This is a genomic window from Rathayibacter sp. AY1F4 (genome assembly GCF_002931775.1).
GTDB lineage: Bacteria > Actinomycetota > Actinomycetes > Actinomycetales > Microbacteriaceae > Rathayibacter.
Genome location: NZ_PSVE01000006.1, coordinates 55537 through 110079 on the forward strand (window position 1 = coordinate 55537; position 54543 = coordinate 110079).

A 54543-nucleotide genomic window follows, 5' to 3' on the forward strand; every position below is an offset into this window, starting at 1 on the left:
CAGGACGGTGGCCTCGCCGAGTCGGAGGCCGCCGTGCTCGAGGAGCGCCCGGGCGGGGGTGATGCCGATGCCGGCGGCGATGATCGCGAGGCGCGGGGCGGTGCGGGCGACGTCGGTGAAGATCCCGTAAGGGCCCTCGATCGAGACCGCAGTCCCGAGGCGCAGTCGTGCGAGGCGGTCGGTCCCGGCTCCGAGTGCGCGGACGGTGATCCGCGCGCGGGTGTCGGTCGGGACGGCGGAGAAGGAGATCGGGTGCGCGTGCCACCAGGTGCCGCGGCTCCAGAACCGCCAGATCGCGTACTGCCCGCCGATCACGCCGAGGCGTGCGAGGTCGCGGCCGGAGAGGTGGATCGAGAAGACGCCGGGGGCGATCGTCTCGACGGCCTCGACCCGGATCCGGTGCCGCAGCGTCGCGAGCACGGGCACCGCGAACCGGAACCAGGCGATCGCCCCGAACGCCAGGACGTAGAGGGCGATCCAGTAGACGCGCTGCGGGGTGCTCTCGGCGAGGACCTGGCCGGCGGAGAGCTGGTGGGGGACGGCGACGAGGACGGCCGCGTAGCTGAGCAGGTGGATCGCGTGCCACGCCTCGTACGCGAAGCGGCGGCGCACGGCGACGAGGGAGGTGACGACGACGAGCACCAGCAGGGTGCTGCCGAGCAGCGCCAGGAGCATGTCGGCGCCGGAGTACAGGGCGAGTGTCTCGTTCCACAGCGTCAGCCCGTCGGTGAGGGCGTAGCCGACGGTGAGCAGGGCACCGTGCCCGAGGATCAGATACAGCGCGGGCTTGCCGAGGCGACGGTGCAGCGCCATCGCGGTGTCCTGGCCGAAGGTGCGGTCGATCCAGGGGATCCGGGCGGCGAGGACGAGCATGACCAGGATCAGGTCGGTGCCGACGAGGCCGGCGACGATCCCCGCGGCCGTGAGGGCTCCGGCGAGATCGGTGACCTGCGCGGGTCCGCCGGCTGCGAGGTAGAGCGCGATGGCGAGGGCGACCGAGACCCAGCTGGCGGTGACGAGAGCGTCCGCGGATCGCAGGCGCCGGCGCAGAGATCGCTCGCGGTCGGCCTGCGACCGCCGCACTGTGGTCGGTGCGTGGGCTGCGGGTGCGCTGGTCGGTCGGATCGTGGTGCTCACGGCGGCGCCCTCCGGTCGGTGTCGAGTGCGCCGACCCGGGTTCCCGGGGGCGCGCTCTTACCGTCGCGGGGGAGTCTTGGCGTCGGCTATGAGGGATGCGTGCCGATTCCCCGCCGGGGTCCGATTCATGTTCGAGGTCTCACATGTCACCGCTCGGGCAGCACGACCGTCACCCTCACTCCGCCGGAGCGGCGGTTCTCGATGCTGACCGAGCCGTCGGCGGTGTCGACGAGGGCTGCGACGAGGGCGAGCCCGAGCCCGCTGCCGCCGTCGCGGCTGGCGCGCGCCTCGTCGGGCCGGGAGAAGCGCTCGAACGCGTGCGGCACGAACTCGTCCGGCATGCCGTGCCCGGTGTCCTCCACGTGCAGCTCGAGGGTGGAGTCGTGCTGCTCGAGGAGGAGGGTGATGCGTCCTGCAGAAGGCGTCGCGGCGATCGCGTTCGCGCCGAGATTGTCGAGGATCCGCGAGAACGCGCTCACCGACAGCGGGTAGGGCGCATCGGCCCGCGCGATCGCGGTGTCGAGCTCGATGTCGGGGCCGGCGCCGCCCGTGATCGTTCTCAGCCGGTCGACGGAGTCCATCAGCTCGGTCTCCAGCTCGCTCGCTGTCGCGAGCGCAGCGACGGATGGTGCGGCGTCCAGGCGGGAGAGCTCGAGGAGGTTCGTCGCCAGGCGGGACAGGCGGGCGAGGGACCCTTCGGCGGCGCGGATCTCTTTTTCGAGGGCGTCCGCGTCGCCGAAGTGCCGGTGCGCGAGTTCGAGCTGGGTGATGACGACGGCCAGCGGGGTGCGGATCTCGTGGCTGGCCGCGGACACCATCTGCCGCTCCCGATCCGCGGTGTCCCGCGTCCGGGCGATGAACGCGTTCAACGTCTCCGCCAAATCTGACAGCTCATCAGCGGCCGGGCCCACGGGGAGCTCGCCGCCGTCCCGGTCGCCGAGCGACGCGGCGGTACGGCGCATCCGCTCGACCGGACGAAGAGCAGCACCGGTGAGCAGCCACGCGGCGAGAGCGGACAAGATCACAAGGGCCGCTGCGCTGATGAGCAGCGTCCGGTCCAGGGCCGCGACGGTGAGGTCGCTGCCGGCGCCGCTGCGCGCCGCCCACAGCTCCCACGTGCCCGCACTGGTGTCCAGCGTTCGCGAGACGACCGTGAACCGCACGTCCTCGTCGGTGACCACCGTCGAGGTGCCGTCGCTGCCGCTGCTGCGCTCCAGGACCTCGTGGACGTCGTGCGGCATCGTGTCGACGGGCACCGCCCCGCCAGGAGCGCGCGTGAAGATCAGGATCCCCTCGGCCGGCGGGTCGGGGGTCTCGGTCGGGTCCGATCCCAGATCGGCGAGATACGGAGCGAGGTCGCCCTCGGCGAGGGTCACCTCCGACGCGACGACGATGCTGCGGAACTGCCCGTGCAGCACGAGGGTGATCACGCCGACCCCGATCAGCGCGACGAGGAGGCTGCCGAGGGTGATCCGGGAGCGGATCGACAGGGAGCGCAGCAGCGTCACTCGACGCGCTCCAGCCGGTACCCCGCGCCGCGGACGGTCGTGATCCGCAGGCCTGTGTCGGCGAGGGCGAGCTTCTTGCGGAGGTAGCTGACGTACTGGTCCACGAGGGTCGGCTCGAACGTCTCCGAGGATCCCCACACCTCGGCGAGGATCTCTGTCCGCGTCAGGACCTCATCGAGATGCACCGCGAAGAAGCGCAGCAGGGTGAACTCCTTCACGCTCAGCGCGAAGGGGCGATCGCGGACCGTCGCGCGCACGGAGAGGGCGTCCAGGCGAAGCGCCCCGATCTGCACCACCGGCTGCGGGCCGCTGGCCCGGCGACGGATCTGCGCGCGGATCCGGGCGCTCAGCTCGCCGAAGTGGAACGGCTTGGTGACGTAGTCGTCGGCGCCCGAGTCCAGCCCGAAGATCCGGTCCTCGACGGCGTCCCGCGCCGTGATCAGCACGACCGGGACGGTGCTGCCCGACTCCCGCATCCGTCGGCAGACCTCGAACCCGGTCATCCCTGGCAGCATCACGTCGACGACGGCGACATCGACGTCTCCCGCGGTGAAGGCGATCAGCGCGTCGACGCCGTTGTCGACGAGCTGCACGTCGTAGCCGTCCTCCCGCAGTCCCCGCTCGACGAGGGCACCCATCTGCGGGTCGTCCTCGACGACGAGGATCCGGGACATCAGACTGCGCCGGACGTGCCGAGCAGCAGGCCGATCAGGAACGTCGCCGCGAGGGCCAGAGCGCCGCCGACGACGATGCGGATCATCGGGCGTACCGCCGGACTGCCGCCGACCCGGGCACTGATGAACCCCGTCGCCGCGAGGGCGATCAGCACCACGACGAAGGTCACCGGAACCCTCAGCTCCGGCGGCGGGAGCAGGATCGCCAGCAGCGGCAGCACCGCGCCGAGGAAGAACGCCAGCGCTGAGGCGCCGGCGGCGGCGAGCGGGCTGGCGACCGCTTCCTCGTTCAACCCGAGCTCCGCTTCCAGATGCGCGGTCAGAGCATCGTTCTCGGTCAGCTCGCGGGCGACCTGGCGCGCTGTCTCCGGGGTCAGGCCACGCGCCTGATACAGAGAGGCGAGCTCCTCGAGCTCTCCGGCGGGATCCTCCGCGAGCTCGACGCGCTCTTTCGCGATCAGCGCGCGCTGACTGTCGCTCTGACTGCTCACCGAGACGTACTCGCCCAGCGCCATCGATACCGCGCCGCCGACCAGACCCGCGACACCGGCCGTCAGGATCGGAGCCGTCGCCGTCGTCGCACCGGCTACACCCACGACGAGAGCGGCGACCGAGACGATGCCGTCGTTCGCGCCCAGCACTCCGGCCCGTAACCAGTTCAGTCGCCCGGAGATAGCGCTGTCGTGCGGCTCCGCGCGGGGCGAGGAGGGCGAAGGTGTGGACGGGGTCGACATGAGCGCCATGCAAGCACCCACCCCGCGGGAGCGCTAGCCAGGAGAGCCTGCCCAATCCCGTCGGTGCTGCACCGGCTGAGAAGAGACGCAGGGGAGAGGCAGAGCCCAGCGCCGGCCGGGAGCTACGGTGCGAGCACACCCCGGACCGAAGGAATCACCATGCCGCTCATCCGCATCGACCTGATCGAGGGCCGCTCCGACCAGCAGATCACCGCACTCGGTGACGCGCTGATGCGCACCCTCGTCGAGGTCTACGGCCTCCCGGAGCGTGACCGCTTCCAGATCGTCACCGAGCACAGGCCCGGCCGGCTCACCGCCCTGGACGTCGGACTCGGCATCGAGAGGTCTGAGCAGATCGTCATCATCCAGATCTTCACCCAGACCGGACGCAACACTGAGGAGAAGCAGGCGTTCTTCGCCGCCCTCGCCGCCGCGCTGGACGCGATCGGCATCGACGGCGCCGACCTCGTCATCGGCTTCATCGAGAACACCGCGGCCGACTGGTCCTTCGGTTTCGGCCGAGCGCAATACATCACCGGCGAGCTCGCGGCGCCCGGGAGCGCTTGACGGTGAGGCTCGGCGGAGGAGCGCTGCCGGCGTACCTGCGGTGAGGGCGTGAGCCTCAGAGTGCGGTGAGCCGATCGAAACGCGGGAGTATTTCGGCGCTGTCGCGCGGAACGACAGTGAATCCCAGCCGCTCCAGCTCTGCCACGGCGGTCATCGGATCGTCGGACACCGCGGCTGCGAGTTGACGCTTGCGCCACCGAAGGCGACCCTCGTGAAGGGCGGCGCCCGCGCCACTGATGGTGTCGATACCGAATTCGATGATCACGGCTCCTAGGCTGACCCGATGAGTTCCCCGGCGCCGACCCGCCCATTCGTGGGTGTAGCGCGCATCGCCGTCGGTGCAGCCGCCGTCGCGGTGATCCTCCACACCTACGCGCTGAGCATTGCGGTCGGCGACCCGAATCCGTTCGACTACTTCGGCTACTTCACGAACCAGACCAGCCTGCTCGCGAGCGCGGTGCTGATCGTCGCCGGATCGGTCGCGCTCGCTCGCCGTCCGACGCCCGTGTGGCTGAGCTACGTCCGCGGCGCGGCGACGGCCTACTCGATCGTCGTCGCCGTGATCTACAACACCCTCGTTCCCGGTACCGGGACGGCCCCGCCCTGGGTCAGCGCCGTCCTGCACGTGGTGCTCCCCGCGCTCGTCCTCCTTGACTGGATCGTCGTCAACGACCGCGGGCCGCTCTCCTGGCGCCGGCTGTGGGTCGTCCTGCCCTACCCGATCGTCTGGGTCGTCGTCGTGCTCGTCCGCGGGGCGACCGACGGGTGGGTGCCGTACGGCTTCCTTCTCCCCGAGAACGGCGTGCCGTCGCTCGTCCTGCACGTCGCCGGGCTGACCGGCGCGGTGATCCTCGCGGGCGCGCTCGTCTGGGCGCTGAGCCGACGCCGCAGATCGGGTGGTTGACGTCCTGTTCTCCGTCGCCGTGGATCATGAGGCGTGCTGATTCCCGACGTCGGGCGCGTCACCTCTCGTGCGTCGCGGCTCGGCCGCGGCGGGCTCTGATCACGCGCGACACGAGATCGATGACCAGCAACCCCGACATCAGTTCAGTCTCGCGAACCCGAGCGCCTTGTGCGCGTCCCGTATGGGGATCGTCGAGCGATCACCTGAACGCCGATTCGTGGACCGACGCACGCCGCATCGCGACGGCGGGACGATAGAACCCCTGGGAGCCGCCGTCTCTCACCATTCGTCGCCCAGCTTGCGGAGCCGGTTGTCCTCCGGCAGGGTCTGGCGCGAGAAGTCGTGCAGAACGTCGGACGACGCCGTTTCCTGTCCGTCGCGTTCAGCTCGTCGGATGGCCGCGAGGACGACGCATGTCACAGCCACGATCAACGCCGCAGCAGTCGTCAACGTCATCCATGTCGGCTGAACGGACGAACCATCCGAGCACAGCGGGTTCCAGAGGTACCCCTCTCCGGTCAGGCTGCCTCCGCCGCGGGTCCGGCACGTCTCGCTCGGGTCCCACATGTAGATGGAGGCAACCGCTCCCATGACGGCTGCGAGACCGCCGAAGACCAAGGCGAGAACGACGGGCGTCGCTGCACTCGGTCGCGGGGGCTCTCCAACGGTCATCGGGACATCATGCACTGCACTCCACGGGATCGATCAAGAGCCGGAACAACAGAGGCGGCTGCGAGCGCCCCGCAGGGAGGTCATCGCGCAGCGACAGAGGACTTCAGCACTTCACCGACACGCAGAATCTCGTCCGAAGGGAAGCGGAACGGGTTGAGGGAGAGCAGGTCATCCGCCGTCATCCCCGCTCTTCCCTTCCTCGTGAGGTTGGGGCGACCGGATGGAGTGGCCGCAGTTCCCTCAGGGGCCACAGCGCATTGCTCGTGGCCGGGCTCGTGGATGAGCCCAGAGAGCGCGGACGCCCTTTCGTCGTCGCGGGAGCGACGATCGCGGCTGCAGCCGTTCTCTGCGCTCCCGTGTACGACGCCGGTCTAGCCGTCCTCCGGACCGAGGTGGACGTGCCGACAGCTGCTCTCGGTGCGCCCGCCCGACGCGATGATCCCGAACAGCTGTCGAGCCAGCTCGGAACGACGCCGCAAGCGCGCATCAGCTACGGGCAGCGGTAGGTCTTCGCGAAGTCGGTTGCCGTGAACTGCCTTCCCTCGGTCATGGAGTTCAGTGACGGGCAGATGTCGTTGTTGTGCGCCGCCGCTACGAAGGGGGTCGCTGCTTGTGGGACGCAGCCGTAGTCCTGGTCGGGCTGGTCGAGGATGCGCAGCTGACCCGTCTCCCCGGCGGCGAGGTGAAGATCGGACCAGGAGCAGGACCAGGTGAGTGAGGCTCCGGTGTCGTTGGTGATGCTGACGTAGTGGGAAGGGCCATGCACTCCGAACAGCAGATCACCTACCCACAGAACCGCGGCCGCCACGACGGCTAGAGCGCCCAGCGCGATCGACAGTCTCACCGACCGTCGTTGGCGGGGTGGCGTCTGCCGGTCCGGCGAGAGCCCGCTCGGATCCCAACTGTCCAGACGTTCAACCACGGCGTCTCCCCTCAATGGGCGAGAAACGGCCTCGACCGCTGCCCAGCTCGAGTCCGCCCACGGGAGAAGAGTAGGCGTGATGCGGCTCTCACCACGAGGAGCAACCGGCTCGCGACCGAGAGCGTCCGCAAGGCGATCGTTCACAGACGCATTGCGGGACTGGCGATGTTCGTTCGTGAAGTTCGAGACGAAACGGTGCTCTGAGGGCATTCACTACTGAGGGGGGGTGATGTCGGATGGTCGGTGCTGCTGAGGTGACGCTGGTGGATCGTCTTCGCGGCGGTGACCCGTCGGCGCTGGACGTTCTCTTCCGGATGCACGGCCGCGCGGTCTACCGGGCCGCGGGAAGCTTCCTCGCGGACGCCGGTCATGCCGAGGACGTCGCGCAGGAGAACTTCTTCCTGCTCTGGCAGCGCCGCTCGGGCGTGCGCATCGTGGGGGAGTCGGTGCTGCCCTGGCTGCTGGTCACGGTGCGCAACCTCAGCTTCTCGACCAATCGCCGCGAGCAGCGCCGACGCCACCTGCCCCTCTCCGACGACACCGCCTCTCGCGGCGTCGACGCGGAGGCGAGCGAGCGGCTGCTGGACGTGCGACGTCTGGTCGATCAGATGAGCGCGACGGACCGCGCGATCTGGACGGCGTGCATCGAGGACGACCTCAGCTACAGCGATGCCGCGCGTTCCCTCGGCCTGTCCCACGGGACGGTCCGCAATCGCCTCTCGCGGGCACGGGCATCGGTGACGAGAGCCCTGACGGAACGGACAGAGGACCATGGATAGTCGTGACCTGAGCGATGAGCAGCTCGAGCGCATCAGCGCACGCCTCGCGCACCGCATCCGCCGCCGCCGACGTCTTCGCCAGGCCGCGGCGGTGACGCTCGCCGGCATCGCGGGCGCGGTCCTCAGCGCGGCAGTCCTCACGGCGGTGACGACGGAGCGCGGCACTCCGGTCGCAGCGCCCGTCACCTGCTGGGAACAGGACGGGCAGGGCGTTGCCCTGTCGGGCGAGATCCAGACGCCCGCGAAGCAATCCACTGCGTCGCTCGCCGCGGCGTGCGCTGCGCTCGCGGGCACCAACGGAGACGGAACGGACGCCGCCTTGTTCTCCCTCGCAGGAACCCAGGTGTGCCAGGAGGGCGGCCGGATCGAGATCTTCACGGGACTGACCACCGCGGTCGACTGCACCAACCCGCCCGCGACGCGGACCGGAGTCGACCAGTGACCTTCCGACGCACGAAAACACTCGCCCTCACCATCCTCTGCCTCTCCGCGGCGCTCCTCGTCAGTGGATGCGCGACGAGCGCCGGCAGCCCCGGTTCCCCACCGACGACGCAGATACCCGGTGAGCTGCTCAGCGCCGAGGACGCGACCAGGTCCGTCTACGAGACCACCTCGGTCGTCGGTGACCAGGGATCAGGCGGATGGCTGCTCGATCACCCCGTCAGCCTTCGCATCACCGGCACCGACGGCCGGTCGCAGCTCAGCGTCGACGGTCCCTGCAACACGCTCACCTACGACCTCCAGTCCGCCGGCCTGCAGACCTCCGTATGGGTCGTCACCGGAGGCCCCGCGACGATGTACGTCGGCTGCCTCGACGCCGCCGGTGAACGAGAGCAGTGGCTCATGGACGTGCTGGGCGCCGAGGACGTCAGCCTCACCCAGACCTCCACGACGATGCGCATCCGCTCCGGCCCCGTCACCATCGACGCCACCGCCAGCCCGACCCCCATCTCCACCGAGACGCCTGCCGAACCAACGGAGACCCCTGCATCCACCGTCCCGACGGAGGGCCCACCGGGCACCCCCATCGCCACCGCCGCCTCTGAGGGCCCGATGGTCGACGTACAGAAGCTGACGAACCCGGCGCTCGACCTCGCCAACGGTCTCGGAATCCGTCTCTCGATGCTCAGCGCGGAGGAGAAGAAGCAGTATCCGATCTACGCGGTCAGAGCCACGTACAAGGAGCTCGCCGCGTACGACCCCGCTCTCGCGGACCACTACTGGGTCGCACCGGACGAGCCAGTGTGGGCGCTGACCGTGCACGCGCCGGCGGAGAAAACGGACGTGCCCTACGGCTTCGACCTCCATCGGGTGGACGTCTTCACCGCCGTCTACGACGGGATCAGCGGCGAGCTCCTGACGTCACAGGGCGATGTCGACCTCGCGTCTCTCGGTGCGCCCGGCGAGCTGATCACTGCCGGATAGATCCGTAGTCACCGTGCCTGGAGGGGATCGTCCTACGGGCGTTCGAGTTCGGACAGTCGACGGTCGTAGTCGGCCAGCTCGTTCCGCATCTGCTCGATCGACCTCGGCGTGAAGCGCCTCACCTGCAAGTCGAGGATCGCGTCGGCCACCACGTCACTGACCTCGAACTCTGCGGCGACGGCTGCCCTCTCGTCGTCGCGACCTCCCGACACGTTCGCGCAGACCCGAAACAGCTTCTCGGGGTTCTCGACAGCTCTGATGAAGGCGTTGACGATCTCGGTCCGTGTCTCAAGGTTCTGACGTTCGTGGTCGTCGTCCATGCGGTCACCGTACCGGCCCGAAGCGACCTGCCTCCGGGCACTCATCGCATCACCTACTGACGTGAGCGAGCCATCCCGTATGGGGATCGTGCGCCGGACGGATTCGCTAGTGGTCCTCGCTCGCCTGTCCTTCTGTATCAGCGAGGAAGGTAGCGGCGAGTCGAACGACCTTCTGGCGGTATCGCTCGCCGGCTCCGATGCCTCGTGCGTCGAGCTCGTCATCGATGTCGACAAGCGGCTGCGCAGCTGACGGTCCGTCGTGGCCGATGCGGTCGTGCACCCAGGAGGAGAAGTAGCGAGGATCCCAGTCCCCGTCGAGGAGCCGACGGCAGGCGACGCGCAGCGCGAGAAGCGGGATCTCGTCACCGTCTCGATCCAGCGGCCGCGCTCCCGCTTCGATGAGTGCCACCGAGCTGAGGTCGAAGACGTCGGCGGGAGTGGCGCTGGAGTAAAGAGAGGCGAGTGCGATGAGGGACACGCCGTCACTCCCCGCTGCGAGAAGGTTCGCCGCCAGAGCGATCACATCTCTGGGCTGGACCAGCCCGAAGAAGAGAGCGGCTGTCGCTTCGCGCAGGGTCGCGATCGAAGAGGCGTCACAGTCTTCTCCATCGACCCGAATCTGGCCCGCTCCGACCAGTCGATCGCTGCAGCCCTGCCCTGCCATTGCGGCAGCGGCATCAGCGCGACTCAACACATCGATCGGAACCGGTCGGTGACAAATCGGTCCGCTACTGAACCCATGCTCAAGCTCGTAGACGCACTCCGAGCACACGGGGCTGCCGACCAGGCCGGCGTCCGCGAGGTGCTCCGCCCAGGGGTGCGAGCACTCACCACAGACCTCAGCGAGCAGAAGTCGGAACCGGGCGGGGCGCGAACGGCGAGCGTCAGCTCGCCGGCGCCACTGCGAGAGGCCGACCATCACGTGAGCGTAGCGAGCGCGCCACCAAGCAATCGCGCGCATCGCCTCATCCGCATCGCCTCTGGCGTCCCGTTTGGGGATCGTTCACCGGTACACGCAGACGCGACACCGAGCGGCTGTCAATTCTCTCGGCCTCCTGCACAACTCATGGCGACGTCGCGGCACTCGTGCAGACGACCGTGGAGATTCAGATGCTCGGGGACATCTGCACAACAGGTACAGGCTCGGCACTCGTCGCCTTTCGAGCGACCGCTGGGGACGATCAGGAATCGAGTGGTGGAGACCCCGCTCGGGCATGACGCTCGAGCGGGGTCGTGATCAGCTGTGCCGCCTTCAGTTCTGTCCGCCGCTGACGAGGAGTTCGCCGCCGCTGACCCAGCGTGCGAGCGGGCCGACGAAGAACTCGACCGCGTCGGCCACGTCATCGACCGAGCCCATCCTTGATCCGAGGGGGCTGGCGGTCTGCACCAGCGTGCGGAGCGGGTCATCATCGGACGTGGCGGCGAAGTACCCGGCGCCGTCCGTCGCGCTGGCGATGATGGTGTTGACGGTCACGCCACGCCCCCCGACCTCCTGAGCGAGCACCCCGGTGAGGTACCCGCCGACCAGCTTGCTCGACGCGTAGAGCCCGAACCCTGCGGCGGGTCGCAGTACGGAACCTGATCCGATGTAGAGGATCGTTCCGCCCCGGTTCACCGTGCGTGCTGCCTGCTGGAGCGTGAAGAACGCACCCTTGGCGTTGACGCCGAACATCCGGTCGTACTCCGCTTCGGTGACGTCGACGATCGGTCCGCCGGTTTCATCGATACCGGCGTTCGCCACGACGACGTCGACACCTCCGAACTGCGCTAACGCTGAGGTGAACAGCGAGTCGACCTGCTTCGGATCCGACACGTCGGCCTGGACAGCCACGGCGCTGGAGCCGGCTGCCGTGATGGCGGCGACGGTGTCTGCTGCTCCTGCTGCGTCGCGTGAGTAGTTCACGACGACGCTGGCGCCGAGGAGGCCGAGTCGGAGTGCGATCGCTTGCCCGATCCCTCGGCTGGCCCCGGTGACGACCGCCACCTGGCTGCTGAGGTCCGTCCAGGAGGGTCCGCTACCGCGGGTCGAGCCGTTGTCGGTGGTTGTGTCGGTCATGTGCGTTCCCCCTGCCTCAGGCGCCGGCGCCGCCGTCGACGGGCACGATGGCGCCCGTCACGGCTGAGGCGCGGTCGCTCAGGAGGAAACCGGCGACTTCGGCGACTTCGAGGGCGGTCGCCATGCGGCCGATGGGGCTGGCTGCGTTGTTCGCGTCGATGATGCCCGGCGTCTTCTCCTCCCACTCGTCCATCATCTCCGTCGCGGTTCCGCCCGGCGTGATCCCGTTGACGCGGATGCCCTCCCCGGCCCAGGTCACCGCCGCGGTCTCGGTGATGCTGTTCAGTGCTCGCTTCATCGCCCCGTACGCGGGTAGGGGCGGAACTGCGCGGCGACTGCCGATGCTGGAGGTGTTGACGATCGCACCTCCTCCGGACTTCCTCATGAGGGCTGCTTCGGCAAGCATCGCGACCCAGTGAGCACGGAAGTTCACCGCGAACTGCTCGTCGATGTCATCGTCGGAAGTGGTGTCGAGGGGACCGACGTTCTGCTGGTTCACGCCGCCGTTGTTGAAGGCGCCGTCGAGGCGTCCGTGGAGCTCCTCGACGTGGTCCACGGCGGCGCGGATGCTCGCCCGGTCAGCGAGGTCCATGGCGACGGCATCAGCCGTGCCGCCCTGACCGCGGATCTCGTCGACGATCGAGCCGAGCGCTCTCGTGTTGCGGGCCGCCAGCACGACAGAAGCACCCTCGCCGGCGAAGAGGCGAGCCGCTGCGGCGCCGATGCCACGGCTGGCTCCGGTGATGAAGATGACTTTGCCGGTCAGCAGGCCGATCGGTGTGGATTCGTTGGTGTGTGTCATACGAACACCGTCGCCGCCCGAAGAATCCGCATCCAGGTACAAACGGTACGAGGATCCATCGCCGGCTCAGGCGCACACTGGGGAGCATGGACAAGGGTGAGCTTGCAGCGTTCCTCCGAAGTCGCCGCGAGCGTCTTCGGCCGGAGGACGTCGGATTACCGTCGGGACCACGCCGCAGAACACCGGGACTGCGCCGGGAGGAGATCGCCGTTCTCGCGCACATCTCCACCGAGTACTACGCCCGTCTCGAACAGGGCCGCGCTCCTCGACCCTCGGACGTCGTCCTCGGTGGTATCGCAGGTGCTCTCCGTCTCACGTCCGAGGAGTCCGACCACCTGCACCGGCTCGCCGGCACCGCTCCGACCCCGTCGGGCTTGCACCGTCGCGACGTTCGACCGAGCGTCCTCGCGCTCCTCGAACGACTCCCGCACACCGCCGGCATCGTCCTGTCCGCCACCTTCGAGGTGCTCGCGTGGAACGATCTCGCAGCAGCCCTCATGGAGGACTTCTCGTTGCTGCCGCCGCGCGACCGCAACCTCGCGAGGAAGACCTTCCTCGCCGCAGAGCAGCCACCGGAAGCGATCTACGGCATCTCGGACGAGATCGCGTTCCAGGAGGGCGTCGTCACGCAGCTCCGCAGCGCTCACGCCACGTACCCCTCGGACCCCGTCGTCGCGGAACTGATCGAGGACCTCCTTGCCGGCAGCGCCGAGTTCGCACGGCTCTGGAGACGGCACGACGTTCAGACGCCGCCACCGCTGCGGAAGACGTTCCGCCGCACACCGGTGGGGGCGATCACCGTCGACTGCGACTCCCTCGCCATCACCGAACGCGACCAGCACCTCGTGCTCTACACCGCACCGGCAGGCTCACGCGACGCCGAGAACCTCGCTCTGCTGGAGGTTCTCGGCGCCGAGCCGCTCACCGCCCGGCGTGACCTCTGAAGAACGAACCCATCGCAAGTGCTGCTGACGTCGACGGCACGACCCGACGCAGAAGTGTGCGCGCGCGATGATCTCGATACGCGGTGGCGGCGCAACAGGCGAGCGGGAGGCGAGATGCTTGTCGACCTCGAAAATTGACATCCACTCGAGAGATCTCGTACCCGTCTCGTCCAGCGATCGGGCGTGCGTCGACGTTATCCCAGTCGTCCCGTAAGAGGATGGCTGAACGGGTCGCTCTTCAGCGCTGCCGCCGCGTGTCTCAATGGTTGCGTTCCTGGCGTGGTGCGGTTGGTTCACTTCTCCCAGGTGAACAGAAGCTCTCCGGCGTTCTGGGCCGCGGCCGGGAGTAGGACGGCGAGTTCGATCGCGATGATCGCGGCTGCTACGAGCCAGGTCCAGCCGAGCACGCGGGACCCTGAGCGCAGACACCGCCATCCCTGTGCAACGAAGCCAAGGGCCGCGATGCCGACGCAGACGACACCTGACCATCGAGCGAAGGCGGTCATCTGCGTGTCGAGCACTGCGCCACCCCACACGATCATCGAGGCAACGACGGCCAGGCCGACTGCGGCGAGCCAGAGGACGAACGCAGCGAATTCGAGCCGGTCTCGCGGCGGCGGCGCTTGGTAGGGGTGTTCTTCATTGAACCGCGCGCGATAGTGCTCGACCAGAGCGAGCAGCTCGAGGGCTTCTTGGGGAAGATCGCGAGACGGCAGGGAGAGCAAGTCGGGCAGATCGCGATCGCGAAGGCCTGCCCCTGCCAGCAGGCGAGCAGCCCTGTCTCGCTCGAAGTCCGTAGTCTCGCCATCCAAAGCGAGTCCCCAGCGTCCTGCTTGATCGGGAGCGCCGAGTTCGCGGTATCTCGCGATCAGCGCGAGCCGCACCGCCGGATCGGAGGGGGAGCGGCGTACCTGAGCCTTCAAAAGTTCAAGAGCAGCCGCTCGGCGGCCCGCTTGCCATAGCTGGTCAGCGCGCTCTACCGTCGCCGCTTCGTCCATGAGCACATCGTTGCACCTTGCTCTCGCTCGGCCCGGACGTAACCCCCAAGCCCATCGTCTCGTTTGGGGATCGCTCACCGATACACGCGATTCGTCGCCGTCGGAACGATCGGCAGTTTCTTCGCGCGAAGGATGGTCGCGAGGAGCCAGCCGAGGAGGGAGGCGATGCCTGCCGTGACGGCGTGTTGAGTGATGAGGCTCGCGGAGGAGGGCCAGGTCGCGTTTCCGGACGCGAGTACCAACGCGGTGGAGACGGCGCCGCCGATCACGAGTCCCAGGCCCAGGAACGCGGCCGCCTGCCCGACGCGCGGGAAGCGGCGTGTCCGCCGGTCGAGCCAGAGACTCGAGGGAAGCCACAGAAGTGCGCCCGCGACAGCGAATGCAGCTGCGGTGCCCGCGAGGATTCCTACTGCGGACCCGCCCGATACATCCCAGCTACCCGCACTCGGCAGCAGCGCGACGACCGCAACGGTCGGCCACGCCAGAACACCCCATGCCAGTTCTCGTGCTCCCATGAGCATCAGGATCCGGCACGTCGGTGAACGCACCATGAATCAGAACCGTTCAGCACGCCAGCGAGCCGCGAGTCAATCAGACGTGTCTAGGACGGGTCCACCGCGGGGAGCGGCACGTGAAGGTCGGACGCCGTGAGCGGAGCTTGGGCCAGCCGTCGGCTGAGCGCGTCGCCCTCCGCCGTGAGTGAGGCGATCGTGGGACGGTCCAGGCGTGGGTCCGCTATGTCGCTGAACGGACTCTCCGTGCCGGTGCGCGCGGACACGAGAGCCGCGTACCTCGATGCAGCGCTCTTCACTTCGGCCGCGGCGCTTTCGATCCGGCCGCGTCGGCTCTTCTTTCCGGAGGTGAGCTCGGCGTGCTTCTCGAGCGCCTCACCGAGCTTGCGGTGGGCTGCTTCGATCTTCTTCGACATGCGCTCATCCTTTCGCGCCGTCCCCTCCACGTTACTCCGGGTGTCCGCCAGGGGTCGGTGCCTGCGACGCGGAGGTGACCCGGCTGCCCCAGTGCGCTCCTGCCGTTCACTCGCCGGTCCGAGAGTGATGCTGTGCAGACGCTGTCGCTCAAGAGATCCGTCGTGATCGCGAGCGCCATCACTCCTCGCCCTCGTCGCGGGCGTTGTCCTCGACGGATTCACGTTGGCGTGCAACGAGTCCCTTCCGCCTCAGTGCACGGCGTTCCATGTCGCGTGGCCGGCGCTGTTCTCTGTCGCCCTCGCAACCCTCGTTCTCCTGGTCGTGGCGATGCGCCTCAGCACGCCCTCGCGCGCTCGATGGCAGTGGCTGATGCTCGGCTCGGGTGCCGTCGGCGCCGTGACCAGCTGGGTTCTGGCTCTGCGTACCGCCGTGATCGTCGGTTGAGCAGCACACGGCACGACTACACGAGCAGGTGTTCCGCAAAGGGATGGTTTACCGGTCGCAGGGGCGACGCCTCACATTGGCGGCTACTGTCCGGCGATCATCGCGAGGGAGGGCGCCCGGCCCTTCTCGATGTGGGTGAAGGCGATCGACTCGGCGAGGCGGTCGTTGCCGGCGCGGATCGCGTCGAGGAGGCCGTGGTGCTCGTCGGACTGCTGGCGCTGGTCGCGTGCGCTGGTGAGGTAGAACAGCCACGTCATCCGCCCAGTGACGGCGCGCATCAGCGAGGAGAGCAGGGCGCTGCCGGCGACTTCGACGATTGCCTCGTGCACGACGGTCGAGGTCTCGGCGACCTCGAGCCAGTCCTCGCTGTCGAGGGCGCGGTGCTCCGCGTCGATCGCGTCGAGCAGCGGTTGCAGTGACGCACCGGCGGCGACGGCCTGTGCGGCCAGCCGCGCGGCGAGGGTCTCGAGGCTGAGTCGGACGTCGAAGAGTTCGACGACGTCCTCGATGCTCCACTGGGCGACGCGGGTGGAGCGGCGTGGGAGCATCCGCACGAAGCCCTCGTTGGCCAGCTGCGGCACGGCCTCGCGCACCGGCAGTCGTGAGACGTGCAGCTCGGCGGCCAGTGAGGCCTCGACGAGCCGCGATCCCTGCGAGTGCTGGCCGAGGATGATCTGCCGGCGCAGCGTCCGGTAGGTCTGGCTGGCGAGCGACTCCTCGGTGCTGGCGAGTGTCATGACGGTCCTCCTCGCGACGCCGGTGCGACCATTCAACACGCTCGACCCTGCCTGTGCGGTCCGCCGGCCACCGCGCTCGGCCCCGCGCTCAGCCGCCGGGCCAGCTGCGCTCCTTCGGCAGCGGGCGGGCGTAGCTGTCGATCCGGCTGGTGCCGAGCCGCTGCCGGACGAGCGTCTCGACGAGCGCGGCCGCCGCCGCGACCCCGTCGACCACCGGCACGGGCAGCCGCGCGCCGACGTGCTCCTCGAGCCCCGCCATCCCCGCGCAGCCGAGGCAGATCACCTCGGCGCCGCGGGCGATCGCGCGCTCGCCCGCCGCGACGAAGGCGTCGAGGGTCGCCTGCGGATCCTCCTCCAGCTCGAGCACGCCGAGGCCGGTGTCCTCGATCGCGGCGCAGTGCGCGATCAGGCCGGCGGTGGTGAGGCTGTCCTCGATCTGGCCGACCGCGCGGCGGACCGTGGTGACCACTCCGTAGCGGCGGCCGAGCAGCATCGCGAGGTGCGCGGACGCCTCCGTGATGTCGACGACGGGCACGTCGAGCAGCTCGCGCGCGCCCTCGCGGCCGTGCTCGCCGAAGCCGGCCATCACGACGCCGTCGATGCCGGCCGGCAGCCGCTCCAGGGTGTGCAGGACGGCCGCGGCGCTGAGGAAGCTGTCGTACCAGCCCTCGGCCGAGGCGACGCCCCAGCTCGGCGTGATCGCGACGATCTCGGTGCCCGGCCCGACGGCGAGCCGGGCGCGGGCGGCGGCCGTCTCGGTCATCGACTCGGTCGTGTTGCAGTTGACGACGGCGATGCGCATCAGCGGCCCGCCGCCGCGGGGACCCCGGACAGGCGGATCTCGCTGCCCGCGTCCCGCAGCCGCGCCAGGTCGATCAGCGCGGCGGCGACCGCGAGGTCCTGCGCGGCGAGGCCGACGGAGTCGAACACGGTGATCTCGTCGTCCCGGGTGCGGCCGGGAGCGGTGCCGGCCACGACGTCGCCGAGCTCGAGAAGCCCGGCCGCCGCGTCGAGCGCGCCCTCCGCGATCGCGAGGACGAGGTCGCCCGACTTCGCCCGGGCGGTGGCGGCGCTGTCGACGACGAGGATGCCCATCGCCATCGCCGCGGAGTCGAGCTCGCGGTGCTCCGGCCGCGGACGGGCGCCCACGGCGTTCACGTGCTGGCCGGCATGCAGCCAGGCGCCGCGCACGATCGGCTCGACCGACGGCGTCAGCGTGCAGAGCACGTCGGAGCGCTCGGCGACGGCCCGCGGATCCGCGGCGCGGGTCACGGGGCGCCCCACCGCCTCCTCGAACCGGTCGAGCGTCGCGTCCGACCGCGACCAGACCACGATCTCGTCCAGGTCGCGCACCGCCTGCAGCGCGCGGACGTGCGCGACGGCGAGGTTGCCGGCGCCGATCAGCCCGAGCACCCGGCTGTCCGCCCGGGCGAGATGCCGGGTGGCGACCGCGGAGGCGGCGGCGGTGCGCGCCCGGGTGATCAGCGCTCCGTCCAGGACGCCCACGCACTCCCCGGTGAGCAGCGAGGTGACCAGGATGGTCGAGCGCTGCGTCGGCAGCCCGCGCGCCGCGTTGCCGGGCAGGTCGGCCATCAGCTTCACGGCGGCCAGGCCCAGGGCGTCGGAGCGGACCGCCATCGGCAGGATCAGCCCGTCGTCCTCGCCCGCGAGGGCCGTCGGCGCGCCCTGGTGCAGCGCCCCGGAGCCGAGGTCCGCGAACACCTGCTCGACCGCGCCGAGCACGTCGACGTCGGGGAGCAGCCCGGCGATCTGCTCGAAGGCGAGGACGAGCGTCATCAGCGCGCGCCGACCGTCGTGCGGCCGGTCAGCTCGGCGAGGGAGGGGGCGCGGGTGACGAGCCCGGCCTCCGCGAGGATCCGCATCCAGCGGTCGGAGGCGGCCTCGTCGATCACGGTCGTGTCCCAGACCCCGCCGGCGGCCATCTCGTCGGCGGCCTCGTGCAGGAGCACCGGGTCGCGGTCGGGCCAGCGCGCGGCGAGCACCGCGTCGATCTCGGCGCCGGCCTCGCCCGCCGTGATCCGCTGCATCGCCGTCTCGATCGCGTCGACGAAGCGCTCGGTGCGGTCGGCGAGCTCCTCGACCCGCTCGGTGCGGGTGTAGTAGACGCTGTTGGGCATCACGCCCGCGTCGAGGTGGCGGAAGACGATCTGCCCGCCGCCGGCCGCGACGAGCTCCTTCGCCGAGAGCAGGTCGAGCACGATCGCGTCGCCGAGGCCGTCGCGGTAGAGCTCCAGCATCATCGCCGTGGACAGGTCGCGCGCCCAGCGGGTGGCGGAGACGTCGAGCCCGGCCTCGCGGATCAGGCCCGCGGTGAACTCGAACGGTGCGCTGCCGCCGGCGCCCGGGGCGAGCACGACCTTGCCGGCCAGCCAGTCCAGCCCGACCGGTCCGGAGCCGTCGCGGGCCACGATCGTCATCGGGAAGCGGTGGTTGAGCTGGCCGACGACGGTCAGCTCGCGGCTCGTTCCGGCGTACATCCCGGGGACCCAGAGCCCGCCGAGGGCGAGGTCGGCGGCGCCGGAGTCGAGGTCGTCGAGGACGCCGGTCCAGGGGTCGCAGGCGGTGGCAGTGACGGCGAGGCCGCGCTCGGCGAACAGGCCGCCGACGTCGGCGACGTACTCGGGGAGGTAGTTGAGTCCGTTGGCGGTGGCCGAGACGGTGAGGGTGTCCATGGTGCTCCTTGTGGTGCTGTCCGGTGGTGGGTCGCGCCCCCGGCGCCGGAGCGCCGGGGGCGGGGGTGGGTCAGTGGGCGGCGGCGGCGATCGCGTTCTCGTTGACGTCCTCGAGCGAGCGACCCCGGGTCTCCGGGGCGAAGCGGGAGGCGACGACGAGCACCGCGTACATCACGGCGGCGAGGCCGAAGACGCCGGCGAAGGCGAACGAGCCGTAGAGCGCGACCGCGAGGAACGGCATGACCGCTCCGGCGATGTTGCCGATGCCGTTGACGATCGAGGCTCCGGAGGCGCGGATCGCGGTCGGGAAGATCTCGGCGGTCCAGGTGGCGAGGGTCGTGTTGGTGACCATCGTGAAGAACTGGAAGAGAGCGCCGAGCACGAGGATCGCCCCGGTGCCGTTGCCGAAGCCGGCGAAGGCGAGCGCGGTGAGGCAGCCGAGGACTCCCGCGGCGCCGACGGCGGTGCGGCGGCCGACGCGACCGGCGATCAGGGCCGCGGTCGTCGCTCCGAGGAGCGAGCCGATGTTCATGATCATCGTGTAGAGCAGGCTCTCCGACACGGAGTAGCCGCGCTCGACCAGCAGGGTCGGCATCAGGAAGTTCAGCGTGACCTGCGACCCGAAGGCCATCCAGGACGCGACGCCGAGGGCGGCGGTGCGGCGGATCACCGGGCGGCTGAACACCGCGGCGGGCGAGGCCGACATCTTCACGGGCGGCAGGTCGTCCGGCGAGAGCTCGACGGGCGGACGGGCGGCGGTGGGGGTGAGCGAGTTCGAGGCGAGGATCGCGAGCGAGCGGTTCGCCTCCTCCGTGCGGCCCTGCGAGAGCAGCCAGCGCGGCGTCTCCGGCAGCTTGCGGCGGTAGAAGACGACCAGCAGCGCGGGGACGGCGAGGATCACGAACGACCAGCGCCACACGGAGTCGGGGCCGCCGAGCGGGGTCTCCAGCGGGCCGAGCAGCAGCAGGAACAGGCCGTAGGAGAGGAAGTTGCCCAGGCCCCCGGCGCCGACGTTGACGGCGCCGATCGCGGTGCCGCGGAAGCGGGTGGAGACCATCTCGGAGAGCATGACCAGGCCGATCATGAACTCGCCGCCGATGCCGATGCCGACGATCAGGCGGCTGACGAGCAGCATCTCGTAGTTCATCGCGACGGCGCTGAGCAGGCCGCCGAGCGTGTAGATCAGCAGGTTGAGGCTGAGCGAGAAGCGGCGGCCGTAGCGGTCGGCGAGGTAGCCGGCCAGCACGCGGCCGATCAGTCCGCCGATGACCGTGGCGGTGTTGATCGTCGTGAGCTGGACGTCGCCGATCTGCAGCGTCTCCTTGATGTGGCTGCCCATGGCACCCACCGAGTTCTGCTCGAGGGTGTTGAAGAACTCCCCGGCGAGGATCAGTAGGAAGATCCAGAACTGCGCGCGGGTGAAGCCGATGGAGTCGAGGACGGAGGCGACCGTGTGGCCTGAAGCGGGCGGAGCGGTGGTGCGGGATACAGCAGACATGTGTAGCTCCCAGCAGGGCGAGGGGGAAAGCGGCTCCAGAGTGATGGTCACCGCGAGGACTCCTCTTTTGTATCCCAAACACCGTTTCGGGCAGGTTTCCACGATGCTACAACCTTCCTCTGAGCTGCAGTGACCGCGCAGAACCGCATCCACCTCGAAACGTTCGCTGGCGGTGGTATACAAAAGGGCCTCGATGCGCGCAGGGGCTACATGGACCCGTAATGCGGGAGATGTGGGGCACGAGCCGCCGTCGTCATGCGTCTCACGACCCCGGCTGGCCGCGTCTTCAGGCCCCCCGAGGAGTAGGGGCGGCGACCTGAGAAGCGAACCCGGATCGTCGCGCTCCTCGTTGAGCTGCGCGGGCGCCTTCTCGGCGAAGCTATCCGCCACCCCGCCGCTTCACCGTCGGGCCCGTCGTCACCGCAGCTGTCGTCAAGACCGTCGACCACAGCGTTCTTCCGACGCTCGTCCGCAGATCTTGAGCAGCGCCGAGTTCGGCTAATCCTGCGTCCCGTATGGGGATCGTTCACCGGTACACGCGCACGCAGTAGAACCGGCCGCGCGATCCTGTGGATCTCGGCTCTTCGTGGCGGTGTTTTCACGGGGCTTCGTGTCGTGATGCCCCTCCAGTCACTGGTGACGGTCAGCGGGTGGGGCGGACGCGGTCGAGGTCCGCGCGGACGGGCGCGGGTTCCTGCTCGAGCGGCAGGTTCTCCTGGTCGAGCACTCCGTCGACGGATCCGGCGGGGTCGGGGTCGAGGGCGGCGAACAGGGGGCACGCCGCGGACCTGCACGGCTGGACCCGGTTCGTGTCCATGCAGGACCAGTACTCGCTCCTCTACCGCGAGGAGGAGCGCGAGATGTTCGGCCTGCTCGCCGACCAGGGCGTCGGCAGCATCCCCTACAGCCCCCTCGCCAAGGGCCGCGTCGCCCGCCCCGCCGGCGAGCAGACCCAGCGCTCCTCCGACGACCCCGTGGGCAACGCCTTCTTCGCCGACACCGAACGCGACCGTCCGGTCATCGACGCCGTGCAGAAGATCGCCGAGGCGCGGGGCGTGTCGATGGCGCAGATCGCGATGGCGTGGGTGCTCAACAACCCCGTCGTCAGCGCACCGATCATCGGCGCGACGAAGCCCCACCACCTCGATGACGCAGCCGCCGCTGTCGACATCGACCTCACCCCGGACGAGGTCACCGCGCTCGAAGAGCACTACCAGGTGCGCCCCGCCGGCGGCTTCTGAGCACCGGCTCCCACCAATCACCACGAAGCGGCGGCGTCTCGGCTCAGGGCAGGAGGACGATCTTGCCGGTCGCACGACCGGAGCGGCCGAGTTCGTGTGCCTGCGCGACCTCGTCGAGAGAGAAGGTGTCCGCGATGATCACGCGGACCGCGCCGGAGCCGGCCAGCTCGGCGAGGTGCGCGCGCTGTGAGGAGCGGTATTCGGTGCCGGAGTCCTGTCCGGGTCCGTAGCCGATGAGTGTCACGCCGGTTCCGATGCGGCGGTCGGATCCCGTGATGGAGGCGATGCGTGCGGGGTCGGCGATCAGCTCCAGCGACACGTCGAGTGCCTCGTCGGTGCCCGCGGTGTCGATCGCGGCGTCGACTCCCTGCGGTGCCGCGGCCCGGACCCGGTCGGCCAGTCCGGGCCCGTAGGAGATGGGCGTCGCGCCGAGCTCACGGAGCAGCTCGTGGTTGCGCTCCGCAGCGGTCGCGACGACAGTCGCGCCGAGGTGGCGGGCGAGCTGGACGGCGATGAGTCCGACGCCGCCGGAGCCGCCGTGGACGAGGACGGTGTCGCCGGCCCGGACACCGGCCGCGTGGACGGTGTGCGCCGCGGTGAGTCCGGCGAGCATGAGCCCGCCCGCCTCCGGCCAGGAGAGGCTCTCGGGTTTCGGGATCAGTGAGCTCGCGTGGACGACGACGCGATCGGCGTACGCGGCGGTCACGGGGTAGACGATGACCTCGTCCCCGACGGTGACGCCGTGGACGCCGGGTCCGACCGCTGCGACGACTCCGGCGGCGTCCATGCCGAGGCTCGGCATCACCTCTGACAGGCCGGCGGCGTCCTTCTCGTCGTCGTCGACCTCGTGGAAGGCTCCGCTGTAGAGCTTCCAGTCGAGTGGGTTCACTCCGGCGGCCCGCACCTCGACCACCACCTCGCCGGGGCCGGGGACGGGGGTGTCGATCTCGACGACGTCGAGGACGTCGGGACCGCCGAATGCTCGCGGGCGCACGATGCGTGCCATGGGGACCTCCTGGTCGGGGTGCTCGGCCGGATGCCGAGGAGAGGGGGAGCGGATCGCTCGTTCTCCATGGTGAAGCGCCTCGCGGTTCTCGTCGAGAGCAACATCGGCAAGAAACGGTTGCGTGCGGCACAATGACTACATGTCGACCGAGCAGCTCGATCTGAACCTCCTGCGGGTCTTCGACGCGCTCCTCACCGCAGGCAGTGTCACCGGCGCGTCCGAGCTCCTCCATCTGTCGGTCCCGGCGACGAGCCGAGCACTCGGGCGACTGCGGCTGTCGATGCGCGATCCGATCCTCGTGCGCGCGGGTCGGAGCATGGTGCCGACGCCTTTCGCCCAGCGCGCGGCCGGCCGGGTGCGGGGCCTTCTCGAGGACGCCGACCGGCTCCACCTCGAGAGCTCCGGAGACCCGGCCACCTGGAGCCGGACGTTCACGATCCGCATCAACGACGCTCTCACCCCCGTCCTCGCTCCTCGACTCACGCGGCTCGTGGCGACGGAGGCGCCGAACATCCGGCTCCGCTTCCTGCCCCAGGACGCGAAGGACCCGGACCTGCTCCGGGCCGGCTCCCTCGACCTCGACGTGGGTGTCGCGGATCCCGGCCCGGCGGACGTCCGGACGTCGCCGTTGTTCACCGATACGTTCGTCGCGGTGGTCGCCGCCGAGTCCCGCCTGGGCGAGCAGGCACTGCTGACGGCCGAGGACCTCTGCTCCGTGCCGCACGTCTCCGCCTCCCGTCGCGGGCTCGACCGCGGGCCCCTCGACGACGCCCTCGAAGGGGCGGGTCTCACCCGGCGCGTCGTGGCGGTCGTCCCCAGCTACGCCGTCGGCGCACTGATGGCACTCGAGGACGACCTGCTCTGCCTCATCCCTTCGTGCCTGGCAGCGCACCTCGTCGAACGGAGAGTGCCCCTGCGCATCCACCGCGTCCCGTTCGATCTCCCGACCGTGACCGTCGAGCAGCGGTGGCACCAGCGCGCGGACGCCGACCCTGCCTCGCGCTGGCTCCGGCGCACCCTCACCACGGCAGCGGAAGCCGCACTCCCTGGCCTACGCGCCAGCAGCTCGGGTGGCAGATCGTAGCGTCCCCGTTTCCCGGCTCCGGGGCGTTGCCGCCGCCGAAGTGTTTTCCTCTCCAGCCGCTCCTCCTACCGGAATGAAAACGGGTAGGCCGTCCTGTATGGGGATCGTTGAGGCGTTCGATCGGGTCGAACACCGCACTGTCGGCATCAGGACTGCGGGACGCCTTCGGAGCAACTTGTGGAACGGATGGGTCGTCGCATACAGGCACGACTCGGCGAACCCCCATCATGTGTCGGTGGACCAGCCGTCCGATAGACCGTCGTCGTACGGCCGCCGAAGACGGCGTCTCGGCGTGCCGAGTGTGGAGTTGCTCGCTTGATGGCGGCGTTCTCTGATCGCTCGATGGCGCCATTCAGCTCCCGATGACGAGGACGCTGGCGGCGGCTTCGATGACGTCGTCGGTGATCGTCTCGAGTTCGTTGATCTTGAGCACGCGGCCGATCTGGGGGAAGAGCCGCTCGAGGAGGCGGAAGTTCCCGCGGGTGATCCGTTCGATGGCTGCGACGGCTTGGGCGTCGGTGAAGTCGTCTGGGTTGAGGGTGCGTCCGAGGCGCTTCCAGTGTCGGTCGAGGACGTAGAGGAGTTCGTCTCGGCCGAGGGCGCGGTAGCGGTGGGAGAAGCCGAGGCGGCTGTAGAGCTGGGGGTAGTGGCGGAAGCGCTGGTCGATGCCGGGCATGCCGATCAGGATTATCGCGAGGTGGATGCGGTCGTGTTCGTCGCGGAGCAGCTCGAGAGCGGTGGGCGTGAGCCGCTCGACTTCGTCGACGATGAGCATCTCGACCCACCGAGTGGTGTCGCCGTTGTGCACGCCGGCGACCTTCCCGATGGTGCGGAGGTGCTCATCGATGCAAATGCCGAGGTGAGCCTGCCACTTGCCGATCTCTCGCATGAGGTCCTTGGGTCGCGGCAGTACCTCGGGTGTGTAGAAGACGGTGCGGGAGCGATGCGCGAGCGCGTTGTGTTTCGCGTCGTCTTCGCCGCGCGGGCCCCACGCGGTGAGGTAGGGCTCGAGAACGTCCCAGTTGGCGTAGCGGCGGGCGGAGTTGGTCTTGCCGACTCCGGCGTCGCCTTGGCAGATGCCGATGGTGCGCTCCTTCCTCACCGCGTTCGCGAACTCGGTGAAGCGGCGGTGTTCCTTGGTGGCGATGAAGGTCTGGGTCATCACTCCTCCTCGTAGGTGCGGAGTCGTTTCTTGCGCGGAGTGGGGTCCGCGAGGTGGGGTTCCTCGCGGTGGGCGACGGTGGGAATGCGGTCGTTGATGGTGCGGCGGAGTTCGTGGCGGCGCGCGCGGCGGGCGGCTTCGATGTCGCGGAGGCTGAGGCGGATGTTGGGGTGGGCTTCGTCGACGGCGACGCAGAGGAAGGTGTCGTGGTCGTAGACGCGGATCTCGGAGACGTCGCGGGGGTCGTAGCGGATGGTGACGGTGTGTCCGACGAACGGGGCGAGGGTGGGCGCGAGGTAGCGCTGACCCTGGAAGTGGATGCCGTCTCGCTGCACGGTCCGATGCGTGGGCACGGTGAGCAGCAGGCCGTCGAGCTCGTCGAGGGTGTCGGGCATGCGGGGCATCCAGCCGTCCGCGACCCACGCGTCGCGCGGGGAGACACCGAGCTCTTGGTGGGTGCGCTGGTTGTAGGTGGCGATGAAGGCGCCGATCGCCCGGTCCACGCCCGGGAGATCGAGCACGGGCTGCGGGCTGCGGTTCCCGGGGCCGAGGTGGCCGGGGAGGGTCGGGAGGACTTCGGTGTTGATGGTGCCGAAGAAGCGCTCGATCTTGCCGCGCCCCTGATGCCGGCCGACAGTGGAGAAGATGAGCCGGAGGTGCAGCTCGACGGCGGTGCGCTCGAGGTGGTGGCTGGTGAAGTCGGAGCCGTGATCGACGTGCAGCGCGTCGGGGATCCCGCACATCGCCCATGCCGGGTCGGTCTTCCGCCAGATCGCCTGCCGCAAGGCGAGAGCGGTGTTCAGCGACGAGGGTGCCCCGGTGAAGAGCATGTAGCCGCAGATCGCGCGGGAGTGATCATCCATGACGGTCGTCAGCCAGGGGCGGTCGGGCTTGCCGTTCGCTCCGACGATGAGGATGTCGAGTTCGGTGTGGTCGGCCTGCCAGATCTGGTTCGGCCGTTCCGCCCGACGGCGGAACACCAGCTCGTGGCGGTCGCGATAGGAAGCCGGGCCCTCCAACGCGAGAGTGACGAGCGCGGGGTCGAGGGCCTGCACGATCTGACGGACGGTCGCGTAGCTGGGCGCCGGCCGGCCGTCGCGCAGGCACTCCTCGACGGTGAGGCGATGCAACGTCGCGATCGACGGTCGAGGCCGGGTCAGGGCGACCCCTCGATGGCGGCGACGGTCGCCGGATCCGTGCGCCGACCGCCCTTGTCCGTCCTCGCAGTGTCGTCGAGCCCGGCGAGCCCGTCCCTCTTATAGAGCTGATGCCAGCGCTGCAGCGTCCGCGTGCCGATGCCGCTCTCGCGGGCGAGGGCCGCGAGGGGGACCCGATCTTCGACGTGAAGTCGAAGGATCCGCCACCGCTCGAGGCCGTCCACCAGTCGCTACATCGCTGCACTCTCGCGGGCCGCGTGAGCCTGCTGGTGGCGATAGAGCGTCGCGCGACTCCACCCGACGAGACGAGCAGCGTCCTCAGCGGTGCGACCACGTGCGCGAGCGTCGGCGGCGATCGCGAGCTTGTCCGCGATCACGACCGGATCCGAGAGAGGCCGGCCGAACCGGGTGCCGTTCGCGCGGGCGGCGGCAATGCCAGCGTTGACCCGCTCCACGATAAGTTCGCGCTCGTACTCCGCGAGCGTGGCAAGCATGTTCAACATCAGCCGGCCCGTCGATGTCGACGGATCGATATCGTCCGAGATCGACCGGACCTGCACACCACGCTCGCGCAGCAGGTTCACCGTGTTCAGCACGTCGATCAGGGAACGGCCAAGGCGGTCGACTCGCCACACGACCACGGTGTCGCCGTCCTCGGCGTACTCGAGGAGCTTCTTCATTCCGGTCCGCTCGATCGCGGTCCTGCTCCCCGAGGTGACGTCCGCGAAGACGTCGCGCTTCTGCACGCCGACCGCGACGAGCGCGTCGAGCTGCAGCTGCGCGTCCTGACTCGACGTACTCACACGCGTATAACCCAGGAGTCTCACGAGCCCATTCTGACTCGGAAACACCCTCTGCGACCCCTCCTGAGACGAAACACGGCAAGACGGCTTTCCGAGACAGACTCGCGCCCGAGATCTCGGCTCCAGCGGACCTCGAGTCGCATCTTGATCAGGAGTCTCGAAAAGCTACTGTTCACCAAGACGATCAGAGAAAAGCTCAGTAAGCGAATAGCCCTGGTGCTGCGTACCTCTCGATGACGAGCTCATGTCAGGTCGGTGTGACGCCGATTCGGACAGGACCGTCGAGTGCTCGTCTGATTCCCTCGTCGAGGTCGGAGAGGGAGACCGTGTCTCCGACGAGGTCGGCGAAGGGCCATGCCTGCCAACGGTCCACGATGTAGGCGGTGGCTGCGGCGAGATCTCCTGGTGTGTAGTTGTGCACGCCGCGGACGGTGAGGAGTCCGCGGACGACGCGCTCGGGGTCCAGCGGGACCGGCTCGGTGGGGAAGACGCTGCCGATCAGCACGACGACTCCACCGGTCGTGGCGCTGGTGAGCGCGGAGTTGACCGCGGCGCGCGAACCGGAGGCCTCGAGGACGACGTCGAAGTCGCCGGCGAGCTCATCGGGATGCAAGGCATGGGCGCCGAAGCGTCCGGCGAGCGCGCGTCGGCCGAGGTTCGGTTCGACGAGGGTGACGGCGGCGCCGCGGTCCGTCGCCATCGCGGCCGCCGTGAGCCCGATGAGCCCTGCGCCGCTGATCAGCAGCCGAGCGCCCGGGAGTGGATGCACGGCCTCCGCTGCGGTGAGGGCGGCCCAGGCCGTTGCCGTGCCGCAGGACACCGGTGCGAGGACGGTCGCCGGCACGTCCTCGGGCACCCGGATGATCGGCGTGCCCGCGACGACGTGCGCATGAGTGGCGAAGCCACCCGAGAGCGCCCAGGCGTCGCTCATCCGCTCGTGGCCGTACTTGCGCAGGGTTCGGCACTTCTGCGGGAGCCCACTCGTGCAGCGGTCGCAGGCGCCGCAGCTCGCGGCGATCGACCAGAGGACGCGGTCGCCTACGGCCAGGGGGGAACCGTCGTGCGCGCGGGGGTCGCCGGCGCCGAGCTCGACGAGGCGGCCGAGCTGCTCGTGCCCGAGGACGAGCGGAGCCGGAGCGGAGCGGTCGCCGTGGACGGTGTGCACGTCGGAGCCGCAGATCGTGGCGAGTTCGATCTCGACCAGCACATCGCCCGAGCCGAGGCGGACGCTGACGAAGGCGACGGCCTCGTGCGGGCGGTCGGGAGCGAGCCACACCATTGCCGTAGCCGAGGGGCGCAGCTCGACGCGCCGCGCTGCGGGGTCGATCGGTGTCGGCGCTGTGGCGGTTCTCATAGGAGCTCGAGTGCGCGCAGGGCGGTGACGTCGTCGACAACGGCGTGCGCGCCCGCGCCCTCGAGACGGGTGCGATCGTGCGCTCCGCTGAGGACGCCCACGACGAGGCCGGCTCCCGCGCGGCGGCCGGACAGGATGTCGCTCGCGGTGTCGCCGATCACGGCGACGGCGCTCATAGCCGTGACCTGCGCGCGCAGCGCGGCCGTCAGGACGAGATCGGGCGCGGGCCGGCCGCGTCCCGCGTCCGCCGGCGAGAGGGCGATGCCGACGAGGTCGCGCCAGCCGAGCGCGTCGAGGATGGCGTCACGGGTGATCGGTGCGAAGCCGGTGGTCAGCGCCACCTCGATCCCGGCGGCGCGCAGCTCGTGCAGCAGCTCCTCGGCGCCGGGGATCGGCGCGGCGGCGCCCTCGAGGATCAGCTCGGCGTAGGCGTCCTCAAACGCGGCGGTGGCGCGCTCGGCGGCGGGCACGTCTCCTCCTGCGAGGTGGGTGAACACGTCGATCTTCGACTGGCCCATGGTCTCGCGGACGTAGGAGAGCGCCTCGGGCCAGGGCAGGCGGTCGGCGACTCCGGTGCGCTCGGCGGCGCGCTGGAAGGCCTGCTCGACGACTCCGTCGTCGGCGACGGTGGTGCCGGCCATGTCGAGGACGATGAGCTCGATCCCGGCGAGGGCGGGGCCGAGGGTGGCAGGGGTGGGGGTGAGGGTGGTCATCAGCGGCCTTCCGTGGCGACGAGGAGGGATGCGGTGCTGTCGAAGCGGTCCGCGAGGGTGGTCTCGGCGAGACCGAGCCCGGTGGTCATGCCGATGCCGGTGGTGACGGTGCGGACGAGGACGCCCGGCTCGGGCTCGGCGACGAGGAACTCGTCGCGGCCGCTGGCGTAGACGCCCTGCCACCGCTCGAGCACGCGGGGCGCCGCGCCGAACAGCCGCGCCGTCTCCTCCAGGAGGAGGTCGGCGGTGGCCTCGGACTGGAACGGCTCCGGGCTGACCGCTCGGTGGTGCGAGTCGCCGACGACGACGCTCCCGTCGGGCAGCTGCGTGTACATCTGGTTGAGGTCGATCGCCGCGAGGTCCGGGCGCTCGGAGTGCAGACGGGAGCGCACGGCCTCCGCCTCCGGCAGTCGCGCGAAGCCGCTGTAGCGGATCAGCGACCAGCCAGTCAGCAGCGGTGCGGCCAGCGGCGCGCGCAGCGGCAGGGCGACACGGAGCATGTCGAGCGAGCAGCGCAGCACGTCGTGGGCATCGGCGAGCTCGGGGAAGAGCTGGTCGAGATCGTGGTTCACCGCGACGACGATCGTGTCAGCGTGGATCCGGCCCCGGCTGGTGTCGACGACGCCTTCGCGAACGCGGCCGACGGCGGTGCGCATCCGGAACTCGACGCCGAGGTCGGCGAGGTGGCGGACGATCGCGGCGGCGGCGGTGCGCGGGTCGGCCTGCAAGTCGTAGGGCAGGACTGCTCCGCCGACGACGACTCCGGGGTCGACCGGCAGCTCCGCCGCGGTCTCGCCCGCGTCGAGGAGCCGGATCTCCGGTCCGTCGCCGAAGCCGAACGGCGCCTGAGCGGCCGCCGCCTCGAGCAGGGCGAGCTCGTCGGCGTGGCGCGCGACGATGTGCGTGCCGCGGCGGCCGAGCCGGAAGCCGGCGTCCTGCGAGAGGCGCAGCCACGCCTCCCGGGCCGCGAGGCCGTAGCGCAGCGCGTCGCCGGACTGCGGCGTGAAGCAGAGGTGGCCGAAGTTGCGCACCGTCGAGCCCATCGGCTGCGCGGTGCGGTCGAGCACCACCACGCGCAGGCCCCGCCGGACGGCGGCGTACGCGGCGCCGAGGCCGACTATGCCGGAGCCGATGACGGCGACGTCGTACCGGTCGCTCATCGGAGCACCTTCCGCAGCCACATCGCGACGCCCTCGACGAGCAGGACGGTCACCAGGATCATCAGGACGATCGCGGTCACGGTTGCGTAATTCGAGCCCTGCGCGGCGTTGAGCAGGTAGTAGCCGATCCCGCCGCCGCCGACGATGCCCAGGAGGGTCGCCGCGCGGATGTTGGTGTCGAGCAGGTAGAAGGTGTGGCCGAGCATCGCGCGGGCTCCCTGGGGGACGGTGGCTCCGGCGTAGACCTGGAGGCGGGTGGCGCCGGTCGCGACGAGGGCGCGCTCCGGTCCGGAGTCGACCTCCTCGAGCGAGTCGGCGATGAGCTTGCCGAGCAGCCCTACTCCGCCGACGGCCAGGGCGATCGTGCCCGCCTGGGTGCCCAGGCCCGAGATGACGATCAGGACGATGGCGAGGATGAGCTCGGGCACGCCTCGGACCGCGACCAGCAGCAGGCGGAAGCCGCCGCGGGCGGTGCGGTTCGGGGTGACGTTGCGGGCGGCGAGGGAGCCGACGACCACCGAGACGACGACGGTGAGCAGCGTGGCGGCGAGGGCGATCGCGATCGTCTCCCGCATCGCCTCGACCATGGTGCCGGCGTCGTAGCTGCCGAACGACGGCGGCCAGAACTGCGCGGCGACCGCGGGGATCCGCGCCCAGAAGGTGAGCGCGTCGCTCCAGGTGATGTCGCTGACGAGGACACCCGCGACGATCACTCCGACAGCGACGACTCCGGCGACCGCGTTCCGGGCGCGAGCGCCAGTCCAGGGCCGGTGAAGAGCGCCCTCAGGCGTGCTGACGGGGAGGACTGTGCGGTCGGCCGGCGTCTGTCCGGACCGGACGCGGCGCAGCAGTGCGTCGATCGGTCCTGAGCTCTCGGTGCCGCGGCCGAGCATGGCCGTGCGGACGGAGCTGGACACGATCTCCATCGCCACGCACAGCGCGAAGATGACGATCGCGATGCCGATCCCGCGGCCGTACTGGAGGGACTTGAAGGCGTAGGACATCTCCAGGCCCAGCCCCGCGACGCCGACGTAGCCGAGGATCACCGAGCCGCGGAGGTTGATGTCGTTGCGGTGCAGTACCGTCGCGACCCACGAGGGCAGCACCTGCGGGAGCACGCCGGAGGTGAACTCCTGCAGCTTCGTCCCTCCCGCGGCGCGGATCGCCAGACGCGGCCCCTCGTCGATCTGCTCGATCGCGTCGGCGAAGAGCTTCGAGATCATGCCGACGGAGTGCAGGCCGATGGCGAGGATCCCGGGGAGCGAGCCGAGGGAGAACATCAGCACGAAGACCATCGCGAGCACGACGTCCGGGATCGCTCGGGCCAGCACGCCGAGGAAGCGTGCGATCGCCCGGGCGGCGTTGCCGGGGGTGGTGTTCGCCGCGGCCAAGTAGGCGAGCGGTACCGACAGCACCGCGGCGAGCAGGGTCCCGGTGAGGACGAGCCCGAGGGTCTGCGCGGTGAGGGCGACCAGCTCGGCCGGCTCGGGGAAGGTGATGGCGCCGACGCGGCCGAAGAAGCGCTCGGCGTTCGAGAGCGACTGCACCATCCGAGGGACGGAGATGTCGATCTCGATCAGGGCCGTGATCGCGAGTCCGGAGAGCGCGAGCAGGGTGAGGACTGCCGCGATCCGTTCGGGTGAGCGCTTCGGTATCGGGGCGCGCGAGGCGACGGCCGGATCGGGATGGCGCGCGGTGCGCGGCGGGAGCACGGCGGTCACGGGGCGTGCTCCGGGGTGAGGAGCTCGTTCTGCACGGCCTCGAGCTCGGAGGTCGTCGTCGCGACGCGGCCGTAGATCTCCATGACCTCGGCCTTGGAGAGTCCGGCCGCCGGGGTGTCGAGGACGACGGCGCCGTGCCGGAGACCGACGATCCGGTCGGCCCACGAGATGGCGAGATCGACTTGGTGCAGGCTGCAGAGCACGGTGAGCCCCTCCTCTGCAGCGATCTCGCGGATGAGGGCCATCACCTGATCGCTCGACTCGGGGTCGAGGGAGGCGACGGGCTCGTCGGCGAGCAGAATCGACGGGTTCTGCATCAGGGCGCGCGCGATCGCGACGCGCTGCTGCTGCCCACCGGAGAGGGTATCGGCGCGCTGATAGGCGCGCTCGAGCAGGCCGACCCGCTCGAGGTGCTGGAGCGCGCGCAGCTTCTTCGCCTTCGGATAGCTCCACAGCCCGAGGCGGGGACCGCGCAGATCGGCGAGGGCGCCGGTCAGGACGTTCTCGAGCACGGTCAGCGAGGGGACGAGCTCGAACTGCTGGAAGATGAAGCCGACCCGGCCGCGCAGCTCCCGCAGTCGTCGTCCGCGCAGGGCCGGCACCTCCTGGCCGAGCACGGCGACGGATCCGCTGGTGGGGATCTCGAGGGCGTCGAGGTGGCGCAGGAGGGTGGACTTGCCCGACCCGGAGAGGCCGAGGAGGACGACGATCTCGCCGCGGCGGACGGTGAGTGACACGCCGTCCAGGGCGGTCGTGGTGCCGAATCTCTTGGTGACGTCGGTGATCGTGACCACCGTGTCGGTCGTGGGTTCGGGGATCGTCGTCATGGCATTCTCCAGGTCGGGTTCGTCAGGGGCGCAGGACGGTTACTTCTGGCACTGCGTGGCGTTGGTGACCTCGCAGATGTCGCGGATCTCGTCGTAGTACGCGTCGTCGACGGGCGTGGTCGCGTAGAAGACGCTGCGGAAGCCGTCGGTGTCGGCCGACTCGACGCCGGAGGCGATGATCTCGTCGATCGTGACCTCGCTGAGGATGTCGCGCAGCTGCTCCTTCAGGTCGTCGGGGAGAGTGTTCGACTCCACGATCGGGGCGCCGGGGACCATGGTCTCGGCGATGACCTCGACCTTGTCGGACTTCTCGACCTCGCTGTCCTCGGCGAAGCCGGCCTCGCACTCGACGCCAGCGCCGACCTTCTGGACGCTGACGTCGTGCTTGCCGGCGAAGACCGGCGTGATGTCGGTCTCGGGGTCGATGCCCGCTTCGATCAGGTTGTAGCTCGGGAAGAGGTAGCCGGAGGTGGAGGACGGGTCGACGAAGCAGACCTTCTTTCCCTTCATCCCCGCGAGGTCCGTAATGGCGCTGCCCTTGGGGACGATCGCCTGCGAGTAGTAGCCCGGCTCCTGACCCTCGGCGGTGGTGATCGAGGAGATCGGAGTGAGCTCGGCGCCGTTGTTGACCGCCGTGACGTAGGTGAAGCCCGAGAAGGAGGCGACGTCGACCTGTCCGGCGATGGCCGCCTCGATGAGGGCCGCGTAGTCGGTCGACTCGTTGTACTCGACGGTTTTGCCGGTCTCCTGCGCGATGTAGTCCATCAGCGGCTGGTAGTTGGTCTCGGTGTCGACGGAGTCGGGGACGACGCCGAAGACGAGCGTGTTCGAGTCCACGGCGAAGCCGGCCTCGGCGTCGCTTCCGGCGGTCGCGCCGGCGGTCGCGGTGCCGGAGCAGCCGGCGAGGAGCGTGAGTGCACCGGCGACGGCCAGTGCGGAGAGGGTGAGACGGGCGCGGGTCTGCATGACGGCCTTTCGGGCGAGAGAGTGTCGAAGGGGGAACGACAGGAACTCTGCCGCACCAGGTACCCACGTATATACCTATCTCGCCACTGTTCACGGCGTGTTCACCCATCTGGTGCGACCCACTCGTGTCGAGTCGATCGGACGGGCGCCGGGCGAGTGTCGGTGCTCAAGATCGGCAGTCCAGACCAGTAAGGTGCCTATGTGGCCGATGTGATGTACAAGGCGATCGCCGACGACCTGCGTCAGTCGATCGCGAGCGGGACCCTCGCCCCCGGCGACGAGGTTCCGACCGAGGGCGAACTCGCCGCGAAGTGGAACACCTCGCGCGGCCCCATCCGCAACGCCCTGGCCGCGCTGCGCAGCGAAGGCCTGATCGAGACGACCCGCGGGCGCCCCAGCCGGGTCATCGAGCGCAAGGCGCAGCAGGCGGTCGACGTGTCCATCCCCTTCACCCGCTGGGCGCGGACGATGGGCGCCCGCCCCGGCGCGCTCACCCAGCAGGTGTCTCTGCGCCGCTCCGACGCCGACCAGGCTGCCCTGCTGGGCATCGAGCCGGGCGAGCTGGTCGTGGACGTGCTACGGCTGCGCTCGCTGGACGATCGGCCGACGATGCTGGAACGGCTCACCTTCATCGAGGAGGCCGGCCGGAACCTCTTCGACGTCGACCTCGACACCGTCTCGATCACCGAGTTCCTCGACTCCCGCGGCTGGAAGTCGGCCGAGGTCGACCACGAGATCGACGCCGTGGCCGCCGACGAGACCGACGCCCGCCTGCTCGAACTCGCGCCCGGCTCGCCCGTGCTCCGGCTGCACCGCATCACCCGCGACAGCGACGGGCGCACCTTCGAGGCCTCGGACGACCGCTACCGCAGCGACATCGTCCGCTTCACCGTCTCGGCGACCGGCCGGCGCCGCGAGGGCGCGCACTTCATCCGCCCCGTCGGGCTCTGAGCCCAGGCGCTCCCGGAGCCACGCCCGGCTCAGACCGACAGCAGCACGATCCCGCCCACGACCACGAGCGACGCGGCGATCCGCCGGACGGCCGAACCCTCCTTCAGCACCAGCGCGCCGAACACCGAGACCAGGACGACGCTCATCTCGCGCATCGGCGCCACCAGAGCGACCGGCGCGAGGGTGATCGCCTGCAGGACGAGGATGTATGACAGCGGCGAGAGCACCCCGAACGCGAGCACCCGCGGCCAGTGCCGCGCGAGGACCGGGAGCAGCTCCGCCCGCCGCCGCCGCAGCGCCCCGGCGTAAACGACGATCTCGACCAGCGTGCAGCCGACCATGAACGCCACCGGCGAAAGGCCCCAGGTCCGCAGTGCGTGCGCGTCCCAGATCGTGTAGACGGCGATCGCGACGCCGGTGAGCACTCCGAAGAGGATGCTCGGGTCGAGGAGGCGGCGGCCCGAGGGCGCCTGCTCCACCGGCCGGTCAATCAGTCCGGTCGCGATCACTCCCGTGACGACGACGACGACCCCGAGTACGGCGACCGGAGAGATCTGCTCGCCGAGCAGCAGTACCGCGAGCCCTGCGCTGAGGGCGGGGCCGGTGCCGCGGGCGGTGGCGTAGACGGTGGAGAGCCGCCCGCGGGCGTAGCCCTGCTGCAGCACCACCATGTAGCCGACGTGCAGCAGCCCGGAGACGCCCGCGCCGATCGCGAGGCCCGTCACCACGTCGCCGCCGGAGCCGAGCCCGCCCGTGAAGGGGATGACCGGCGCCCAGATCACGGTGCTGGCCACCGCTCCCCACCAGAGGAACGGCAGGCCGATGCCGCTGACGCGGTGCGCGATCACATTCCAGGCCGCATGGCACAGTGCCGCGGACAGCACGAGGAGGAGGACGTAGGCAGACATGGCAGGACCTTCCCGCGCGCGCCGACGCGCGCCGCAGCGGTCCTCCAGGCTTCTGTCCCTTGAGATGACGGACCTCGATGGCGGGGTCCGTGGCGCCGCTCGAACCAGACGGACGACCATGTCGTCCCGGAACCCTAGGCGCTATCAGGACGACCGTACCGCACCGACAGCAGCCTCTCCTCCGCCGAGAACATCGTTCACCCGCGCTCTCCGACAGGACCTCGGGCGCCCGTTCGGGGGTGAACAACACTTGAACGTGTCTGCATTACTCGTTCATCTGCCCCCGCGTAGGTACAGATGTGAGCAGGCTTGCGGCGCGCGGTCGTCCCCGCGCTTCTCTCGCACAGACCTCTGGAGTCGACGATGTCCCTGTCCACCCGCACTCTCGGTGCCGCTTGCGTCTCGGCGGTGATCGGCGGTCTTCTGCTGGTCGCGCCGACCGCCGCGTCCGCCGCCGACACCGCCTACAACGGGCTGCCCTCGGGCACCCGGACCGCGAAGACCCTCGTCGTCGGAATCGACGGCGCCTCCTTCGATCAGTTCGACGCGGCCGACATGCCCGCCCTCGATGCACTCCGCACCGAGGGCATGACTGCGACGAGCAACCTCTACGCCGCTCCGATGTCGGGCACCGTCTCGGGACCGGGCTGGTCGACGATCGCCACCGGCGCCTGGCCCGACAAGCACAACGTCGTCGACAACAACTTCACCGCACCGAAGTTCGGCCAGTACCCCGACTACCTCAGCCGCATCGAAGCGGCCGATCCCGCCCGCTCGAGCCTCGTCGTGGCCACCTGGTCGCCCGTGGCCCAGACGATCTTCGGCTCGGCCGTCGACGTCCGCCGCACCGGCGGCGGTGACGTGCAGACCACCGCGACCGCCGTCGACTACCTCACCAACGGGAATCCGGATAACACCTTCGTGCACCTCGACGAGGTCGACGGCGCCGGCCACTCCGTCGGCACGAACGGTACCGCCTACGCCACCGCGCTGAACCGTGCCGACAGCCAGCTCGGCGAGATGATCGCCGCCGTCAAGGCGCGCTCGACCTACGCGAGCGAGCAGTGGACGATCCTCGTCACCGCCGATCACGGCCACACACCCACCGGCGGCCACGGCGGCAACAGCCTCGCGGAACGCAAGACCTTCGTCATCGCCTCCGGCCCCGGCATCCCCGCCGGCTCCACCCGCAACGACGTCAAGATCGTCGACATCGCCCCGACCGTCCTCGCCGCCAACGGCATCCCGACCGATCCCGCCTGGACCATCGACGGCTCCGCCCTCGGCGTCCTGAAGGCGGATGACTTCGACACGCTCCGCCCCGCACTGAAGACCCGCGTCGACGAGACCCGACCCGCCGCGGGCCTGCTCGGCTGGACCCACGCCACCCCCGCCGGATGGAGCATCGACAACTCCGCGATGCCCGTCGGCGGCGTGACCGAATGGGCCGGCTGGTCCTTCGCCACCGACTCCTTCTACACCAGCGCTGAGCCCGGCCAGAAGCGCGAGACGAACGTCCGCGCCCGCGACGTGTTCGCCGTCGCCGACTCCGACGAGTGGGACGACAAGACCCACGCCGCCGGCCAGTTCGACTCCACCCTCATCACCCCCGCCTACCCGCTGAACGGCACCGGTTCGGCGACGCTCTCCTTCGCCACCGACTACGTCATCGACGGACCCCAGACCGCCGCCGTCTCCGTCAGCTACGACGGAGGCGCCCCGGTCGCCGTAAAGAGCTACACCGCGAACACCAACACGAACGAGTCGATCCGCATCGAGGTCCCGGCGGACGCCCGCACGGCGCAGTTCCGCTTCCGCTACACCGGACAGAACAGCGCCTTCTGGACCCTCGACCAGGTCGCTCTGACCCAGGCCCCCGCACCGGCCCTGACCGTGGCCGCGACCGCAGCGACCCGCTGCATCGCCGGGAAGGTCTCCCTCACCATCCAGGCGACCAACACCAACCCCTTCCCGATCGCCGTCACCGCGACCTCCGGCTTCGGCAGCAAGTCGTTCCCGGCAGTCGCCTCCGGCAAGAGCGCCTCCCACGCGTTCTCCACCCGCGCCGCGACGATCCCTGCCGGGACCGTCACCGTCGCAGCGACCGCCACTGTCAACGGCACTCCGGCGACGACCACCGTGCAGGCCCCGTACGCCGCGGCGTCCTGCAACTGACCCCGCTCACCTGAAGGAGAAGAGACTGTGAAGAAGAACGCACTCGCGGCGCGCTGCGCCGCTGTCCTGGCCGGAGCTGCACTGCTCACCGCTGTCGCCGGCGCCGCTGTCGCCGAGGAGAACTACGGCGACCAGGACGTGGACGTGAACGTGTCCATCGCCGAGCTCACCGAGCCGGGCGTGCTGGCTATGACCGTCGCCGGCACCTCGACCGACCTCACCGAGACCGGCTCGACGGAACTCGTGCGCCAGTTCACCGGCACCCTGCCCACCGTCACCGTGACTGACACCCGCACCGCCGACGAGATCCCCGCGGACGCCGGCTGGTACGTCCTCGGCTCGGCGAGCGAGTTCACCGGAGACGCCGGCCAGGAGCCCATCGGCGCCGACCATTTCGGCTGGACACCGCGACTGCTCGACGGAGGCGACTCCGGCCTCGTCACCGAAGGCGACCAGGTCGACACCGTCCTCGATGACAGCGACGACGCGGTCGGCCTCGTCGACCAGGAGCTCCTCGCGCTCGCGCTCGACTCCGGAGCCGTCGCAGAGGAAGGCCAGTGGACAGCATCCGCCGACCTCTTCCTGCGCACGGACGCCACCGTCGAGGCCGGCGACTACACCGGCCAGCTCACCCTCTCGCTCTTCGAGTGAAACAGCTGGTGGGGGCGCGGCCGGTCTGCGCCCCCACCAGCTCGAAAGGACCGGCAATCGTGCCACGATCTTCCTTCCGCGCGTTCTCCGTCGCGGCCGCCGCGATGCTCGGGCTGATCGCACCGGCTCTCCTCGCAGCACCGGCCGTGGCCGACACGGCCTCGGACAATGCGGTCACCTGGGCGGTGAGCCCGGCCGATCAGACCGGGCCCGACGGCCGCTCCTGGGTCGAAGCGGAGCTCGACCCCGGAGCCTTCCGAGCCGAGCACCTCGCCCTCCGCAACCTCAGCGACGCCGACGTCACCTTCGGCCTCACCGCAGCCGACGGCTACCTCACCCCGACCGGCCGCTTCTCCATGCTCCCCTCGACCTCCCCGTCAACAGCCGCCGGCACCTGGATCGACGTCGCCGACACCGTCTCCGTTCCCGCCCGCTCGAGTGTCGTCGTGCCCTACACGATCACTGTTCCCCCCGACGCGGAACCCGGAGACCACGCGGCCGGCATCGCCGCGTCGATCCGCTCTGAGGGCAGCGATGGAGCTGCGACGGTGAGCGTCGAGAGCCGAGTGGGCTTCCGCGTTATGACCCGCGTCACCGGCGACGTCACGGCCGCCCTCGTGTCCTCGGCTACGGGCGAGTACCGCATCGCGTGGAACCCGTTCACCCCCGGCGGCATCCGCATCGCGTACACACTGCACAACACGGGGAATGTCCGCCTGACCGTCACTGCGACCACCGAGTACCGAGGCCGACCACTCGACGCCGAGGAGACCGGCGCCGACACGCCTCTCCAGCTGCTCCCGGGCGACACCCGCACCGTGCACCTCACGGTGCCGGACGTGTGGCCGCTCGGTGCGATGACCCTGCCGCTCGAGGCTCAGTACTCCGTCATCCCACCGGACGGAAGCGACACGCCGCTCGAGGCGACGACCACGAGCGTCATCGTCTGGGCGATGCCGTGGCCGCAGCTCGCCGTCATCCTGGCCGTCCTCCTCCTCGGGTGCGGCATCCTCGGCGACCGAGTCAGACGACGTCGCGCTCTCGTCCGCCTCCTGAACGAGGCACGGGAGGCAGGCCGTCGCGAAGCCCCGACCATCGTCACCCGCAGCTCAGAGGACGAGCGGCAGACGATGACGAAGTAGCGCGACTCGCAGCGCCCTGCGGAGGCGACTTCGTCCGAGCGCTCGGCCTCGCCCGGCTGCCACGACGGAGACCGTCCGCAGACGACCGTTCGCGGACGGAGTGCGGCGTCTCGGATAGCTACTGTTTTGCGAGGCGCTAGAAGACAGAGCTCTCCCCCCTGCGGAGGGGGTCGTTATTCGAGCTAGGCCTTGGGGCGGCGGCTGCGGTTGAGACGGGCCTTCAGTCGTGCAGGCTTCTTCGTCGGCCAGAAGACGAGGACGAGATCCTCGACCTTGTTGACGACGAAGTAGATCGTGGCGCACACGATCACGACGTTGGGGTCCACCTCCCCCTGCAGCATCTCGAAGAGCGGGTTCATAGTGACCTCCGCGTGTTGAACGCGCGAACGCGTTCGGATCACACCGAGCCGGATGACTTGGTGTCGCTCACTACCAGCAATCATTCGAGCGCTGACAGGAGAGGAGGGGGCCAGGAGAGCTGTTGCTGCTCGATCCTGGGCATGAAAAAAGCCGGCTCGGGGCCGGCTTGTCGGGTGATCGATCGATCGCCCATTTTCAAGGTAGGGGGTGACATCGTGGGCCAGAAAACGGCGACGTTCGTGTGGCGCCGCGGCACGGCGGCATCGAGCTCCGCCAGGTACCGCGGACCGCGATCATCGCCCCCGCCAAGACGACTCGGGGGAGGGTCGTCCATTAACGCGAAAAGCCAGCCGGGTGGCTGGCTTTGGACGTACGTATGCCGATTCGTGACCATCATGGCTCGAATTGACATCAACGGCAACGACCTCGGCTGGTCGACCCACCTCGCGGCCTAGCGCGAGCATACAGATTTCAGTTCTTGCCGGAAGTCAAGGACCCGGCATGGCGTCGAACGTCGATCAATCAGGTCGTCGTCGCTCGATGAGGATTGTGTCGCGCCAGGTGCCGGCGGCCGGTCCGTAGGTCATCCGCGCGATGCGTTCGCGGGTGCCGACCCGGCGGAATCCAGCGCGGTCGTGGAGGGCGAGGCTGGCGGTGTTCTCGGGGAAGATGCTCGACTGGATGGTCCAGGCGCCGGCGGCGTCTGCGGCGTCGATGAGCGCCTGTAGGAGTTCGGCGCCGATGCCGCGGCCGCGGGCGGACGACGCGATGTAGACGGAGTGCTCGACCACCCCTCGGTAGACGGGCCGGATCGACACGGGGGAGAGCGCGGCCCAGCCGAGGATCTGATTGCCGTCGGCGGCGACGAGGCGCCCGACGTCGAGCTTTCCGGCATCGAACGCCTCCCACGTCGGCGGTTCGGCCTCGAAGGTGGCGTGCCCGGTGGCGATGCCCTCTCGGTAGATCGTCTCGACCGCCGCCCAGTCCTCGGGGAGCATCGCCCGGATCGCGGTCATGAGCAGCAGCTTCCTCCGGCGGATCCGATGTCGGTGGAGCAGACGCCGGTCTCGGGGAGTACGAGCTTCACGCGTCGGGCGGCGGCGTGGTCGCCGGCGAGCTCGTCCGCGATGGAGCGGACCTGCTCGTAGCCGGTGACGAGGAGGAAGGTAGGGGCGCGGCCGTAGGACTTCATGCCGGCGATGTAGAAGTTCGGCTCGGGGTGCGCGAGTTCGGCGACGCCGTGGGGGTCGACGGTGCCGCAGGAGTGCAGGTTCGGGTCGATGAGCGTCGCGAGTGCGCGGGGCGCTTCCACGATTTCGTCCAGGGAGACGCGGATCTCGCGGAGCATGTCAAGGTCGGGCCGGAATCCGGTGGCCTGCACGACGACGTCGGCCTCGACGCTCTCGCGCTCCTTCCGGCGCCGCCCCATCACCGTGACGCCGCCGGAGAGGGCCTTCTTGAGGCGGTCGATTTCGAAGCGGTCCAGGAGGGTGATCGCGCCGTCGCGGACGAGCTGGTGCACGGTGCCACCGAGCTTGCCGCGCTCCTCGAGCTCATCGTCGCCCGAGCCGAAGACGCGCACCGGGCTGATGCCGCGGATCGCCCAGGTGATCGTCGTACCCGGTTCCTCGCGGGCGAGACGGGCGAGCTTGATCAGGGTGTTCGCGGCGGAGTGACCGGCGCCGACGACGAGGACACTCTTCCCGGCGAACCGGGCACGGTCCGCGCCGAGCACGTCCGGCAGCGCGTGGCTGAGGTGCTCGGCGACGTCGGCGGCGCCGATCGGGTCGAGGCCGGCGGAGGCGAGGGCGTTGGCGGTGGAGTAGGTGCCGGAGGTGTCGATGACGGCGCGGGCGGTGACATCGGCGACGCCGTCAGGGGTGTCCAGGCGAAGCAGGAACGGAGTGGCGGCGCGGCCGGTGGAGCGGGTGCGGTCCATGCCCTCGCGGGTCACGGCGGTGACGCGGGAGCGGTAGCGGATGACGGGTGCGAGCTGCGGAGTCGCGGCGAGCGGGGCGAGGTAGTCGCGGACGAACTCGTGCCCGGTGGGCAGTTTCTTCGCGGCGGGCGCCTCCCAGCCGGCGGCGTCGAGCAGGCGTCCGGCGGCGGCGTCGACCAGGTACTCCCACGGGGAGAACAGGCGGGTGTGGCCCCACTGCTGCACCGCGGCTCCGGCGCTTTCACCAGCCTCGTAGACCACGACGTCGAGGCCTCGCTCGAGCAGCTGCGCGGCGGCGGCGAGACCGACAGGGCCGGCGCCGATCACGGCGGCGGGCAGGCCGGTGAGGCGGCGCTCGTCGGTGCGGGGCGGGACGGTCAGCAGCATGGTCATCAGGTGCACTCCTCAACATCGACGGTCATCGATGGACCGAGTCTGCCTCGCTATATCGATGACTGTCAATGTGTGGGAGGGTGAAGTCATGGCGACGAGCGAGCTGACTCTCACCGCGGCGGCGGCCGCGTGCTGTGCGCCGCTCGCGCGCGAGCCGCTGAGCGCGGAGGGCGCGGAGCTGCTGGCACGGGCGTTGAAGGCGATGGCGGATCCGGCGAGGCTTCGCCTGGTGTCGATCGTGGCTTCGAGCAGCTCGGGCGAGGTGTGCGTGTGCGACTTCACGGAGCCGGTCGGGCTGAGTCAGCCCACGGTGTCGCACCACTTGAAGATCCTCGTGGACGCCGGGATCCTGGCCCGCGAGAAGCGCGGCACGTGGGCGTACTTCTCCCTCGTCCCCGGTGCGCTCGACTCCCTCGCGGGGATGCTCACCCGCGTCTGATCAGGCGGCCGTGACCCTCGCTGCGAGAGCGTCGACGCGCGCGGCGAGCTCGTCGTAGGCGGCATCGAACGCGGCGTCCGTGCCGGCAGGTACCGGGTCGGGGATCGACCAGTGCAGCGCCTCCGAGCCGAGTTCCTCGTGCGCGGCGTCGCAGACAGTGATCACGAGGTCGGTGTCGGCGGCCACGTCCGCGAACTGCTGCGGAGCATTCCCTGTCAGCGTCAGGCCGTGCCGCTCGGCAGTCGTGATGGCGCCAGCCGCGATCGCCGCGGCGGGGTGCGTGCCGGCGGACGCCACGGGGATCGAGCTGCGCTGCGCCCAGAGCTGCGCGGCGAGCTGGGAGCGGGCGGAGTTCGCGGTACACACGAACAGCACCCGCCGCGCCGCGGCGGTGGTCGAGGGCCCGAGCTGATCGAACGCGCCGGGGATCAAGTGCACGTAGCTGCGGCGCCGGTCCGCCTCCGAGCGGCGACGGAGGATCATGCCCTCGCGCTCGAGGACGGCGAGGTGGTGCGCGACGAGGTTCGAGGGCATCCCTAGTCGGTCCTGCAGCTCCCGCGGCGCCAAGTCTCCAAGGGTAAGGAGGTCCGTGATCCGCAGCCGCGCGGGGTCGCTGAGGGCTGCGTGCCGGGCGGCGCGCGCTTCCAATTCGATTCGCTCGGTGTTCATTGACTCAATCTTGACTGAGTGATCGTAAGCGGTCAAGATGGCCGACGACATGGACACCACTTCCCCTCCTCCGCTCGCTCGTCGGGCCGTGGCCGAGTTCCTCGGCACCGGTCTGCTCGTGGCGATCGTCGTCGGCTCCGGCATCGCCGCCCAGTCGCTCTCCCCGAACGATGTCGGCGTGCAACTGCTGGAGAACTCCCTCGCGACCGCGCTGGGCCTCGCGGTGCTGATCCTGACACTCGGGCCGGTGTCGGGGGCGCACTTCAACCCGCTCGTCTCCGCCATCGACGCGCTCCTCGGCCGCCGCGACCGGACCGGCCTGTCGGGGCGGGAGCTGGCGGTGTTCGTCGGCGCGCAGCTGCTCGGCGGCATCGGAGGCGCGGTCCTCGCGAACGCGATGTTCGAGGTCCCGACCTCGACCGCGACGACCGAGCGGGTCACCGCCGGGTACCTGCTCGGGGAGGTCGTCGCCACCGCGGGCCTGGTCCTCGTGATCCTTTCCCTCGCCCGCACGAACCGCGGCCCGCTCGCTGCGGCCGCGGTCGGCGCGTACATCGGTGCGGCGTACTGGTTCACGTCCTCGACCTCGTTCGCGAACCCCGCGGTGACTCTCGGCCGTGTCTTCACCGACACCTTCGCCGGCATCGCCCCCACCTCCGTCCTGCCGTTCATCGCCGCGCAGCTCGTCGGTGCCGCGATCGGCGTCGGCATCGCCGTGTTCCTCTTCCCGGGCGCCGCCCGGACCGCCGGCGACCTCGTTGTCCCCGCCGCCACCTCGACCTCTTCGCACGTCTGATCCGAAAGGCCTTCTGATGCATCTCGTCGCCATCGGCGGCAGCGACGCGGGGATCTCCGCCGCGCTGCGCGCCCGCGAGCTCGACCCGTCCGTCGACGTGACCGTCGTCGTCGCCGACTCCTACCCGAACTTCTCCATCTGCGGGATCCCGTACTACTTCTCCCGCGAGGTACAGCCCTGGCAGTCCCTCGCGCACCGCACCCACGCCGACCTCGAAGCCACCGGCATGACCCTGCGCCTGGACACCTTCGCGACGGACATCGACGTCGCCGGGCAGCAGCTCACCGTCCGCACCCCCGGCGGCACGCTCGACCGGATCGGGTACGACGAGCTGATCGTCGGCACCGGCGCTCTCGCGTCCTCCGCGGGTATCGCCGGAGTGGACGAACTGGGTCCGGAGGACGGAGTGCACATACTGCACTCGATGGGCGACACCTTCGCGCTCGAGCGCTTCCTCGACAGTCGCGACCCGCAGACGGCGATCATCGTCGGCGCCGGCTACGTCGGCCTCGAGATGGCCGAAGCCCTCACCGTCCGAGGCCTGCGCGTCGTTCAGCTGCAGCGCGGCCCGGAAGTGCTCTCCACCCTCGACCCCGAACTCGGCGCCCTCGTGCACACAGAACTCGACCAGCACGGCGTCGAGGTCCTCACCCGGACCACCGTCGCCTCGATCGAGAAGACCGCCGCCGGGCTCGCCGTGCACGCCGACCACGACGGCACACCCGTCATCCGCACCGCCGACGTCGTCCTTCTCGTCGTCGGCGTGAAGCCGAACACCGACCTGCTCGCCCGCGCCGGAGCGTCTCTCGGCGCCGGCCGCGCGGTCGTCGTCGACGAGGCGATGCGCACGGGCCTGCCGCACGTGTTCGCGGCAGGCGACGGAGTGACCACGCACCACCGTCTGCTCGGCAGCACCTACCTGCCGCTGGGCACCACGGCCCACAAGCAGGGACGGGTGGCCGGCGAGAACGCTCTCGGCGGCGATGCCCGGTTCGCCGGCTCGGTCGGCACGCAGGTCGTGAAGGTCTTCGACCTCGTCGCCTCCCGCACCGGCCTCCGCGAGCACGAGGCCCTCGCCGCCGGGTACGCGCCTGCGACGACGACCGCGGTGGCGGACGATCACAAGCGCTACTACCCGGGCGCGCAGCCGATCACGATCCGCATCACCGGTGACACCCGCGACGGACGTCTGCTCGGCGCGCAGCTCGTCGGACGCCTCGGCACCGAGACGGCCAAGCGCGTCGACACCTACGCGACCGCCCTGTTCGCCGGGCTCACCGTCGAGCAGGTCTCCGACCTCGACCTCTCGTACACACCCCCGCTCGGCTCCCCCTGGGACGCCGTGCAGATCGCCACCCAGACCTGGACCCGCACCACCACCGGAAGCAGCATCCCCGCATGACCGAGAAGCCCACCGTCCTCTTCCTCTGCCAGCACAACGCCGGCCGCTCCCAACTCGGCGCAGGCCTGCTCGAAGTCCTCGCCGGCGACCGCTACACCGCCACCTCCGCCGGTCTCTCCCCGGCCGAAATGGTGAACCCCGCGATCGCTGCGACCGTCGCTGAGCTCGGCCTCGATATCAGCGACCGCACCCCCCGCTCCGTCACGGTGGAGGACCTCGAGAACGCGGACATCGTCGTCGCCATGAAGCCCGGCCTTACCCTCCCTGCGACTCCGACCGGCCGGTTCCTGGAGTGGAAGTTCCCCGACCCGACCGACTGGAGCGCCGAGAACGTCCGCCCCCTCCGCGAGGCCGTCGCCGCTCGGATTCAGGCCGAGCTCCTCAACTAGGCGCGACACGGAGCGGCATCAGAACGCCGCCACAGAACGCTGAAACTCACAGCCGCGGGGTCCCGCGGAGCTCAGTGTCCCGACATACCCGTCCGATGAAGAGTGCCGCCGAGGTACCCCACTCGGGACGGTACTCGTGGCGCCGCGGAAGGCGGGCTGCTCCGAGGCGCCGCTGCCTTCGTGCTCCGTCCGGCCGCGACGGCGACGTGTTCCGGCGGGAACGACGCCCTCGGCGATCTCCGCGTGCGCTGCCGTCACTCGCCGAGCCGGAGGCGGCTATCGGCCTCGAAAGCGATCCCGGCGCCCTTCCCTCCGCCCGGCCCCTCGAGCAGCGGGGGGCGCAATCCGTCTCGTGGTGAACGTTCACGTGCAGGATCCGCGCCGCACTTGTCCATACCCCTCCCGCCCGCCTAGCGTGGTGCGTGAACGTTCACGCCGACGACGCCGCGAAAGGGTCCCCATGACCGACTCCACCCCGACCACTCCCGCACCCGGCTGGGCGGTGCTCGGCCCCGGCAGCATCGCGCGCCGGTTCCTCTCCCAGCTGCCGGCGAGCGACCGCGGCGCCCGGCTCGTCGCGGCGGGCAGCTCCGACCCGGGGCGCGCCGCGGCCTTCGCCGCCGAGGCCGTCGAGCACGGCTTCGCGGACGCGAGCGCCGGCGACTACGCCGCGGTCCTCGCCGATCCGCGGGTCACCGCGGTCTACATCTCCACCGTGCACACGGGTCACGCCGCGCTCGTCCTGCAGGCGCTCGAGGCCGGCAAGGCCGTGCTCTGCGAGAAGCCGCTCGCCGTCAACCACGGCACGGCGATGGCCCTGGTCGACGCCGCCCGCAGCGCCGGTCTGCCGCTGGTCGAGGCGTACATGTACCGCTTCCACCCGCAGACCGCCGCGCTGCTCGAGCTCGTCCGCGACGGCGCGATCGGCGACGTCGTGCACATCGACGCCTCCTTCTCCTTCCGCACCCCGTCCCGCGAGGGCCGCCTGTACGACGCCGCGACGGCCGGAGGAGGCGTCCTCGACGTCGGCGGATACACCGTCACCGCCGCGGCGGCCGTGGTGCAGGCCGCGACCGGTGCCGCCGTCGCCGAGCCCGCCGAGTTCGACGCGAGGGGCAGCCTCGGCCCGACCGGCGTCGACGAGTGGAGCGTCGCCCGCGCGACCTACCGCGGCGGCATCACCGCGACCCTCCGCACCGGAGTGGCGCTCGACGACGTGAACGCCGTGACGATCCACGGCACGCGCGGCCGTCTGCACGTGGCCGACCCGTGGTTCGGTGCGTCCGACGCGGGCATCGAGATCAGCGTCGTGGGGGAGGAGCCGCGCATCCTCACGTTCGAGGGGGAGAGCCCCTACGCGCTCGAGGCGGATGCGACGACCGCCGCCCTGGCGGCCGGTTCGGTCGAGGCGCCGCAGATGACGCTCGAGGAGACGCTCGCGACGGCCCGCACGCTCGACCGCTGGCGCGCCGCGATCGGCCTGCGCTTCCCGTTCGAGGCCGAGACCGCGGACATCCCGACGGTGTCCGGGCGGCCGCTGCGCGCGGCGTCGGACAGCCCGATGCTCTTCGGCGAGATCCCCGGCGTCGGCAAGCGGATGTCGCGGCTCGTGATGGGCGTCGACAACCAGCCGGATCTGGCGCACGCCTCGGCGATCTTCGACGCGTTCGTCGAGCAGGGCGGCACCGCCTTCGACACCGGCTACATCTACGGCGACGGCGAGATGGAGGGCCGCCTCGGCCGGTGGATCCGCAACCGCGGCATCCGCGAGGACGTCGTCGTGATCACCAAGGGCGCGCACACCCCCTACTGCGACCCGGAGTCGCTCTCCCGGCAGCTGCTCGAGAGCCTCGAGCGGCAGGGCACCGACTACGCCGACATCTACCTGATGCACCGCGACAACCTCGAGGTGCCGGTGGGCGAGTTCGTCGACGTGATGGACGAGCACCAGCGCGCCGGGCGGATCCGCGCCTACGGCGTCTCGAACTGGACGCCGGCGCGCTTCGACGAGGCGCAGGAGTACGCCCGCACTCACGGGCGGGCCGGGTTCCAGGCGCTGAGCGACCACTTCGGCCTGGCCGAGGCGTACGACGTGCCGTGGGAGGGCTGCGTCCACGTCACCGACCGGACGTCGAAGGAGTGGCTGGTCGAGCGGCAGATCCCACTGCTGCCGTGGTCCTCGCAGGCGCGCGGCTTCTTCACCGGCCGCGCCCGCCCGGACGACACCAGCGACGCCGAGCTGGTGCGCTGCTACTACGGGCCGGACAACTTCGAGCGCCTGCGCCGGGCCGAGCAGCTGGCGGCCGAGCACGGTGTCGGAGCGACGGCGATCGCGCTGGCCTACGTGCTCGCGCAGCCGTTCCCCACCTTCCCGCTCTTCGGGCCGCGCACGATCACCGAGCTGCGCTCGTCCATGCGCGGCCTGTCGATCGAGCTGACTCCGGAGCAGACGGCATGGCTCGACCTCCGCGCCTGAGCGGTGCCGAGGCCGGCGGCCGCGCGACGATCCACGACGTCGCGGCCGCCGCCGGGGTCTCCCGCCAGACCGTCACCCGCGCGATGAACGGCTTGCCGGGCATCAGCGAGGAGACGAAGCGGCGGGTCCTCGACGCCGCGGAGCAGCTGTCCTACCGACCGTCGCGGTTCGGCCGCGGCCTGGTCACCGGCGGCGAGCACCAGCTCGGGCTCGTCGTCGACGACCTGCGGAACCCGTGGTCGCCGGAGCTCGCTTCGGCCGTCGTCCGGGTCGCGGCGGCGCGGGGCTGGAACGTGTCGCTCGCGGACGTGGGCCTCGCCGCCGACTCCGACCGGATGATCCAGGCGCTGGGCGCGCAGACCGACGCGGTGATCGGCACCTTCGGCGATCGCGCGGCGGAGTGGATCGAACGGCTCGGCTCCGTGCCCGTCGTCGAGCTCGACCCGACCGGCGACCCGCTGCGCGCCGCGGTGCTGCTCGACCACTCCGACGCCGTCGAGGCGCTGGCCGAGCACCTGGCGGGAGCGGGCGTGCGGAATCCGGTGGTCGTCGACGTCTCGCGGGATGCCCGGCCGAGCCGGCGGGCCGAGCTGCTGATCCGGGCCTTCGCCGCGCGCGGACTCGAGGCCCCCGTCGTCCGCGCCGAGGGCCCCACCGCCCAGGCGGCCGCGGACGCGACCGAGCGGATCATCGCCCGGCCGCGGGTCGCCGACGCGATCGTCGCGTTCAACGACCTCTGCGCGCTCGGCGTGCTCTCCGCCTGCCGCCGGGCGGGTGTCGACGTGCCCGGCGACGTCCGGGTGGTCGGGATCGACGGCCTCTCGATCGGGCGGCTGCTCGCTCCGACTCTGACCACCCTCGCCGTCGATCTCGACGAGCTCGCGCGGCACGCCCTCGACCTCGCGGTCGCCATGATCGCCGGCGAGCTCCCCCGGGGCGGCCCGGCCGTCCATCGCACAGTCCGCCACCAGCTGGTGCTCCGCGAGTCCGCCTGATGTTCCAGACGGGCAGCGCGATCGGCCGGAGGTTCCGCTGACGCGAGGAGCGCTCACCAGGCGAGCTGATGGTCGTCCTCGAAGACCGCGCCCGTCGGGCCGTCGGCCGGCAGGGTGGCCAGGCGAACGGCGACCGCCGCGCCTTCGTCCGGCGTCCTCGTGCCGCGGAAGTCGTTGAAGTCAGTGGCGACGTGCCCCGGGGCCGCGCCGTTGATCTTCAGCGTCGTGGCGGCGAACTCGCGGGCGTAGTGCACGGTCAGCGCGTTGAGGGCGGTCTTCGAGCTGGAGTAGGCCATGGAGGGCTGCCCCACCCAGGCGCCCTCCTCGCCGAGTGAGCCGCGCTTGCTCGTGACGTTCACCACCCGTGCGTCCTCCGCCCGGGTCAGGAGCGGCAGGAAGGCCGTCATCATCCGCACGACGGCGAAGACGTTGACCTCGTACACGCTCCTGATGTCGTCGACCGTCTCCTCGGTCGGCGTCGGCAGATGATCCATCGGGTGGAAGGTGAGCGTGTTGACGCCGGCATTGTTCACCAGTACGTCGAGTTGCCCGAACTCCTCCGCGACGCGCGCCGCGAGGGCGTCGACATGGTCTTGCCGGGTGACGTCGAGAAGGACGGGGCGGACGTCCCCGTCGAGACTCTCCGCGGCGTCCCGGCCGGCGTCGACGCTCCTCGCGCCGAGCAGGACGGTGAACCCCTGCTCTGCGAGGCCGCGGGTGATGGCCAGGCCGATGCCCTTGTTGCCGCCGGTGACGAGGGCGAGCTTCGTCGCAGGATCTCCAAGTGTTGTCATGTCAACACTCTGCGCTCGGGACGTTGTCGTGTCAACACCGGGACCGTAGTCTGAGCAGATGACCGCAGCGCTGAGCGAACAGGAGCAGCTTCTCTGGCACACGTGGAAGATCGCATCGGACCAGGTCCGGCAGCGCGTCGCCGAGGAGATCAAGACCGGCACGGGTCTCTCCGACCCGGACTTCGGCATCCTGACGCGCCTGGTCGAGCTCGGCGGCGGGGAGCTCCGCCAGAGCGACCTCGCCACCTCGATGCAGTGGCACCGCAGCCGGCTCTCACACCAACTGACCCGCATGGAGCAGCGCGGTCTGCTGGGTCGTCGGAGCGTGGACGCCGGCGTCCACGTGTGCATCACCGATGAGGGGCGGGATGCCGTCCGCGTCGCCCGTCCGATCCACGCCGCCGCGGTTCGCAGGCACCTCATCGATCGCACCGACGGCATCGATCGCGCGACCTTGATACAGGTGCTCGAGCGGCTCGCGCGGGACGTCTCGCCGTCCTGATGAGGGATCGTCGACCCGGGTGGTCGCCGACTCTCTGAGGTGTCGGACGAGCGGCCGGCCGAAGTGACGGGGCGGGGTCGTCCGGCTGAATCGCGTCCTGAGGGAAGTCGAGGGGGCGGCCCCGGGAGAGTGATCATCGCCGTCAGGGCGCAGGCCGCAGTGACGAGCCCCGCGACCAGTAGCCGCAGCGGAGTGTCCGCCGGCACGAGGCCCCGCTTCGTCTACCGAGCGCTCGCGGCAGGAACCGCTAGCGCTCGCCGTCCGCTCGCTCCCCGAACTCCACGAGCTTCGCGAACAGGTCCTCGATCAGCCAGCGGGTGTCGAACGCCTCGCAGACCCGGATCGTGTGCGGCCCTGCGTCGGGCAGGAGCTCGCCGTCCGCGGAGAACCGCGGTGCGCGGCGCTCCCGCCAGCGGCCGCCGGCGGGGTTCATCACGGCGCCGATCGCCGGGCTGTCGCCCAGCGACCGGAAGTCGAGCGGCCCGTACGGAATGGTGTCGTTGAACGCGATCAGCTGGTCCACGAGGTAGTCGGCGAGGGGACTCGTCCCGCGGAGCCGCGTGCGGAGCTCGGCGTGCCCGACTCCGACTCCGGAGTACACGGGCATCGGGATCTGCCACAGGGCGATGCCCGACTCGAGGACGCGGTTCGCGGCGTCGACGTCGTTGATCAGGTTGAACTCGGGGCTGTAGGCGGGGATCTGGTCGTAGGGCGGGCCGCCGACCCAGACGACCACGACGTCGCGGGAGGCGATCGACGGCTCGAGCAGCAGGGCGGCGGCGACGTCGGTCAGCGGCCCGAGCACGGCGATCCACAGCCGGCCGTCGTCGCGCAGAGCCTCCGCGACGATCAGGCGGGCGCCGTCCGACGCCTCGGCGGGCAGGGCCGACTCGGCGCCGTCGACGACGGTCACCGTCGCTCCCGCCAACTCCACGATGCGGTCGATCTCGGCGCGCGACTCCGCCATGCTCCCCGGCCGGCCGAAGTGCGCGGCGACGAGGCCGCGGACGTCGAGGGTCTCGGTCAGCAGCGCCTGGACGATCGCGAACTGGTCGTCGGCCTCGTTCGCCGCGTCGGTGCTGACGATCAGGCGGTGCGGGGGAGGCGGGGTCATGCGGACTCGCGCTGCACGAGGGTCGTCGCGAGGATCGGCTGCCGGTCGACCGGGCGGCCCTGCACGACGGCGACGACGGTCTCGGCGGCGACGCGGCCCATGTCCTCCAGGGGCTGCCGGATGGTCGTGAGGGTCGGATCCGAGGTGGTCGCGATGACGACGTCGTCGAAGCCGATCACGGAGACGTCGGCGGGGACGCGGCGGCCGGACGCCTGGAGCACGCGGATCGCGCCGTTGGCCATCAGGTCCGACGAGGCGAAGACGCCGTCGAGGTCGGGGTGGCGCTGCAGGAGGCGCGCCATCGCGGCGGATCCGCTCTCGAGGGTGAACTCGCCGTGCACGATCGGGCTGTGGTCGAGGCCGAGCTCGGTCAGCTCGTCGCGCCAGCCTCGGATGCGGTCGCGGGCGGGCTCCATGTCGTGCGGGCCGGCGATGATGCCCAGGCGCCGGCGGCCGGAGTCGGCGAGCGCGCGGGCGGCGAGGCGGCCGCCTCCGTAGTTGTCGGAGTCGATGACGATGGCGTCCTCGGGCAGGGCGACGCGCGGGCGGCCGACCCAGGCGATCGGCACGGGGGAGTCGGCCAGCGCCTGCGCGAGGTGGGTGATCTCGTGCTGGAGGATCACGATCGCGCCGTCGACGGCCCGCGAGCGGAGGAAGCGGGGGATGCGGTCGCTGTCGTCGTGGTCGGCGGGCAGCAGCACGGGCTGCACCTCGCCGGCGTAGAGGCCCTTCGCGGCGCCCTTCAGCACCGAGGTGAAGAACGTCCCGGTGAGGCTGTCGAGCTCGTTGAAGGCGACGATCAGGGCGATGGCCCCGGCCCGCCCGCCGCGGAGCATCCGGGCGGCGCTGTTCGCCTCGTAGCCGAGGGACTTCGCGGCGCGCTCGACCGCGGCGGTCATCCGGACGTCGACATTGGTGCCGCCTGCGAGCACCCGGGCGGCGGTGGCGCGCGAGACGCCCGCGGCCTGGGCGACGTCCACCAGCGTGGGTCGAGTCATGCTGCTTCCTTCTGCGAGGGGAGGTTCCGGCTTCCGCGCCTCCCCGCGGAGCACGGTGGGGAGAGCGTCGAGGTGAAGACTCGCACGGGGCGGCGGGCGGCCGTCCGGAACTGCTCGATTTGCGAAACTTCCCTTTGATACTAGGCGGAGATCGTTATCTCGCGGAGACCGGTTCTCGCTTGCATCGTGCTCGCGCGCGGGTTAGGTTGGCCGCCAAGAGATCGTTCTCTGAGGCCCGCCCTCACCGAAACCCTGCGAATCCCCAACGAAGAGGAATTGTCGTGAAAAGAAGCCTGACGGCCGTAGCCGCCGCAGCAGCAGTAGTCGCGCTCACCCTGACCGGGTGCTCGTCCGGAGGGGGAGGAGGCGCCTCGGACGACCCGAACGCCGAAGCCACCTTCTGGTCCTTCACCGGCATCAACGCCAAGGACAGCGTCGACGAGTACCTCGCGAAGATGCCCGACGCGAAGATCAAGCTCTCCGAGGTCGGCAGCACGACCGAGACCGCCACCGCCCTCACCGCGGCCCTCGCCGGCGGCAAGGTGCCCGACCTGGTCATGATCCAGAACGACGACCTGCCCCAGTTCGTCGCCAACAGCTCGAACTTCCTCGACCTGCGCACCCTCGGCGGCGACGACGTCGCCTCCACCTACCTCCCGTGGGCCGCCTCCGCCGCGACCGCCGACGACGGCTCCGTCGTGGGCGTCCCGACCGACGTCGGCGGACTGGGCTTCGCCTACCGCGCCGACCTCTTCGAGCAGGCCGGCCTGCCGACCGAGCCCGACCAGGTCGCCGAGCTCTGGAAGGACTGGCCGTCCTTCATCGAGACCGGCAAGAAGTACACCGAGGCGACCGGTAAGCCGTTCGTCGACAACATCGAGACCAGCGTCTTCTTCTCGACCGTCAACCAGGTCTCGGAGAAGTACTACTCGCCGGACGGCGAGCTGGTCTACGACACCAACCCGCAGGTGAAGGACGCGTTCCAGGTCGCCGTGGACACCAAGGACGCCGGCATCAGCGCCGGCATCGCCGCCTGGTCCTCGGGCTGGGCCCCGGGCCGCGCGAACGGCGCCTTCGCCGTGACGATCGCCCCCTCGTGGATCCTCGCCGGCATCAAGACCGACGCCCCCGACACCGCCGGCAACTGGCGCGTCACCAGCGTCCCCGGCATCGGCGGCAACTGGGGCGGCAGCGTCATCGCCATCCCCGCCCGCGCCGAGCACCCCGAGGCCGCCTGGCAGTACATCAAGACGATGATGTCGGCCGAGGGCCAGACCGACCACTTCAAGGCCTCGGGCACGCTGCCCGCCGCCACCGAGGCGATCGCCAGCGAAGAGGTCCAGTCGTACACCGACCCGTTCTTCGGCGACTCGAAGATCGGCGAGGTCATGGCGACCTCCGTCGAGCAGTTCCCGTCCTTCTACAACGGACCGGACACCACCCCCATCAACGGGGCGCTCCTCAACACCCTCGTCGAGCTGGAGGCCGGCAACGTGACCTCCGACAAGGCGTG

Annotated in this window: 58 protein-coding genes and 1 pseudogene (2 of these 59 cut by a window edge); 21 read left to right on the forward strand and 38 right to left on the reverse strand. The window is 70.4% G+C overall.

Annotation, left to right across the window (positions count from 1 at the left end):
• The 4 genes from C5C59_RS05135 to C5C59_RS05150 form a co-directional block, all read right to left on the reverse strand.
• Positions 1–1137, reverse strand: the 5' portion of a protein-coding gene (locus C5C59_RS05135) for a ferric reductase-like transmembrane domain-containing protein (RefSeq protein ID WP_104238923.1). Its footprint begins 294 nt before the window's first position; 1137 of the gene's 1431 nt are visible here — the first part of the coding sequence; the start codon lies at positions 1135–1137; its stop codon lies beyond the left edge, outside the window.
• A 146-nt stretch (positions 1138–1283) separates the two neighbouring features.
• Positions 1284–2645 (reverse strand): HAMP domain-containing sensor histidine kinase, encoded by a 1362-nt coding sequence (locus C5C59_RS05140; protein WP_104238922.1) that lies wholly within the window; start codon positions 2643–2645, stop codon positions 1284–1286.
• Complete coding sequence (locus C5C59_RS05145; RefSeq protein ID WP_104238921.1) at positions 2642–3319, reverse strand: response regulator transcription factor; 678 nt, start codon at positions 3317–3319, stop codon at positions 2642–2644. Before C5C59_RS05145 ends, C5C59_RS05140 begins: the two co-directional genes overlap by 4 nt.
• Positions 3319–4053 (reverse strand): VIT family protein, encoded by a 735-nt coding sequence (locus C5C59_RS05150; RefSeq protein WP_104238924.1) that lies wholly within the window; start codon positions 4051–4053, stop codon positions 3319–3321. Before C5C59_RS05150 ends, C5C59_RS05145 begins: the two co-directional genes overlap by 1 nt.
• 159 nt (positions 4054–4212) lie before the next feature.
• Here C5C59_RS05150 and C5C59_RS05155 point away from each other — a divergent pair, with 159 nt between their 5' ends.
• Positions 4213–4620 (forward strand): tautomerase family protein, encoded by a 408-nt coding sequence (locus C5C59_RS05155; protein WP_104238920.1) that lies wholly within the window; start codon positions 4213–4215, stop codon positions 4618–4620.
• A 55-nt stretch (positions 4621–4675) separates the two neighbouring features.
• On the opposite strand, the gene C5C59_RS05160 is transcribed toward C5C59_RS05155, so the two are convergent.
• Positions 4676–4885, reverse strand: coding sequence for a hypothetical protein (locus C5C59_RS05160; protein WP_104238919.1), 210 nt, complete (start codon positions 4883–4885; stop codon positions 4676–4678).
• Positions 4886–4903: 18 nt separating this feature from the next.
• Here C5C59_RS05160 and C5C59_RS05165 point away from each other — a divergent pair, with 18 nt between their 5' ends.
• Positions 4904–5524 carry a Pr6Pr family membrane protein gene (locus C5C59_RS05165; RefSeq protein WP_104238918.1) on the forward strand — a complete coding sequence of 207 codons (621 nt, stop codon included), beginning with the start codon at positions 4904–4906 and terminating at the stop codon, positions 5522–5524.
• Between the two features lie 279 nt (positions 5525–5803).
• Here C5C59_RS05165 and C5C59_RS17170 read toward each other — a convergent pair whose 3' ends face one another.
• Both C5C59_RS17170 and C5C59_RS05175 read right to left on the reverse strand, forming a co-directional pair.
• Positions 5804–5980 (reverse strand): hypothetical protein, encoded by a 177-nt coding sequence (locus C5C59_RS17170; RefSeq protein ID WP_181134828.1) that lies wholly within the window; start codon positions 5978–5980, stop codon positions 5804–5806.
• Between the two features lie 706 nt (positions 5981–6686).
• Positions 6687–6962, reverse strand: a complete 276-nt coding sequence (locus C5C59_RS05175; protein ID WP_146076568.1) for a hypothetical protein — start codon at positions 6960–6962, stop codon at positions 6687–6689.
• Positions 6963–7372: 410 nt separating this feature from the next.
• Here C5C59_RS05175 and C5C59_RS05180 point away from each other — a divergent pair, with 410 nt between their 5' ends.
• Genes C5C59_RS05180 through C5C59_RS05190 form a run of 3 tightly spaced genes read left to right on the forward strand, consistent with a single transcriptional unit; the run spans position 7373 to position 9322 of the window.
• Positions 7373–7897, forward strand: coding sequence for an RNA polymerase sigma factor (locus C5C59_RS05180; protein WP_181134829.1), 525 nt, complete (start codon positions 7373–7375; stop codon positions 7895–7897).
• On the forward strand, positions 7890–8339 hold the full coding sequence (locus C5C59_RS05185) for a hypothetical protein (RefSeq protein ID WP_104238914.1): 450 nt from the start codon (positions 7890–7892) through the stop codon (positions 8337–8339). Before C5C59_RS05180 ends, C5C59_RS05185 begins: the two co-directional genes overlap by 8 nt.
• Complete coding sequence (locus C5C59_RS05190) at positions 8336–9322, forward strand: hypothetical protein (RefSeq protein ID WP_104238913.1); 987 nt, start codon at positions 8336–8338, stop codon at positions 9320–9322. Before C5C59_RS05185 ends, C5C59_RS05190 begins: the two co-directional genes overlap by 4 nt.
• 32 nt (positions 9323–9354) lie before the next feature.
• Here C5C59_RS05190 and C5C59_RS17175 read toward each other — a convergent pair whose 3' ends face one another.
• The 4 genes from C5C59_RS17175 to C5C59_RS05210 form a co-directional block, all read right to left on the reverse strand.
• Complete coding sequence (locus C5C59_RS17175) at positions 9355–9642, reverse strand: DNA gyrase subunit A (RefSeq protein ID WP_181133431.1); 288 nt, start codon at positions 9640–9642, stop codon at positions 9355–9357.
• Between the two features lie 106 nt (positions 9643–9748).
• Positions 9749–10306, reverse strand: a complete 558-nt coding sequence (locus tag C5C59_RS05200) for a hypothetical protein (RefSeq protein WP_146083119.1) — start codon at positions 10304–10306, stop codon at positions 9749–9751.
• 588 nt (positions 10307–10894) lie between these two features.
• A complete protein-coding gene (locus tag C5C59_RS05205) occupies positions 10895–11626 on the reverse strand; it encodes an SDR family oxidoreductase (RefSeq protein ID WP_219812474.1) in 732 nt (243 codons plus the stop codon).
• 88 nt (positions 11627–11714) lie between these two features.
• Complete coding sequence (locus tag C5C59_RS05210; protein ID WP_258062599.1) at positions 11715–12542, reverse strand: SDR family NAD(P)-dependent oxidoreductase; 828 nt, start codon at positions 12540–12542, stop codon at positions 11715–11717.
• 44 nt (positions 12543–12586) lie between these two features.
• Here C5C59_RS05210 and C5C59_RS05215 point away from each other — a divergent pair, with 44 nt between their 5' ends.
• Positions 12587–13444 carry a helix-turn-helix transcriptional regulator gene (locus tag C5C59_RS05215; RefSeq protein ID WP_104238908.1) on the forward strand — a complete coding sequence of 286 codons (858 nt, stop codon included), beginning with the start codon at positions 12587–12589 and terminating at the stop codon, positions 13442–13444.
• A gap of 293 nt (positions 13445–13737) precedes the next feature.
• Here the strand turns inward: C5C59_RS05215 and C5C59_RS16995 are convergent, their stop codons facing one another.
• The 3 genes from C5C59_RS16995 to C5C59_RS05235 all read right to left on the reverse strand — a co-directional run bounded on the left by C5C59_RS16995 (position 13738) and on the right by C5C59_RS05235 (position 15370).
• The gene (locus C5C59_RS16995; RefSeq protein ID WP_146082850.1) at positions 13738–14442 is read right to left on the reverse strand and encodes a hypothetical protein; all 705 of its coding nucleotides are present in this window, start codon (positions 14440–14442) and stop codon (positions 13738–13740) included.
• 74 nt (positions 14443–14516) lie between these two features.
• Positions 14517–14993 (reverse strand): hypothetical protein, encoded by a 477-nt coding sequence (locus tag C5C59_RS05230; protein WP_146082849.1) that lies wholly within the window; start codon positions 14991–14993, stop codon positions 14517–14519.
• A 50-nt stretch (positions 14994–15043) separates the two neighbouring features.
• On the reverse strand, positions 15044–15370 hold the full coding sequence (locus C5C59_RS05235; protein WP_104238905.1) for a hypothetical protein: 327 nt from the start codon (positions 15368–15370) through the stop codon (positions 15044–15046).
• A 322-nt stretch (positions 15371–15692) separates the two neighbouring features.
• On the opposite strand from C5C59_RS05235, the gene C5C59_RS17550 reads away from it, so the two are divergent.
• Positions 15693–15815 (forward strand): hypothetical protein, encoded by a 123-nt coding sequence (locus tag C5C59_RS17550; protein ID WP_258062600.1) that lies wholly within the window; start codon positions 15693–15695, stop codon positions 15813–15815.
• A gap of 83 nt (positions 15816–15898) precedes the next feature.
• Here C5C59_RS17550 and C5C59_RS05245 read toward each other — a convergent pair whose 3' ends face one another.
• From C5C59_RS05245 to C5C59_RS17445, 6 genes are all read right to left on the reverse strand, one after another.
• Positions 15899–16552 carry a GntR family transcriptional regulator gene (locus C5C59_RS05245; protein WP_104224667.1) on the reverse strand — a complete coding sequence of 218 codons (654 nt, stop codon included), beginning with the start codon at positions 16550–16552 and terminating at the stop codon, positions 15899–15901.
• A gap of 88 nt (positions 16553–16640) precedes the next feature.
• Complete coding sequence (locus C5C59_RS05250) at positions 16641–17354, reverse strand: aspartate/glutamate racemase family protein (protein ID WP_104226500.1); 714 nt, start codon at positions 17352–17354, stop codon at positions 16641–16643.
• Positions 17354–18349, reverse strand: coding sequence for an ornithine cyclodeaminase family protein (locus C5C59_RS05255; RefSeq protein WP_104238903.1), 996 nt, complete (start codon positions 18347–18349; stop codon positions 17354–17356). The genes C5C59_RS05250 and C5C59_RS05255 overlap by 1 nt, the downstream gene beginning before the upstream one ends.
• The gene (locus C5C59_RS05260; RefSeq protein ID WP_104238902.1) at positions 18349–19245 is read right to left on the reverse strand and encodes an ABC transporter substrate-binding protein; all 897 of its coding nucleotides are present in this window, start codon (positions 19243–19245) and stop codon (positions 18349–18351) included. The genes C5C59_RS05255 and C5C59_RS05260 overlap by 1 nt, the downstream gene beginning before the upstream one ends.
• A 70-nt stretch (positions 19246–19315) precedes the next feature.
• The gene (locus C5C59_RS05265; protein ID WP_104238901.1) at positions 19316–20743 is read right to left on the reverse strand and encodes an MFS transporter; all 1428 of its coding nucleotides are present in this window, start codon (positions 20741–20743) and stop codon (positions 19316–19318) included.
• A gap of 643 nt (positions 20744–21386) precedes the next feature.
• Positions 21387–21560, reverse strand: a complete 174-nt coding sequence (locus tag C5C59_RS17445; protein WP_219812473.1) for a hypothetical protein — start codon at positions 21558–21560, stop codon at positions 21387–21389.
• Here C5C59_RS17445 and C5C59_RS17450 point away from each other — a divergent pair.
• On the forward strand, positions 21559–21984 hold the full coding sequence (locus tag C5C59_RS17450; RefSeq protein WP_219812475.1) for an aldo/keto reductase: 426 nt from the start codon (positions 21559–21561) through the stop codon (positions 21982–21984). The two genes, C5C59_RS17445 and C5C59_RS17450, sit on opposite strands and share 2 nt — an antisense overlap.
• 43 nt (positions 21985–22027) lie before the next feature.
• Here C5C59_RS17450 and C5C59_RS05275 read toward each other — a convergent pair whose 3' ends face one another.
• Positions 22028–22990 (reverse strand): NADP-dependent oxidoreductase, encoded by a 963-nt coding sequence (locus tag C5C59_RS05275; protein WP_104238899.1) that lies wholly within the window; start codon positions 22988–22990, stop codon positions 22028–22030.
• A gap of 139 nt (positions 22991–23129) precedes the next feature.
• Here C5C59_RS05275 and C5C59_RS05280 point away from each other — a divergent pair, with 139 nt between their 5' ends.
• Complete coding sequence (locus tag C5C59_RS05280; protein WP_104238898.1) at positions 23130–24074, forward strand: LysR family transcriptional regulator; 945 nt, start codon at positions 23130–23132, stop codon at positions 24072–24074.
• Positions 24075–24426: 352 nt separating this feature from the next.
• On the opposite strand, the gene C5C59_RS05285 is transcribed toward C5C59_RS05280, so the two are convergent.
• The 9 genes and pseudogenes from C5C59_RS05285 to C5C59_RS05325 form a co-directional block, all read right to left on the reverse strand.
• Positions 24427–25236, reverse strand: coding sequence for an AAA family ATPase (locus C5C59_RS05285; RefSeq protein WP_104238897.1), 810 nt, complete (start codon positions 25234–25236; stop codon positions 24427–24429).
• Positions 25236–26617: pseudogene (locus tag C5C59_RS05290) on the reverse strand (Mu transposase C-terminal domain-containing protein). The gene C5C59_RS05285 and the pseudogene C5C59_RS05290 overlap by 1 nt, the downstream one beginning before the upstream one ends.
• Positions 26618–26623: 6 nt before the next feature.
• A complete protein-coding gene (locus C5C59_RS05295) occupies positions 26624–27220 on the reverse strand; it encodes a recombinase family protein (RefSeq protein WP_104238896.1) in 597 nt (198 codons plus the stop codon).
• 223 nt (positions 27221–27443) lie between these two features.
• Entirely contained in the window at positions 27444–28475 is a 1032-nt protein-coding gene (locus tag C5C59_RS05300; RefSeq protein WP_258062601.1) for a zinc-binding dehydrogenase, read from the reverse strand.
• 71 nt (positions 28476–28546) lie between these two features.
• A complete protein-coding gene (locus tag C5C59_RS05305) occupies positions 28547–29263 on the reverse strand; it encodes an HAD-IA family hydrolase (RefSeq protein WP_104251234.1) in 717 nt (238 codons plus the stop codon).
• On the reverse strand, positions 29263–30423 hold the full coding sequence (locus C5C59_RS05310) for a TIGR03364 family FAD-dependent oxidoreductase (RefSeq protein ID WP_104251235.1): 1161 nt from the start codon (positions 30421–30423) through the stop codon (positions 29263–29265). Before C5C59_RS05310 ends, C5C59_RS05305 begins: the two co-directional genes overlap by 1 nt.
• Entirely contained in the window at positions 30420–32144 is a 1725-nt protein-coding gene (locus tag C5C59_RS05315; RefSeq protein ID WP_104238420.1) for an ABC transporter permease, read from the reverse strand. Before C5C59_RS05315 ends, C5C59_RS05310 begins: the two co-directional genes overlap by 4 nt.
• Positions 32141–32971 (reverse strand): phosphonate ABC transporter ATP-binding protein, encoded by an 831-nt coding sequence (gene phnC, locus C5C59_RS05320; protein ID WP_104238421.1) that lies wholly within the window; start codon positions 32969–32971, stop codon positions 32141–32143. The genes C5C59_RS05315 and phnC overlap by 4 nt, the downstream gene beginning before the upstream one ends.
• A 39-nt stretch (positions 32972–33010) precedes the next feature.
• On the reverse strand, positions 33011–33937 hold the full coding sequence (locus C5C59_RS05325; RefSeq protein ID WP_104238422.1) for a phosphate/phosphite/phosphonate ABC transporter substrate-binding protein: 927 nt from the start codon (positions 33935–33937) through the stop codon (positions 33011–33013).
• A gap of 201 nt (positions 33938–34138) precedes the next feature.
• Between C5C59_RS05325 and C5C59_RS05330 the strand changes: the two genes are divergently transcribed.
• Positions 34139–34888 (forward strand): GntR family transcriptional regulator, encoded by a 750-nt coding sequence (locus C5C59_RS05330; protein WP_258062603.1) that lies wholly within the window; start codon positions 34139–34141, stop codon positions 34886–34888.
• Between the two features lie 29 nt (positions 34889–34917).
• On the opposite strand, the gene C5C59_RS05335 is transcribed toward C5C59_RS05330, so the two are convergent.
• Positions 34918–35796, reverse strand: a complete 879-nt coding sequence (locus C5C59_RS05335; protein WP_104238424.1) for an EamA family transporter — start codon at positions 35794–35796, stop codon at positions 34918–34920.
• A 363-nt stretch (positions 35797–36159) separates the two neighbouring features.
• Here C5C59_RS05335 and C5C59_RS05340 point away from each other — a divergent pair, with 363 nt between their 5' ends.
• From C5C59_RS05340 to C5C59_RS05350, 3 genes are read left to right on the forward strand one after another with little or no spacing between them, the layout of a single operon-like run.
• A complete protein-coding gene (locus tag C5C59_RS05340) occupies positions 36160–37971 on the forward strand; it encodes an alkaline phosphatase family protein (RefSeq protein ID WP_104238425.1) in 1812 nt (603 codons plus the stop codon).
• Between the two features lie 27 nt (positions 37972–37998).
• A complete protein-coding gene (locus C5C59_RS05345) occupies positions 37999–38622 on the forward strand; it encodes a hypothetical protein (protein ID WP_104238426.1) in 624 nt (207 codons plus the stop codon).
• Between the two features lie 59 nt (positions 38623–38681).
• The gene (locus C5C59_RS05350) at positions 38682–39764 is read left to right on the forward strand and encodes a hypothetical protein (RefSeq protein ID WP_104238427.1); all 1083 of its coding nucleotides are present in this window, start codon (positions 38682–38684) and stop codon (positions 39762–39764) included.
• A gap of 182 nt (positions 39765–39946) precedes the next feature.
• Here C5C59_RS05350 and C5C59_RS17180 read toward each other — a convergent pair whose 3' ends face one another.
• The 3 genes from C5C59_RS17180 to C5C59_RS05360 form a co-directional block, all read right to left on the reverse strand.
• On the reverse strand, positions 39947–40123 hold the full coding sequence (locus C5C59_RS17180; protein WP_181134830.1) for a hypothetical protein: 177 nt from the start codon (positions 40121–40123) through the stop codon (positions 39947–39949).
• A gap of 519 nt (positions 40124–40642) precedes the next feature.
• The gene (locus C5C59_RS05355; RefSeq protein ID WP_104238428.1) at positions 40643–41140 is read right to left on the reverse strand and encodes a GNAT family N-acetyltransferase; all 498 of its coding nucleotides are present in this window, start codon (positions 41138–41140) and stop codon (positions 40643–40645) included.
• On the reverse strand, positions 41137–42456 hold the full coding sequence (locus C5C59_RS05360; protein ID WP_104238429.1) for an FAD-dependent oxidoreductase: 1320 nt from the start codon (positions 42454–42456) through the stop codon (positions 41137–41139). Before C5C59_RS05360 ends, C5C59_RS05355 begins: the two co-directional genes overlap by 4 nt.
• An 88-nt stretch (positions 42457–42544) precedes the next feature.
• Between C5C59_RS05360 and C5C59_RS05365 the strand changes: the two genes are divergently transcribed.
• Complete coding sequence (locus C5C59_RS05365) at positions 42545–42895, forward strand: helix-turn-helix transcriptional regulator (protein WP_104238450.1); 351 nt, start codon at positions 42545–42547, stop codon at positions 42893–42895.
• Here the strand turns inward: C5C59_RS05365 and C5C59_RS05370 are convergent, their stop codons facing one another.
• Positions 42896–43564: a helix-turn-helix domain-containing protein gene (locus C5C59_RS05370; RefSeq protein ID WP_104238451.1), complete on the reverse strand. Its 669-nt coding sequence runs from the start codon at positions 43562–43564 to the stop codon at positions 42896–42898. It abuts the gene before it with no gap.
• A 49-nt stretch (positions 43565–43613) separates the two neighbouring features.
• On the opposite strand from C5C59_RS05370, the gene C5C59_RS05375 reads away from it, so the two are divergent.
• The 5 genes from C5C59_RS05375 to C5C59_RS05395 all read left to right on the forward strand — a co-directional run bounded on the left by C5C59_RS05375 (position 43614) and on the right by C5C59_RS05395 (position 49622).
• Positions 43614–44360, forward strand: a complete 747-nt coding sequence (locus C5C59_RS05375; RefSeq protein ID WP_181134831.1) for an MIP/aquaporin family protein — start codon at positions 43614–43616, stop codon at positions 44358–44360.
• Positions 44361–44376: 16 nt separating this feature from the next.
• Positions 44377–45762, forward strand: a complete 1386-nt coding sequence (locus C5C59_RS05380) for an FAD-dependent oxidoreductase (RefSeq protein WP_104238431.1) — start codon at positions 44377–44379, stop codon at positions 45760–45762.
• Entirely contained in the window at positions 45759–46151 is a 393-nt protein-coding gene (locus C5C59_RS05385; RefSeq protein WP_104238432.1) for a low molecular weight phosphatase family protein, read from the forward strand. Before C5C59_RS05380 ends, C5C59_RS05385 begins: the two co-directional genes overlap by 4 nt.
• 460 nt (positions 46152–46611) lie before the next feature.
• Positions 46612–48627 carry an aldo/keto reductase gene (locus tag C5C59_RS05390; protein ID WP_104238433.1) on the forward strand — a complete coding sequence of 672 codons (2016 nt, stop codon included), beginning with the start codon at positions 46612–46614 and terminating at the stop codon, positions 48625–48627.
• Positions 48606–49622, forward strand: coding sequence for a LacI family DNA-binding transcriptional regulator (locus C5C59_RS05395; protein ID WP_104238434.1), 1017 nt, complete (start codon positions 48606–48608; stop codon positions 49620–49622). Before C5C59_RS05390 ends, C5C59_RS05395 begins: the two co-directional genes overlap by 22 nt.
• A gap of 53 nt (positions 49623–49675) precedes the next feature.
• Here the strand turns inward: C5C59_RS05395 and C5C59_RS05400 are convergent, their stop codons facing one another.
• Positions 49676–50416 (reverse strand): SDR family NAD(P)-dependent oxidoreductase, encoded by a 741-nt coding sequence (locus C5C59_RS05400; RefSeq protein WP_104238435.1) that lies wholly within the window; start codon positions 50414–50416, stop codon positions 49676–49678.
• 58 nt (positions 50417–50474) lie between these two features.
• On the opposite strand from C5C59_RS05400, the gene C5C59_RS05405 reads away from it, so the two are divergent.
• The gene (locus C5C59_RS05405) at positions 50475–50918 is read left to right on the forward strand and encodes a MarR family winged helix-turn-helix transcriptional regulator (protein WP_146082827.1); all 444 of its coding nucleotides are present in this window, start codon (positions 50475–50477) and stop codon (positions 50916–50918) included.
• 247 nt (positions 50919–51165) lie between these two features.
• On the opposite strand, the gene C5C59_RS05410 is transcribed toward C5C59_RS05405, so the two are convergent.
• A complete protein-coding gene (locus C5C59_RS05410) occupies positions 51166–52032 on the reverse strand; it encodes a nucleoside hydrolase (protein WP_104238436.1) in 867 nt (288 codons plus the stop codon).
• Positions 52029–53030 carry a LacI family DNA-binding transcriptional regulator gene (locus C5C59_RS05415; RefSeq protein WP_104238437.1) on the reverse strand — a complete coding sequence of 334 codons (1002 nt, stop codon included), beginning with the start codon at positions 53028–53030 and terminating at the stop codon, positions 52029–52031. The genes C5C59_RS05410 and C5C59_RS05415 overlap by 4 nt, the downstream gene beginning before the upstream one ends.
• A gap of 281 nt (positions 53031–53311) precedes the next feature.
• Here C5C59_RS05415 and C5C59_RS05420 point away from each other — a divergent pair, with 281 nt between their 5' ends.
• Positions 53312–54543 carry the 5' portion of an extracellular solute-binding protein gene (locus tag C5C59_RS05420; protein WP_104238438.1) on the forward strand. Its footprint extends 43 nt past the window's final position, so only the first 1232 of its 1275 coding nucleotides appear in the window; it begins with the start codon at positions 53312–53314; its stop codon lies off the right edge, out of view.

Bases quoted from the DNA above. Each gene is read 5' to 3' on its own strand.
- C5C59_RS05200 (WP_146083119.1), bottom strand. From the start codon at position 10,306: ATGGCAGGGCAGGGCTGCAGCGATCGACTGGTCGGAGCGGGCCAGATT.
- C5C59_RS17170 (WP_181134828.1), bottom strand. From the start codon at position 5,980: ATGACGTTGACGACTGCTGCGGCGTTGATCGTGGCTGTGACATGCGTC.
- C5C59_RS05155 (WP_104238920.1), top strand. From the start codon at position 4,213: ATGCCGCTCATCCGCATCGACCTGATCGAGGGCCGCTCCGACCAGCAG.
- C5C59_RS17180 (WP_181134830.1), bottom strand. From the start codon at position 40,123: ATGAACCCGCTCTTCGAGATGCTGCAGGGGGAGGTGGACCCCAACGTC.
- C5C59_RS05405 (WP_146082827.1), top strand. From the start codon at position 50,475: ATGACCGCAGCGCTGAGCGAACAGGAGCAGCTTCTCTGGCACACGTGG.
- C5C59_RS05275 (WP_104238899.1), bottom strand. From the start codon at position 22,990: ATGGCACGCATCGTGCGCCCGCGAGCATTCGGCGGTCCCGACGTCCTC.
- phnC (WP_104238421.1), bottom strand. From the start codon at position 32,971: ATGACGACGATCCCCGAACCCACGACCGACACGGTGGTCACGATCACC.
- C5C59_RS17445 (WP_219812473.1), bottom strand. From the start codon at position 21,560: ATGGACACGAACCGGGTCCAGCCGTGCAGGTCCGCGGCGTGCCCCCTG.
- C5C59_RS05300 (WP_258062601.1), bottom strand. From the start codon at position 28,475: ATGGTGTGGCTCGCTCCCGACCGCCCGCACGAGGCCGTCGCCTTCGTC.
- C5C59_RS05235 (WP_104238905.1), bottom strand. From the start codon at position 15,370: ATGTCGAAGAAGATCGAAGCAGCCCACCGCAAGCTCGGTGAGGCGCTC.
- C5C59_RS05390 (WP_104238433.1), top strand. From the start codon at position 46,612: ATGACCGACTCCACCCCGACCACTCCCGCACCCGGCTGGGCGGTGCTC.
- C5C59_RS16995 (WP_146082850.1), bottom strand. From the start codon at position 14,442: ATGGACGAAGCGGCGACGGTAGAGCGCGCTGACCAGCTATGGCAAGCG.
- C5C59_RS05385 (WP_104238432.1), top strand. From the start codon at position 45,759: ATGACCGAGAAGCCCACCGTCCTCTTCCTCTGCCAGCACAACGCCGGC.
- C5C59_RS05325 (WP_104238422.1), bottom strand. From the start codon at position 33,937: ATGCAGACCCGCGCCCGTCTCACCCTCTCCGCACTGGCCGTCGCCGGT.
- C5C59_RS05245 (WP_104224667.1), bottom strand. From the start codon at position 16,552: ATGACACTCGCCAGCACCGAGGAGTCGCTCGCCAGCCAGACCTACCGG.
- C5C59_RS05165 (WP_104238918.1), top strand. From the start codon at position 4,904: ATGAGTTCCCCGGCGCCGACCCGCCCATTCGTGGGTGTAGCGCGCATC.
- C5C59_RS05415 (WP_104238437.1), bottom strand. From the start codon at position 53,030: ATGACTCGACCCACGCTGGTGGACGTCGCCCAGGCCGCGGGCGTCTCG.
- C5C59_RS05365 (WP_104238450.1), top strand. From the start codon at position 42,545: ATGGCGACGAGCGAGCTGACTCTCACCGCGGCGGCGGCCGCGTGCTGT.
- C5C59_RS05410 (WP_104238436.1), bottom strand. From the start codon at position 52,032: ATGACCCCGCCTCCCCCGCACCGCCTGATCGTCAGCACCGACGCGGCG.
- C5C59_RS17450 (WP_219812475.1), top strand. From the start codon at position 21,559: ATGCAGGACCAGTACTCGCTCCTCTACCGCGAGGAGGAGCGCGAGATG.
- C5C59_RS05185 (WP_104238914.1), top strand. From the start codon at position 7,890: ATGGATAGTCGTGACCTGAGCGATGAGCAGCTCGAGCGCATCAGCGCA.
- C5C59_RS05145 (WP_104238921.1), bottom strand. From the start codon at position 3,319: ATGTCCCGGATCCTCGTCGTCGAGGACGACCCGCAGATGGGTGCCCTC.
- C5C59_RS05150 (WP_104238924.1), bottom strand. From the start codon at position 4,053: ATGTCGACCCCGTCCACACCTTCGCCCTCCTCGCCCCGCGCGGAGCCG.
- C5C59_RS05215 (WP_104238908.1), top strand. From the start codon at position 12,587: ATGGACAAGGGTGAGCTTGCAGCGTTCCTCCGAAGTCGCCGCGAGCGT.
- C5C59_RS05310 (WP_104251235.1), bottom strand. From the start codon at position 30,423: ATGAGCGACCGGTACGACGTCGCCGTCATCGGCTCCGGCATAGTCGGC.
- C5C59_RS05360 (WP_104238429.1), bottom strand. From the start codon at position 42,456: ATGACCATGCTGCTGACCGTCCCGCCCCGCACCGACGAGCGCCGCCTC.
- C5C59_RS05250 (WP_104226500.1), bottom strand. From the start codon at position 17,354: ATGCGCATCGCCGTCGTCAACTGCAACACGACCGAGTCGATGACCGAG.
- C5C59_RS05370 (WP_104238451.1), bottom strand. From the start codon at position 43,564: ATGAACACCGAGCGAATCGAATTGGAAGCGCGCGCCGCCCGGCACGCA.
- C5C59_RS05230 (WP_146082849.1), bottom strand. From the start codon at position 14,993: ATGGTGCGTTCACCGACGTGCCGGATCCTGATGCTCATGGGAGCACGA.
- C5C59_RS05280 (WP_104238898.1), top strand. From the start codon at position 23,130: ATGTCGACCGAGCAGCTCGATCTGAACCTCCTGCGGGTCTTCGACGCG.
- C5C59_RS05380 (WP_104238431.1), top strand. From the start codon at position 44,377: ATGCATCTCGTCGCCATCGGCGGCAGCGACGCGGGGATCTCCGCCGCG.
- C5C59_RS05285 (WP_104238897.1), bottom strand. From the start codon at position 25,236: ATGACCCAGACCTTCATCGCCACCAAGGAACACCGCCGCTTCACCGAG.
- C5C59_RS05375 (WP_181134831.1), top strand. From the start codon at position 43,614: ATGGACACCACTTCCCCTCCTCCGCTCGCTCGTCGGGCCGTGGCCGAG.
- C5C59_RS05340 (WP_104238425.1), top strand. From the start codon at position 36,160: ATGTCCCTGTCCACCCGCACTCTCGGTGCCGCTTGCGTCTCGGCGGTG.
- C5C59_RS05355 (WP_104238428.1), bottom strand. From the start codon at position 41,140: ATGACCGCGATCCGGGCGATGCTCCCCGAGGACTGGGCGGCGGTCGAG.
- C5C59_RS05400 (WP_104238435.1), bottom strand. From the start codon at position 50,416: ATGACAACACTTGGAGATCCTGCGACGAAGCTCGCCCTCGTCACCGGC.
- C5C59_RS05265 (WP_104238901.1), bottom strand. From the start codon at position 20,743: ATGTCTGCTGTATCCCGCACCACCGCTCCGCCCGCTTCAGGCCACACG.
- C5C59_RS05395 (WP_104238434.1), top strand. From the start codon at position 48,606: ATGGCTCGACCTCCGCGCCTGAGCGGTGCCGAGGCCGGCGGCCGCGCG.
- C5C59_RS05305 (WP_104251234.1), bottom strand. From the start codon at position 29,263: ATGACCACCCTCACCCCCACCCCTGCCACCCTCGGCCCCGCCCTCGCC.
- C5C59_RS05260 (WP_104238902.1), bottom strand. From the start codon at position 19,245: ATGGACACCCTCACCGTCTCGGCCACCGCCAACGGACTCAACTACCTC.
- C5C59_RS05255 (WP_104238903.1), bottom strand. From the start codon at position 18,349: ATGACGCTCGTCCTCGCCTTCGAGCAGATCGCCGGGCTGCTCCCCGAC.
- C5C59_RS05335 (WP_104238424.1), bottom strand. From the start codon at position 35,796: ATGTCTGCCTACGTCCTCCTCCTCGTGCTGTCCGCGGCACTGTGCCAT.
- C5C59_RS17175 (WP_181133431.1), bottom strand. From the start codon at position 9,642: ATGGACGACGACCACGAACGTCAGAACCTTGAGACACGGACCGAGATC.